Annotated in this window: 38 protein-coding genes and 2 pseudogenes (1 of these 40 running past the window's edge); 23 read left to right on the forward strand and 17 right to left on the reverse strand. The window is 74.8% G+C overall.

Annotated features, from left to right (window positions below):
- Positions 1 to 272: 272 nt before the first annotated feature.
- Positions 273 to 3,206, forward strand: coding sequence for an AAA family ATPase (locus tag J5Y04_RS18140; RefSeq protein ID WP_209413090.1), 2,934 nt, complete (start codon positions 273 to 275; stop codon positions 3,204 to 3,206).
- Here the strand turns inward: J5Y04_RS18140 and J5Y04_RS18145 are convergent.
- The gene (locus J5Y04_RS18145) at positions 3,203 to 6,001 is read right to left on the reverse strand and encodes an AfsR/SARP family transcriptional regulator (protein ID WP_209413091.1); all 2,799 of its coding nucleotides are present in this window, start codon (positions 5,999 to 6,001) and stop codon (positions 3,203 to 3,205) included. The genes J5Y04_RS18140 and J5Y04_RS18145 overlap by 4 nt on opposite strands.
- A 161-nt stretch (positions 6,002 to 6,162) precedes the next feature.
- Here J5Y04_RS18145 and J5Y04_RS18150 point away from each other — a divergent pair, with 161 nt between their 5' ends.
- Positions 6,163 to 8,016: an AfsR/SARP family transcriptional regulator gene (locus tag J5Y04_RS18150; RefSeq protein WP_209413092.1), complete on the forward strand. Its 1,854-nt coding sequence runs from the start codon at positions 6,163 to 6,165 to the stop codon at positions 8,014 to 8,016.
- A gap of 195 nt (positions 8,017 to 8,211) precedes the next feature.
- Here the strand turns inward: J5Y04_RS18150 and J5Y04_RS18155 are convergent, their stop codons facing one another.
- Both J5Y04_RS18155 and J5Y04_RS18160 read right to left on the reverse strand, forming a co-directional pair.
- On the reverse strand, positions 8,212 to 9,582 hold the full coding sequence (locus J5Y04_RS18155; protein ID WP_209413093.1) for an MFS transporter: 1,371 nt from the start codon (positions 9,580 to 9,582) through the stop codon (positions 8,212 to 8,214).
- A 4-nt stretch (positions 9,583 to 9,586) separates the two neighbouring features.
- A complete protein-coding gene (locus tag J5Y04_RS18160) occupies positions 9,587 to 10,390 on the reverse strand; it encodes a GntR family transcriptional regulator (RefSeq protein ID WP_209413094.1) in 804 nt (267 codons plus the stop codon).
- Positions 10,391 to 10,669: 279 nt separating this feature from the next.
- On the opposite strand from J5Y04_RS18160, the gene J5Y04_RS18165 reads away from it, so the two are divergent.
- The gene (locus J5Y04_RS18165) at positions 10,670 to 11,668 is read left to right on the forward strand and encodes a phospholipase (RefSeq protein WP_307853174.1); all 999 of its coding nucleotides are present in this window, start codon (positions 10,670 to 10,672) and stop codon (positions 11,666 to 11,668) included.
- A 140-nt stretch (positions 11,669 to 11,808) separates the two neighbouring features.
- Here J5Y04_RS18165 and J5Y04_RS18170 read toward each other — a convergent pair whose 3' ends face one another.
- Positions 11,809 to 12,720 carry a squalene/phytoene synthase family protein gene (locus J5Y04_RS18170; protein ID WP_307853175.1) on the reverse strand — a complete coding sequence of 304 codons (912 nt, stop codon included), beginning with the start codon at positions 12,718 to 12,720 and terminating at the stop codon, positions 11,809 to 11,811.
- 322 nt (positions 12,721 to 13,042) lie between these two features.
- On the opposite strand from J5Y04_RS18170, the gene J5Y04_RS18175 reads away from it, so the two are divergent.
- From J5Y04_RS18175 to J5Y04_RS18185, 3 genes are all read left to right on the forward strand, one after another.
- The gene (locus tag J5Y04_RS18175; protein WP_209413097.1) at positions 13,043 to 16,381 is read left to right on the forward strand and encodes an FtsX-like permease family protein; all 3,339 of its coding nucleotides are present in this window, start codon (positions 13,043 to 13,045) and stop codon (positions 16,379 to 16,381) included.
- A 160-nt stretch (positions 16,382 to 16,541) separates the two neighbouring features.
- Positions 16,542 to 19,376 carry a hypothetical protein gene (locus J5Y04_RS18180; RefSeq protein ID WP_209413098.1) on the forward strand — a complete coding sequence of 945 codons (2,835 nt, stop codon included), beginning with the start codon at positions 16,542 to 16,544 and terminating at the stop codon, positions 19,374 to 19,376.
- Positions 19,377 to 19,420: 44 nt separating this feature from the next.
- A complete protein-coding gene (locus J5Y04_RS18185) occupies positions 19,421 to 20,293 on the forward strand; it encodes an ABC transporter ATP-binding protein (protein WP_209413259.1) in 873 nt (290 codons plus the stop codon).
- A 273-nt stretch (positions 20,294 to 20,566) separates the two neighbouring features.
- Here J5Y04_RS18185 and J5Y04_RS18190 read toward each other — a convergent pair whose 3' ends face one another.
- Positions 20,567 to 21,760, reverse strand: a complete 1,194-nt coding sequence (locus J5Y04_RS18190; protein WP_307853176.1) for an agmatine deiminase family protein — start codon at positions 21,758 to 21,760, stop codon at positions 20,567 to 20,569.
- 244 nt (positions 21,761 to 22,004) lie between these two features.
- On the opposite strand from J5Y04_RS18190, the gene tatA reads away from it, so the two are divergent.
- Entirely contained in the window at positions 22,005 to 22,337 is a 333-nt protein-coding gene (gene tatA, locus J5Y04_RS18195; protein ID WP_209413100.1) for a Sec-independent protein translocase subunit TatA, read from the forward strand.
- Between the two features lie 197 nt (positions 22,338 to 22,534).
- Here tatA and J5Y04_RS41865 read toward each other — a convergent pair whose 3' ends face one another.
- Entirely contained in the window at positions 22,535 to 24,280 is a 1,746-nt protein-coding gene (locus J5Y04_RS41865; RefSeq protein WP_245205015.1) for a serine/threonine-protein kinase, read from the reverse strand.
- A 255-nt stretch (positions 24,281 to 24,535) separates the two neighbouring features.
- Positions 24,536 to 25,174: a TetR/AcrR family transcriptional regulator gene (locus J5Y04_RS18205; protein WP_209413101.1), complete on the reverse strand. Its 639-nt coding sequence runs from the start codon at positions 25,172 to 25,174 to the stop codon at positions 24,536 to 24,538.
- A 267-nt stretch (positions 25,175 to 25,441) separates the two neighbouring features.
- Between J5Y04_RS18205 and J5Y04_RS18210 the strand changes: the two genes are divergently transcribed.
- The 8 genes from J5Y04_RS18210 (at position 25,442) to J5Y04_RS18245 (ending at position 34,538) form a co-directional block, all read left to right on the forward strand.
- On the forward strand, positions 25,442 to 26,635 hold the full coding sequence (locus J5Y04_RS18210) for an agmatine deiminase family protein (protein ID WP_209413102.1): 1,194 nt from the start codon (positions 25,442 to 25,444) through the stop codon (positions 26,633 to 26,635).
- Positions 26,636 to 26,793: 158 nt separating this feature from the next.
- Positions 26,794 to 27,798 carry an agmatine/peptidylarginine deiminase gene (locus tag J5Y04_RS18215; protein WP_209413103.1) on the forward strand — a complete coding sequence of 335 codons (1,005 nt, stop codon included), beginning with the start codon at positions 26,794 to 26,796 and terminating at the stop codon, positions 27,796 to 27,798.
- Between the two features lie 30 nt (positions 27,799 to 27,828).
- Positions 27,829 to 29,589, forward strand: a complete 1,761-nt coding sequence (locus J5Y04_RS18220; protein ID WP_209413104.1) for an ABC transporter substrate-binding protein — start codon at positions 27,829 to 27,831, stop codon at positions 29,587 to 29,589.
- Positions 29,586 to 30,545 carry an ABC transporter permease gene (locus J5Y04_RS18225; RefSeq protein ID WP_209413105.1) on the forward strand — a complete coding sequence of 320 codons (960 nt, stop codon included), beginning with the start codon at positions 29,586 to 29,588 and terminating at the stop codon, positions 30,543 to 30,545. The genes J5Y04_RS18220 and J5Y04_RS18225 overlap by 4 nt, the downstream gene beginning before the upstream one ends.
- Positions 30,542 to 31,396, forward strand: coding sequence for an ABC transporter permease (locus tag J5Y04_RS18230; protein WP_209413106.1), 855 nt, complete (start codon positions 30,542 to 30,544; stop codon positions 31,394 to 31,396). The genes J5Y04_RS18225 and J5Y04_RS18230 overlap by 4 nt, the downstream gene beginning before the upstream one ends.
- Complete coding sequence (locus J5Y04_RS18235; RefSeq protein ID WP_209413107.1) at positions 31,393 to 32,370, forward strand: ABC transporter ATP-binding protein; 978 nt, start codon at positions 31,393 to 31,395, stop codon at positions 32,368 to 32,370. Before J5Y04_RS18230 ends, J5Y04_RS18235 begins: the two co-directional genes overlap by 4 nt.
- Positions 32,363 to 33,199: an ABC transporter ATP-binding protein gene (locus tag J5Y04_RS18240; protein WP_209413108.1), complete on the forward strand. Its 837-nt coding sequence runs from the start codon at positions 32,363 to 32,365 to the stop codon at positions 33,197 to 33,199. Before J5Y04_RS18235 ends, J5Y04_RS18240 begins: the two co-directional genes overlap by 8 nt.
- 166 nt (positions 33,200 to 33,365) lie before the next feature.
- Positions 33,366 to 34,538, forward strand: coding sequence for an agmatine deiminase family protein (locus tag J5Y04_RS18245; protein WP_209413109.1), 1,173 nt, complete (start codon positions 33,366 to 33,368; stop codon positions 34,536 to 34,538).
- A 12-nt stretch (positions 34,539 to 34,550) separates the two neighbouring features.
- On the opposite strand, the gene J5Y04_RS18250 is transcribed toward J5Y04_RS18245, so the two are convergent.
- On the reverse strand, positions 34,551 to 35,189 hold the full coding sequence (locus J5Y04_RS18250) for a TetR/AcrR family transcriptional regulator (protein WP_209413110.1): 639 nt from the start codon (positions 35,187 to 35,189) through the stop codon (positions 34,551 to 34,553).
- Between the two features lie 193 nt (positions 35,190 to 35,382).
- On the opposite strand from J5Y04_RS18250, the gene J5Y04_RS18255 reads away from it, so the two are divergent.
- The gene (locus J5Y04_RS18255; RefSeq protein WP_209413111.1) at positions 35,383 to 36,570 is read left to right on the forward strand and encodes an agmatine/peptidylarginine deiminase; all 1,188 of its coding nucleotides are present in this window, start codon (positions 35,383 to 35,385) and stop codon (positions 36,568 to 36,570) included.
- A gap of 61 nt (positions 36,571 to 36,631) precedes the next feature.
- On the opposite strand, the gene J5Y04_RS18260 is transcribed toward J5Y04_RS18255, so the two are convergent.
- The 3 genes from J5Y04_RS18260 to J5Y04_RS18270 all read right to left on the reverse strand — a co-directional run bounded on the left by J5Y04_RS18260 (position 36,632) and on the right by J5Y04_RS18270 (position 39,774).
- Entirely contained in the window at positions 36,632 to 37,801 is a 1,170-nt protein-coding gene (locus J5Y04_RS18260) for an agmatine/peptidylarginine deiminase (RefSeq protein ID WP_209413112.1), read from the reverse strand.
- Between the two features lie 61 nt (positions 37,802 to 37,862).
- Entirely contained in the window at positions 37,863 to 38,900 is a 1,038-nt protein-coding gene (locus tag J5Y04_RS18265) for an agmatine/peptidylarginine deiminase (protein WP_209413113.1), read from the reverse strand.
- Between the two features lie 319 nt (positions 38,901 to 39,219).
- Positions 39,220 to 39,774 carry a TetR/AcrR family transcriptional regulator gene (locus tag J5Y04_RS18270; protein WP_148641053.1) on the reverse strand — a complete coding sequence of 185 codons (555 nt, stop codon included), beginning with the start codon at positions 39,772 to 39,774 and terminating at the stop codon, positions 39,220 to 39,222.
- A 269-nt stretch (positions 39,775 to 40,043) separates the two neighbouring features.
- Between J5Y04_RS18270 and J5Y04_RS18275 the strand changes: the two genes are divergently transcribed.
- Positions 40,044 to 41,372 (forward strand): aminotransferase class I/II-fold pyridoxal phosphate-dependent enzyme, encoded by a 1,329-nt coding sequence (locus J5Y04_RS18275; RefSeq protein ID WP_209413114.1) that lies wholly within the window; start codon positions 40,044 to 40,046, stop codon positions 41,370 to 41,372.
- Between the two features lie 68 nt (positions 41,373 to 41,440).
- Here the strand turns inward: J5Y04_RS18275 and J5Y04_RS18280 are convergent, their stop codons facing one another.
- Positions 41,441 to 42,640: a globin domain-containing protein gene (locus J5Y04_RS18280; protein ID WP_209413115.1), complete on the reverse strand. Its 1,200-nt coding sequence runs from the start codon at positions 42,638 to 42,640 to the stop codon at positions 41,441 to 41,443.
- A 399-nt stretch (positions 42,641 to 43,039) separates the two neighbouring features.
- On the opposite strand from J5Y04_RS18280, the gene J5Y04_RS18285 reads away from it, so the two are divergent.
- The 5 genes from J5Y04_RS18285 to J5Y04_RS18305 all read left to right on the forward strand — a co-directional run bounded on the left by J5Y04_RS18285 (position 43,040) and on the right by J5Y04_RS18305 (position 50,987).
- Positions 43,040 to 44,095, forward strand: a complete 1,056-nt coding sequence (locus J5Y04_RS18285) for a magnesium and cobalt transport protein CorA (protein ID WP_209413116.1) — start codon at positions 43,040 to 43,042, stop codon at positions 44,093 to 44,095.
- A 199-nt stretch (positions 44,096 to 44,294) separates the two neighbouring features.
- Positions 44,295 to 44,639 carry a carboxymuconolactone decarboxylase family protein gene (locus tag J5Y04_RS18290; RefSeq protein WP_209413117.1) on the forward strand — a complete coding sequence of 115 codons (345 nt, stop codon included), beginning with the start codon at positions 44,295 to 44,297 and terminating at the stop codon, positions 44,637 to 44,639.
- Positions 44,640 to 44,898: 259 nt separating this feature from the next.
- A complete protein-coding gene (locus J5Y04_RS18295; RefSeq protein ID WP_245205016.1) occupies positions 44,899 to 47,046 on the forward strand; it encodes a SpoIIE family protein phosphatase in 2,148 nt (715 codons plus the stop codon).
- Positions 47,047 to 47,282: 236 nt separating this feature from the next.
- A complete protein-coding gene (locus J5Y04_RS18300; RefSeq protein ID WP_209413118.1) occupies positions 47,283 to 48,257 on the forward strand; it encodes a polyphosphate kinase 2 family protein in 975 nt (324 codons plus the stop codon).
- Between the two features lie 9 nt (positions 48,258 to 48,266).
- Positions 48,267 to 50,987: an HAD-IC family P-type ATPase gene (locus J5Y04_RS18305; protein ID WP_209413119.1), complete on the forward strand. Its 2,721-nt coding sequence runs from the start codon at positions 48,267 to 48,269 to the stop codon at positions 50,985 to 50,987.
- 115 nt (positions 50,988 to 51,102) lie between these two features.
- On the opposite strand, the gene J5Y04_RS18310 is transcribed toward J5Y04_RS18305, so the two are convergent.
- The 3 genes and pseudogenes from J5Y04_RS18310 to J5Y04_RS18320 all read right to left on the reverse strand — a co-directional run.
- The gene (locus J5Y04_RS18310) at positions 51,103 to 52,815 is read right to left on the reverse strand and encodes a SulP family inorganic anion transporter (protein WP_209413120.1); all 1,713 of its coding nucleotides are present in this window, start codon (positions 52,813 to 52,815) and stop codon (positions 51,103 to 51,105) included.
- 176 nt (positions 52,816 to 52,991) lie between these two features.
- Entirely contained in the window at positions 52,992 to 53,603 is a 612-nt protein-coding gene (locus tag J5Y04_RS18315; protein ID WP_209413121.1) for a TIGR03086 family metal-binding protein, read from the reverse strand.
- A 185-nt stretch (positions 53,604 to 53,788) separates the two neighbouring features.
- Positions 53,789 to 54,181, reverse strand: a pseudogene (locus tag J5Y04_RS18320) (LuxR C-terminal-related transcriptional regulator); the annotation flags it as partial.
- Between the two features lie 531 nt (positions 54,182 to 54,712).
- On the opposite strand from J5Y04_RS18320, the gene J5Y04_RS18325 reads away from it, so the two are divergent.
- Positions 54,713 to 55,657 (forward strand): hypothetical protein, encoded by a 945-nt coding sequence (locus tag J5Y04_RS18325; RefSeq protein WP_209413122.1) that lies wholly within the window; start codon positions 54,713 to 54,715, stop codon positions 55,655 to 55,657.
- A gap of 82 nt (positions 55,658 to 55,739) precedes the next feature.
- Here J5Y04_RS18325 and J5Y04_RS18330 read toward each other — a convergent pair whose 3' ends face one another.
- Positions 55,740 to 56,621, reverse strand: coding sequence for a geranyl diphosphate 2-C-methyltransferase (locus J5Y04_RS18330; protein ID WP_209413123.1), 882 nt, complete (start codon positions 56,619 to 56,621; stop codon positions 55,740 to 55,742).
- Positions 56,622 to 56,636: 15 nt separating this feature from the next.
- Positions 56,637 to 57,671 (reverse strand): annotated as a pseudogene (locus J5Y04_RS18335) (family 2 encapsulin nanocompartment cargo protein terpene cyclase); its annotated part runs 18 nt beyond the window's last position; the annotation flags it as partial.

The raw sequence follows: 57,671 nt of genomic DNA on the forward strand, positions 1-57,671 counted from the left end.
GGCGACACCACCACGCTGGCCGACAGCACGGTGATGAACCTGATCCAGTCCCAGCTCCCGCCCGCGGGCAGCCAGGGCTGACACACCACCGCGAACGGCGGTGCACCGGGCGGCCACAACCACTCGGTGCACCGACAATTTATCGGGCGATTACAGGTGCTCGAAAGGATGCAGGTCCGGCCGGAGCGGGCGGGTCGTGACGACCCGCCCGGCCCGGCCGGTCAGCCGGCCACCGGCCGGTTCGGAAGACCGACCAGCACCCTTGAGCACCGATGCCTGATCTCTCCGCCGTGAAGTCCGCCCCCGCCACGACCCACTCCCGCGCCCGTGCCGCCGGCCCGGCCGCCGCCAGGCCGCGCCGCCGGTCCGACGACCCCCTGCTGATCGGCCGGGAGCGTGAACTCGAAGTACTGGAAGGGCTGTTGCGTCAGGGCGCGGCGGACGGGACGGCCGTCCTGATCCAGGGCGAGTTCGGCACCGGCCGGACGGCGCTGCTCCGCGAGGCGCTCGGGTGGGCCCGTCGCGACGGCGACACCGTCCTGTCGGCCTGGGCGGACCCGTCCGAGCAGGGGGCGGAACTCGGCGTCGCCCGCCAGCTCTTCGAACCGGCACTCGGCACCATCGGCGGCACCGGCGCCCCGCTCGCCGGTCCGGCGGCGCACGCCGCCGGACTCCTCTGGCCCGACCGACCCGCGGCCCCGTCCACGCCCGCCGACGACCCGGCCGCCGCGACGCTGACCGGGCTGTACCGGCTGACCGCGCACCTCGCTGCCCGCGGCCGCCTCGTCATCGGCATCGACGACCTCCAGTGGGCCGACCGGGCCTCCCTGCGCTGGCTCCAGCACCTGCTCCGCCGGGCCGGTGAACTGCCGGTGGTCGTCATCGCCACCGTCGTCCCCGCACCGGCACCGGCCGACCCGGACGTCCTCGGCCGGCTGGCCCCGCTCTTCCGGCACCGGGTCGCACTGACCGCCCTCGACGCGGACTCCGTCGCCGCCGCCACCGCGGAGGTCCTCGGCGGGCCCGGCGACGACCACTTCCGCGAGGTCGTACGGACCACGACGGGCGGGAACCCGTTCCTGCTGCACACCCTGCTGCGCACGATCAAGGCCTCCGGGAACGGACCCGACCCGGAAACCGCGGCCCGGATCACCCGGTTCGTCCCGGCCGACGCGGGCCGCGCCCTCCACCCGCTCGTCACGACGGCAGGACCGCACACCCGGGACGTCGCCCAGGCGGTCGCGGTGCTCGGCGGCACCCCCGCCCTCGACGTGGTCTCCGCCGCCACCGGCCTGCCGGAGCCGGCCGTCCTGGACGCCGTGCACGCACTGGAGCGGACCGGCCTGATGCGCCGGACCGGGCACGCCGCCGCCTTCGCCTGCCCGATGATCGCGATCGCGCTCGCCGCCGACGTCATGCCCAGCATCCGGCAGGACGTGCACGTGCGCGCCGCCGAGCTGATGCTCGCCCAGGGCGCGCCCGCCGAGCAGACGGCCGTCCACGCCGTCCACGCGTCGCTGGGCCTGCCCTGGGTGCCCGAGGTGCTGGAGCGCGCCGCCGCGGAGGCGATCCGCACGGGCGCCGCCGACCGCGCGGCCGCGCTGCTGCGCCGGGCGCTGCGCGAGCCGCTGGAGGACGAGGTGCGGGCGACCCTGGTGATCCGGCTGGGGGAGGCGGGCCTCGCCCTCGACGTCCCGGAGGCGGTCCGCAACCTCTGGCTGGGGCTGGACCTGTCCCGCGATCCGGTCGAGCGGGCCGCCGCGGCGCGCCGCCTGGCCGGCGCACTGTTCGCCGTGGACCGCTACCCGGACGGACTGGCCGTGCTCGAACGCACCGCCGCCTCGCTGCGCGCGACCGACGCGGCCCTCGCACTGCGGCTGGAGGTCGACCACGTCTACGCCGGTCTGCACGAGCTCGGGTCGGCACCCGGCGTGCTGCCCCGTCTGATGGACCTGCGGATCCAGGATGCGGCCGGCACCTCGGCCGAGCGCCCGCTGGCGGCACTGCTGGGCCTGCGCGCGATCATGCGCGGCGAATCGCCGGCCGAGGCCGTGACCCTGGTGCGGCAGGCGCTCACGCACGGGATGAACCCGGCGGACGACGAGTCCTTCGTCTACTCCGGCGCCGTGCTCCTCCTCGGCGCCACCGGGGAGACGGAACTGGCCCTCGACCACGCCGACGCGGCGGTGGAGCAGGCCAGGACCCGCGGCTCCGCCTTCACGCTCGCGCACAGCCGCATCATCCGGGCGGCCGTCTACGGCCAGCTCGGCCGCGTGCCGGACTGCCAGAGCGAGGCGGAGGCCGCCCTGGTGGCGCTCCGGGAGATCGGCGTCGGCCCGCGTCACAGCCACAGCGTCCTCGCGGCGGCCACCCTGGCCGACGCACTCGTCCTGCAGGGCCGGCTCGACGAGGCGCAGGCCGTCCTGGAACACGCCGGCCTGACCGCCGGCCTGAACGGCCACTGGATCAACGACTACGTCCACCTGGTCCGGGGCCGGCTGCGGGCGGCCCAGGGCCGCCCGGAGGAGGCGCTCGCCGACTTCCGCGAGTGCGGCCGGCGGACCGAGGCCCGGGGCATGCGCTGCCCCTGGATCTACCCCTGGCGCTCCGAGGCCGCCCTCGTCCACGCGGCAATCGGCGAGCCCGAGCAGGCCCGGACCCTGGCGGCGGAGGAACTGGAACTCGCCCGGCGGTGGGGCGTCCCCGAGGCCGTCGGCGCCGCCCGGCGCGCGCTCGCCCTCGCCACCGGCGGCCCGGAGGGGCTGGACCTGCTGCGCGAAGCCGTCCGGACGCTGGCCGGCACACCGGGCCGGGCCCGGCACGCCCAGGCCCTGGGCGACCTCGGTGCCCAGCTGCGCCGCGCCGGGCGGGTGGCGGAGGCCCGTGCGTGCCTCAAGGAGGCGGTCACCGCGGCCCACCGCTGCGGCGCCGCACTGGTGGCCGATCGCGCGCTGGACGAACTCCGCGCGGCCGGTGACCGCCCCCGCACCCGGTCCTTCCACGGGCCGGCGGCGCTCACCCCGACCGAGCACCGGGTGGCCGGCCTGGCGGCCAAGGGCATGACCAACCGGGAGATCGCCCAGCACCTGTTCGTCGGCCTGCGCACGGTGGAGGTCCACCTGACCCACGTCTACGGCAAGCTCGGCATCGACGGCCGCCCCGGGCTGGCCGGGGCGCTCTCGGCGTCGGACGGGATCCTCTCCTAGACTGCGGGGCGGCTGCGGGCGAGCAGGTCGAGTGCCGCGGTCTCGGTGTCCTGCCGGTACAGCCGCCGACTGGCCGTCAGGGCCTGTTCCGCCCGCTCCGCCGCCTCGGCCGGCCGGCCCGCGTCCAGATGGCAGTTGGCGAGATGCACCAGGGCCTTCGGTTCGAACACCAGGAAGCCGTGGAGGCCGGCCAGCGTCAGACCCTGCTCGTGCAGCGCGATCGCGCGGTCGGTGTCGCCGAGGGCGCGGGCCGCGCGCCCGGCCGAGTGCAGTGCGTAGACCTCGCCGAACGGGTCGTCGAGGGCGCGGAACAGCGCCAGGCTCTGCTCGGCCGCGCGGTCGGCCGCTCCGGCGTCGTCGCGGGCCAGGTGCCAGACGACGCTGGTGGCCAGGGCGTTGGCCTTGGTCCAGGGGCTGCCGCAGTCGTCGGCCAGCCGGACCGTCTCGTCGTGCAGGACGAACGACTCCTCGGTGCGCCGTCGCAGATGGGCGATCATGGCGCAGACGTTGGCGACCTCGGCCAGCACGGGAAGGTCCCGGCACTCCCGGGCCCGGTCGGCCGCCCGGGCGGAGACCGGCTCGGCCTCGTCCAGCAGGCCCAGTTGCATGAGCCCGCCGCCGAGCATGTAGCCGGCCCGGCCTTCGGCCCGGGCGTCGCCGCAGTCGGCGGCCTGGCGCATCGTGCGGCGGCAGACGTCGAGGATCGCGCGCCACCGGAACCCGTTCTCCAGGTGCGGGTCGAGGGCGAGCATCAGGTCGGCGACGACGCGGTGGGCGCCGGTGATGCCGAGCGCCTGCTCGGCCAGGGCCAGGAGGTTTCCGCCCTCCTCGTCCAGCCAGCGGCGTCCGTCCGCGCGGTCGCGCAGCGTCGGACCGGGCACCGCCACGACCCCGAGCACGTCGGGGACGGCATGGGCGGGCCGCACGGCGCGGTACGCGTCGGCCGCCGTCGCCACGGCCTGGTCGACCATCCGGAGGATCAGTACGGAGCGCTCCTGCGGGGAGTCGAGCTGTTCGGCCCGGGCCTGCGCGAACAGGCGCAGCAGGTCGTGGTAGCGGTACCGGTCGGGGGCCGGGGACTCCAGCAGACCGGCGTGGACGAGGTCCTCCAGGACGTCCAGGGCGGCGTGTTCGGTCAGTTCCAGGGCCGCGGCGGCGGCCGGCAGGGACAGGTCGGCGGTCTGCGGGACGGCCAGCAACCGGAAGGCCTGCGCGGCGTCCGGCGTCAGCTGGTCGTAGCTGAGCTGGAAGCAGGCCTCGACGGCGAGGTCGTGCACGCTGAGTTCCGCCAGCCGCCGGCGCCGGTCGGCCAGCCGGGTCCCGATGGCGGCGAGCGACCACTCGGGGCGCAAGGCGCTGCGGGCGGCGACGATCCGGATGGCCAGCGGGAGGTGGCAGCAGGCCGCGAGCAGCTCACGGGCGGCGGCGGGCTCCGCCTGGACCCGTCGGCGGCCGGCGATCCGGGAGAGCAGTTCGAGCGACTCGTCCGGTTCCAGGACGTCCAGGTCCACGTGCCGGGTGGGGGCCAGTCCGAGCAGGCCCGAGCGGCTCGTGACGAGGACGGCGCAGTGCTCGGAGCCCGGAAGGAGCGGACGCAGCTGGGCGAGGTCGCGGGCGTCGTCCAGCACGACCAGGACGCGGCGCTGGGCGAGCAGCGACCGGTACAGCGCCGACCGTTCCTCGGGCTGCTCGGGAACGGCGCTCTCGGGCACGCCCAGCGACCGCAGGAACTGGACCAGTACCGCGCCGGGGTCCATCGGGTCGGGGCGGGCGCCGCGCAGGTTGACGTAGAGCTGTCCGTCGGGGAAGCGGTGGCGGACCCGCCGGGCGACGTGGACCGCGAGAGCGGTCTTCCCGACGCCTCCCATGCCGGCCACCGCGACGATCGTCGGGGCGAACGCCGAGGGGGTCTCCACCAGGTGCACCAGGGAGCGGACCAGCTCGCGACGGCCCGTGAACTCCGAGGCGTCGGCCGGAAGCTGTTCGGCGACCGGACGGCTCTCCCGCTGCCCGGCGGCGCCCGTCGCGGCCGTCGCGGCCGTCGCGGGGTCGCGTCGCAGGATCCGCTCGTGCAGGTCGCGCAGCGGAAGGGTCGGCTCGACCCCCAGCTCGGCATCCAGGGCGCGTCGGACGCGGCCGAAAGCCGCCAGGGCCTCGGAGCGCCGGCCGGTGCGGTAGAGCGCCGTCATCAGCAGCGCCGCGATCCCCTCGTGCAGCGGGAACCGTGCTGCGAGGCCGCCGAGTTCGTCCACCACCTCGCTGTGGCGGCCGAGCTCCAGGTCGAGTTCGAGGCGTTCGTGCAGGACGGTCAGGCGGTGCTGGGCGAGCCGTTCCCGCTGTCGTTCGGCATGGCCGCCGGGGATGTCGGCCAGCGGCGCACCCGTCTGGAGGTCCAGCGCCCGCTGCAGCCGCTCGGCCGCCGCGGCGGGATCGCCCGCGGCGCGGAGCCGGGTGGCGTCCTGCGTCAGTTGCTGGAAGACCGTCAGATCCGTCGCGCCGGGCGCGAGCCGCAGGGCGTAGCCACCGCCGGCCGAGACCAGCACCCGCGGTGCGGTGCGGTCGTCCTCCAGTACGGAGCGCAGCTGGGAGACGTGGTTGCGGATCGCGGCGACGGCGTGGTTCGGCAGCGCCTCGCCCCACAGTCCGTCGATCAGCTCCTCGGTGGTGACGGCACGGCCCTCGGCGCCGGCGAGCATCGCCAGCACCGCCCGCCGCTGGGCCGGGCCGAGCGGGAGCTCGGCGTCGCCACGCCACGCCCGTACGGGGCCGAGCAGGGTTATTCGAATGCTGGTCATGCGTCTTCCGTCCGTCCGCTCTTGCTGTTCCCGCCCCGCGGCACGACAGCCGGGCGAGACGGGCCAACCTACCTGCTCCGCGAGGTGCGGACCGCCCCGGCGCGGGGCGGCGCGCCCGACGGACGTGGGAGAATTCCGCCGATGCCGGGGAGGCGGGGGACATGGAGGGGCTGCGGATCTCCGTGCTCGGGCCGACGCGGGTCCGGTACGGCGGCCGGGACGTTGCCGCGGGTTCGGGACAGCGCCAGGCGGTGCTGGCGGTGCTGGCGCTGCGCACCGGGCAGGTGGTGACGGCCGACGAGCTGGCGCGCCTGGTCTGGGGGGAGAGCGCGCCTGCCTCCGTCGGCGCGGTGGTGCGCAATCACATCTCGAAGCTGCGGGCGGCGATCGTCGCCGCAGGGGGCGACGCGGCGGCGATCCTGGTGTCCCGGGGCGGCGGGTACGCCCTGGACCTCGCGGACGGTGCTCTGGACGCCGCGGAGTTCGACCGGCTGGTGGACGCGGGGGAGCGGCACCGGGCCGCCGGGGAGGCGTCGGCCGCGGCGCTCCGCCACCGCGAGGCACTGGCGCTGTGGACGGGCACCGCGCTCTCCGGACTGCCGGGCCCGTACGCCGGGCGGCAGCGCGAGCGGCTCGCCGGCCGGCGGCTGACCGTTCTCGAGAACTGTCTGGCCCTCGAACTCGACCTCGGCGGGCACGCGCGCCTGGTCGAGGAGCTGACCGTGCTGGTGGCGGAGCATCCGCTGCGCGAGGGCCTGCGGGGGCTGCTGATGACCGCCCTGTACCGCGCCGGGCGGCAGGCGGAGGCGCTGGAGGTGTTCGCCGACACCCGGAGGGTGCTGGCGGACGAGGTCGGCGCCGAGCCCGGCCCCGGCCTGCGACGGCTGCAGCGGCAGATCCTGTGCGCCGATCCCGGGCTTGCGCCGCCGGTGCCCGCCACGACGCCCGCGCCCGCCCCGGCGGGCACGACCGTGCCCGCAGCCGCGTCCGCGACTCCTGTCGCAGTCGCAGTCGCAGCCACAGCCGCGTCTTCTGCCGCACCGCTTGTGCCTGCCCAACTTCCTGCCGGTGTCGGCGACTTCACCGGGCGTACGGCCGAGGTCGGGCTGGTCGCGAGCGCCCTCGTCGACCCCGGCCGGCCGGGCCCGGCGGTCGTGGTGGTCTCGGGGGCGGTGGGAGTCGGCAAGACCGCCCTCGCCGTCCGGGCCGCCGGGACCGTCCGTGCGGCCTTCGCCGACGGCCAGCTCTACGCGGAACTGCACGGCTCCGGGCGCGAGCCCGCCGAGCCCGCCGAGGTGCTGGCGGGCTTCCTGCGCGCGCTCGGCGTGCCCGCCGGGGAGATACCCGAGTGCGAGGCGGACCGTGCGGAGCGCTACCGCACCCTCCTCACCGGACGGCGGGTCCTGGTCGTGCTCGACGGCGCCCGGGACGAGCGGCAGGTGCGCCGGCTCCTGCCGGGCGACCCGTCCTGCGCGGTGCTCGTCACGGCTCGCGCGCGACTGGGCGGGCTCGGCGCGTCGTCCGCCGTGCACCTGGGCCGACTGGCGCCGGAGGAGTCGTTGGAGTTCCTGTCCGCGGTGGCCGGTCGCTCCCGCATCGCCGCCGAGCCGGCGGCGGCCGACGAGATCGTGGCGGCCTGCGGGCGGCTCCCGCTCGCCCTGCGCGTCGCGGCCACCAAGCTCGCGGCCCGGCCCGCCTGGAGCGTTGCGGCCGTCGCCGGCCGGCTGCGGGACGAGCACCGCCGGCTCGGCGAACTGCGCGTCGGGGGACTCGCCGTCGAGACCGAGCTCCGCCGCAACCACGAGCTGTTGCCGGACGACCTCGTCGACGCCCTCCGGCGGCTCGCCGCCCTCCCGGTCTGCTCGGCACCGGAGGCGGCCGCCGTACTGGGCGTCCCGGAGCCCGCCGCAGGCCTGATCCTCGAACGGCTCACCGGGTCGGGGATGCTGGACTCCCCGGCCCCGGGCCGCTACGGCTTCCACGATCTGGTCCGGCTGTTCGCCCTGCTCGGCTGAGGAAGGGCGCCGGTACCGTCCCGCCGGGCGGACCACCCGCAGGGCCTCGTCCGGCCCCGGCCACGGCCCCGCCACCGGCGTGGGCCTTCGCTCCACGGCCGAACGCGCCGAGGAACTCGGCGGCACCTTCACCGCCACCCAACGCCCCCGTGGGTGCCGCCGTCCTGCCGCGCAGCCAGGCAGCCGGCTGATCCGTCACCGGCGGCCGGTCCGCCACCGGCTGGTCCGCCACCGGCCGACGAGCCGACGAGCGGGCGGGCCGGTGGCGGGGGACGGCGTGTCGGGGGACGGCGTGTCGGGCGGTCCGGGGCGCGCGGGGCCGGGATCCTCCGCCTCCGGCGCACCGCGCATGCGGCGGAGCGGTGAGGCGAAGCCGGGGACGAAGCTCAGCGTCATGCCGACCGCGCCGATCCACAGGGTGCTCCTCGCCCCCAGCGCGGCGCCCGCGGCTCCGCCCAGGACCGCGCCCACCGGCAGGCCGCAGCCGGACAGGAACCGGGTGGTCGCGCTCATCCGGCCGAGCATTCCGGCCGGGGTGAGCGCCTGTTGGACGCTCGACTGGGCGACGACGCGGACGACGCCGCCCAGGGAGAGGGCCGCGAGCCCGACCGCCGCCACGGGGACGGTCCAGCCGGGGTGGGCCAACGGCATCAGGACCGTCGGCGGGCAGGTGAGGAGGGGCGCGAGCCAGCAGACGGGACCGGGTCCGAACCGCGCGGACAGGCGCCTCGCGCAGAGCGCGCCCACCAGGGCGCCGCAGCCCATCCCCGACAGCACGAGGCCGATGCCGGCGGAGTCGAGGCCGAGCTCCCTGGGCAGCAGGACCAGCAGCATGGCCTGGTACACGGCCAGGAAGACGAGGAAGAACGCGTCCCCCAGCACGGTGGCGCGGAGCACGGGGTTCACGAGGACGAACGTCAGGCCCTCCTTGACGTCGCGGAGCAGCGGGGGCCGTCCGGCGGGCTCCGGGCGCTGTTCGCGCTTCCGGATTCCGGTCGCGAGGACTCCGGACACCGCCATCCCCAACGAGCTCGCCAGGAGCGCGGAAGGGGGTCCCGCCCAGCCGACCAGAGGGCCGGCCAGCGCCGGGCCGCCGATGCTGGTCACGGAGCGCACCGCCGAGATCTTCGCGTTCCCCTCGACGAGATCCCCGCGTCCCACCAGGTGCGGGACGCAGCTGACGTGCGCGGCGTCGAAGACGGCGGTCAGCGCCCCGTGGACGAGGGCCACCGCGAGGAGCCAGCCCACGGTGAGGAGGCCGGCCCACCACGCGATCGGTATCGTCGCGAGCGCCAGCGCCCGTACGAGGTCGGTGCTGATCATGACCGTCCGCTTCGGCACGCGGTCGACCCATGCGCCGGCCGGCAGTCCGGCCAGGAGCGAGCCCGTGGTGACCATGGCGGTCAGCAGCCCGACGTGGAGCTCGTCGGCGTCGAGGGCCGCGACGGCAACCAGTGGCAGTGCCAGGAACATGATGCGGTCGCCCAGTTGACCGGCGGCGGTCGCGGCGAGCAGGCGCCCGAAGTCGGGGTCGCGCACGAGTCCGGGGCGCGGAGACGACGGCACGGGGTCACCGGCTCCCGGTGGTGGTCCGGCGTGCCGCGGGATCCGGCGGCACCGGGTGGTCGACTCCGAACTCGTAGACCACCTGCCGCCGTCCGTCCGGAATGACGATGTCGGCGGTCTCCACGGGGCGACCGCCGGTGTCGTAGATGGTCCGCTCGATCCGGAGGACCAGGTCCCCGGGGCTGACCCCGAGCAGGTGCGCCTGCTCCCGGGTGGCCCGGGCCGGGCGGGGCCGCTCGACCACGGTGCGGACCACCACGCCGATGGAGCGCATGCGCTCGACGACGCCCTTCCCCGCGTACGGTCCCGTCTCGGGGAGCACGACCGGCGTGCCGCCCGTGATGGCCATCGGCTCCCAGGAGCGGGAGAGTTGGACGGGGCGGCCGTCGGCGAGGAACTCGTAGTGCGTGGTGACGCAGGGGTCCCCCGGGCGGATGCCGAGCCGCTCGGCGATGGCTCCGGTGGCCGGGACGCGCACCAGGCTGTGCGCGTCCCAGGCGTCGGCCCTGCCCCGGTCCTCCGTCCGGGCGGGGGGAGCGAAGCCGGCGCGGTGGTCGCGGTGCCGGGAGCGGACCGTCGGAAGGCGCTCGCACGGGATCCGGACGTAAGTTCCTGAACCCGCGCGTCCTTCCAACAGGCCCTCGACGATCAGGCGTTCCACAGCCCGCTGGGTGACGTTCCGTCCGACCCCGTACTCCTCGGCGAGCCTCGTCCGCGACGGCAGGCGGCTCCCGACCTCCCACTCTCCCGCCAGGACGCGTGCGCGCAGTGCGTCGCTCACGGCAAGGTACGGCGCCTCCCTGGGCAATGTGCTCCTCCAGTCGCTCTCCGGCCTGGTCGCTGGGTGGTGCCAGGCGGCATCCACAAGCTATTCCACGGGCGGAAAGCTGCTGGAGTAGCAGCGCGCGCCCGGCCGGCGGAGCGGGGGCTGCGGCGGGGGCGGGCCGTCGGCGGCGGGCCGGTGGGTGCCCGCGCCTTGCGGGGAACCGGGGACCGCTCCTGCCCGGATCCCGTGTCCATGTGCCGTTTGTCAACGTACAGTTGGTGAGGTTAGTGAGGTGCTCACGTCAGACAGGTGACAGAAGGAGTGCGTTTCTTGATCACTCACCTCAGGCACGGGGCCGGCCGGCGGATCCTGCCGGCGCTGGTGACGGCGCTGTGCGGGATCATCGGGGCCCCCGCGCTCGGTACGACCCCGGCGGCGGCGGCCGACCAGCGTCACGCGGTCTACGCCATCGCGCACCGGGTCGACACCCTGGACGGCGTCGACGCCGCCCTCAAGCACGGCGCCAACGGCATCGAGATCGACGTCTGCGCCTGGTGGAACCCGAACGAATGGCGCGCCTACCACGACTGTTCCTCGGCCGGTGACTCCCGGCTGGGTCCCGGCTTCGACAGCATGATCGACCGCATCGTCTCCAACGCCAACGCGGGGCGCCGGCTGGCGCTGGTCTGGCTGGACATCAAGGACCCGAACTACTGCGGGGAGCAGCAGAACCGCGGGTGCAGCGTCGCCGGACTGCGCGACAAGGCGCAGCGGCTGACGGCCGCCGGGATCCAGGTGCTCTACGGGTTCTACGAGTACCACGGCGGCAACACCCCGGACGTGGGCGGCCGGGGCTGGCAGAGCCTGGAGGGCAGGCTCGGCGGCCTGGAGGGCATCACCACGACCGGGACCCGCGACCAGGTCCGGAACGCCTTCGACCGGTCCGGTTCCGGGTTCCCGACCGGCCGGCGGGCGATGGACTACGGCGACAGCGACATCACCAAGGGGTTCGGCAACTGCACCGAGCCCACCTACAACACGTGCGCGGAACTGAAGAAGGGCGCCGCGGACCGCTCTGCGGGACAGCTCGCGGCCACGCTGTCCTGGACGACCACCTACAACGACCCGTGGTACGTCGACAAGCTGCTGGGCGACGCGCGCGTGGACGGCATCATCGCGGGCTACGGCGCCTTCACCGGCGTGCGCGAGTACGACGACAGCTGGCAGTGCGCCAACGCCGTCAACCTCGTCCGTGACTGGGTGAACCGTCACGGCGCGACCCACCGCATGGCCACCAGCGGGGACCGCCTGTTCAGGTAGCGGCCCCCGTTGTTTTCAGGTAGCGGACCCCGTCACCGCCCTGCGCCGCGCGGGCCGCTCCCGGACCGGACCAGGGCGTCCGGCCCGGGCGGTCCCCGCCGCGGGGGCCACCCGGGGCGCGGTCCGGCCCCGGGTGGCGCTCAGCGGTTCAGGCGGCGCGCCCGGAGGTACTCGCGGCCGAGCAGGCGAAGGGCGGCGGGCTTGGCCGGGCCGGCCGAGCGGCGCAGCAGGGCGGGGATGTCGGCCCGGGCGGCGGCGCTGGTCAGCTCGTCCAGGCCGATCATGCAGCGGACCATGGGCCGGTGGGCGGCCGGGACGAGGTCGATCACGGCCCGGCCCTCGGCGAGGGTGCGGTCGACCTGGTCGAGCCGGTCGGTGACCATCGCCCGGACGGCCGGGAGGTTGCGGGCCTGCTCCAGGTCGGCACGGGTGACCCCGTACCGGTCCAGGTCCTGTGCGGGGATGGTCAGGCGGCCGTCGGCCAGGTCCTCGGCGAGGTCGCTGACGAAGTCGAGCCGCTGGCTGGCGTCGATGAAGGTGCGACAGGCGGCCCGGTAGGCCGTCTGGTCGCCCTCGGGGCCGAGCAGGGTGGCGACGACCATGAACGCGGGTAGCGAGTAGCCGTCCACGTAGTGCTGGTAGTCGGCCTCGGCGGCGAACCCGGCGAAGTCGAGGTCGGCGGTGGCTCCGGCGAGGTGCTCCGACGCCCGGTCGCGCAGGGCGGGGTGCGCGGCGACGGTGTTCAGCAGCGGGCGCAGCTCGGGGTTGGCGGTCCCACCGGTCGCGAGGCCGTCGGCGGTCTCCCGCTCCCAGCGCGCGTACGCCGCCCTCCGCTCGTCGAGCGGGCCGCTGTCGAGCAGGCTGTCGGTGCGGTGCATGAAGGCGGTGGCCGCGATCACGTGCGGCACGAGCCGGGCCGGCAGGAGGAGTCCGGCGGCCAGTACCGCCTCCCGCTTGTACCGCGTGACCTGTCGGCGCTGGCGGCTGTAGTCGTCGCGCAGTCCCGGGTCGTCGATCCCGGCCGCGTCCAGCGCGCGCTCCCAGCTGCCCACGTGTGTTCGCCCTCTCCCTGGTCGGTGTTCCCCAGAGCCTAGACGGCGGCGGGTGGCGTCCGGGCAGGGAGCCGTGGGGCCCGGGGCGGCACGTCGCGGGCGGCCGGGCCCTCGTTGCGCTTCCGGGCAGGGACCCCGCCCTGACGGGCAGCGGCGGACCGCCCCGGCGGTCCGTCCGGCCGCAGGAGCGGGCCGGGCGGGTCCAGTGCTCGGATTGGTACAGACCACAGGCGGTCCTTCGTGATAGAACCTCAACTCTGCGCCGCACATGGCCCTGTGGTGCGCGCGCCGCCGGCGCGGTGGGTGCCGAGGGGAGCATGGGATGGTACTGGCGCGGGTGGGGCGCCGGGTCGGACGGCACGGTCTGGTGCCGGCGGCCGTGGCCCTGAGCATCGTGGTGGCGACGGCCGTGCTGTCCGCGGTGGCCGGGCTGGCCCAGTCGGCCACCACCGCGGGGGTGCGCCAGCGGCTCGCCGCCGACGCGGGCCGCTCGGTCGAGGTGTCCGCGCGCTGGACGGCGCAGGGCCTGCCCGCGGCCGACCGGGCGGTGCGCGTGGCGCTGGTCCGGGCGATGGCGGGCACCCCGTTCCGCACCGAGACCGCACTGCGCGCCTCGGACGCCGTCGACCTGCCGCTGCCGCCCGCCGGACGTCAGCGGGTCACCGACACCGTCCTCTCCGGACTCCCGGTGGCGCTGCCGGACCCCGGCCGCTACGCCCGGCTGCGTAGCGGCAGCTGGCCGGACGCGCCCGCCGCGCCCGCCGACGGCGGGCTGCGCGTCGCCCTCCCCGAGGCCGCCGCCGACCGGCTCGGCCTGGACAGCGGCGGCACCACGACCGTTCGCGACCTGGTCAGCGGCGCCCCGCTCAAGCTCACCGTGACCGGCGTCTACCGGCCCGACCCGGCCGCCGCAGCGGTCTGGGCCGGCCTCGGCGGTGCCGACGGCGTGGGGCGCGCCCCGATGCTCGTCGACGGCACCCAGCTGACCGGGCTGGCGGCCTTCAGCGGCCACACGCTGGCCGTCTGGCTGGCCCTGCCCGACACCGACCGGCTGAGCCTGTCCGGAGTCGTGGCGCTGCGCGACCGGGTGGCCGCCCTCGCCGCCGGCGACGGCACCCGCTCGGTGTACCGCGGCGCCGCCCCGGCGCTGGCCGAGACCACGGTGCGCAGCGGACTGCCCGCGGCGGTCGACGGCCAGGTCGTGCCGGCCCTCACGGTCAAGGCCGAGATCGCCGTCCCGCTGTCCCTGCTGGCCGTACTCGCCGCAACGGTCCTGGTACTGACGGCACGCGGGCTCGCCGACGCGGTCGCCGGCGAGCAGGCCCTGCAGCGCTCCCGGGGAGCCGGCTCGCTACGGCTGCTCGCGGTGGCGACCGGCGAGTGGGCGGCGGCCGCGCTGCCGGCGGCGGCCTGCGGGCTGCTGCTGGCCGAGCCGCTGCTCGCCGCCGTCCTGCGCGGCGCCGGGGTGCACGGCCTGGCCGCGGACGACGGCCGGACCGCCTGGTGGACCGCGGGGTTCGTACTCGTGGTGCAGAACGCCGCCCTGCTGCTGCCGCTCGCCCGGCGGGCCTGGAGCGCGGGCGCCCAGGGGGCGCTGCGACGGCGCCGGCCGCGGCGGCCGGGACTGCAGCGGGCGGGCGCGGACCTGGCGCTGCTCGCCGTGGCGGTCCTCGGCTTCCTCCAACTGCGCCACTACCGGGGCGTGGTGGTCGCGGGCGGCGGATTCGACTCCCGGGTCGACCCGGTGCTGGTGCTCGCCCCGGCGGCCATGGCCGTGGCGGGCGCGGCGCTGCTGCTACGGGTACTGCCGCCGGTCGGACGACTGCTGGAGCGGACGGCCGGCCGGGCCCGCGGGTTGGTCCTCGCCCTGGGCGCCTGGCGGCTGAGCCGCGACGCCGGCCGCCAGGCGGTCCCGGTCCTGGTCACGCTGCTGGCGGTGGGGTGCGGCAGCCTGGCCGCCGGGGTGCTGGCCGCGCTGCCGGCCGGCGACCGCGACCGGGCCGCCTTCGCGGTCGGCTCCGACCTGCGGCTGTCCGGGGTCTCCGGCGCGCCCGCGCAGCGGCACACCACTCTCGCGGCACTGCCCGGCGTCACCGGGCTCACCCCGGTGGCCGAACAGTCGGCCTTCGTGGGAAGCGGGGTGGTGCAGACGGTCGCCGTCGACACCTCGGCCGCCGCGGCCTCCGGCAGAATGCCCGCACTGGGCCCGGACCAGGACGGCCGCCGGGCCCCGGCGCTGCTGGCGCCGCTCACCACCGTCCCCGCGCAGGGTCTCCCGGTGCCGGGCGAGCCGACCGCGCTGGAGGTGACCGTCCAGGCCGCCGCCGACCAGCCGCTCCCGGAGACCGGCCTGCTCCTGCTGCTCTGGATCCGGGACTCCGACGGGCTGACCGACCGGCTGGAGGTCCGGCTGCCGGCCGACGGCCGCCCGCACTCCCTGGCCGTGGACCTGGCCGAGAACGGGCGGCGCGCCTACCCGCTGACGCTCAGCCGGCTCGGCGTCCACTTCCCCGGCGACCTGACCCGGCGCACCACCCTCGACCTGCGCCTGCCGCGGATCGGCGCCGTCGCCGGCGGACAGCGGACCGACCTCGCGCTCCCGCCGGGGCAGGCCTGGTTCCGCTCCGGCACGGCCCTCGCCGACCCGGCCACGCTCGGCTGCCCCGGCAGCGGACGGGCCCCGGAGGCCGGGCCCGCCCCGCAGCCCGGCGGCGACGGCGGGCAGGCCGCGGCCTGCACCTGGGAGAGCGGCGGTCCCGACCTGCTGCACACGGTGCTGCGCTCCCCGGAGCCGTCGGGCACCCCGGACCCCGCCGGCCTGGACGCTGCCTTCGTGGCGCTGCCTGGGACCGGTACCGGGTCGCCCACGCCCCCCACCCTGCCCGCGCTCGCCGACCGCGCGTTGCTCGACGCCGTGAACGCCAAGGTCGGCGACACGATCCAACTCAACTGGGAGCACGGCGCGCAGAACGCCCAGAAGGTCCGGATCACCGGGGAGACCGACGTCCTGCCCGGCTACGACCGGCGCCACGGCCACCTGCTGCTGGACCTGCGCGCGCTCGCTGCCAACCGGGCGCTCACCGGTCTGGCGCCGCCCGCCGACGTCCACTGGTGGCTGACCAGCGACGACCCGGCGGCCACCCGGGCCGCCGCCGACGGCCACGCCGGGTTCGGCCGGGTGCAGAGCGTCCCGCAGGCCGCCGACGGCCTGGCGAACGACCCGTTCCGGGCCGGCCTGCGCTGTGCCTGGCTGCTGGTCGTGGTCACCGCGCCGCTCATTGCGGTGACCGCCTTGACCCTGCACACGGTGGGCGCCGTCCGGGCCCGCCAACGGGAGTTCGCGGTCCTGCGCGCGCTGGGCGTGAAGCGCGGCGAGCTGAGCGCCCTGCTGCGCGCCGAACAGGTGGTGGTGACCGCGGTGCCGGTGCTGTTCGGCGGCCTGCTGGGCCTGCTGTTGGCGGCCCTGCTGCTGCCGCTCGTCGTGCTGGACGACGGCTCGAACCCGGTCTTCCCGGCCCTGACCGCCGCCCCGGGCCGGCCCGCCGCGGTGCTCACGGTGCTGGCCGTCGGTCTGCTGCTGGCCCCGGCGGTGCTGGTCCTCACCCGGCTGCTGGCCCGGGTCGACCTGGTCCGGGCCCTGCGCGCGGGGGAGGACGGATGAGCCAGGCACGTGGGGGAGGGCCGATGAGTCCGGTGCGCGGGCGAGGGCGGATGAGCCCGGCGCGCGGGGGAGGACCGATGAGCCCGGCGTCGGGGCGGCCGCGTGCGGCCGGGCGCCGCGGCCAGCGCGAGGACCGACGTTCCGACGGGGGGAGCCCCACATGCTGACACTGCGCCTGATCCGGCGCGAGGCGCAGGTCGCCTGGCCGGTCGCGGTCGTGCTCGCGCTGCTCGCCGTGCTGCTCACGGCGATCCCGCTGAGCTGGCCCCCGCGGGCCGACCGGCTGGCGGCCGGCGCGCTCGCGGACCGGGTGGCCCGCGCCCAGCTGTCCGGCCCGCTGATCGCCGCCGGCACCACCACCACTCCGCTGCCGAACATGCCGCGGCTGCCCGGCGGCAGGCTCGACCAGGAGCTTGACCGGGTCGGCAACGGACTGCGCGCCGCAGCCGCCCCGCGGCTGGCCGCCGTGCTCGGCAGGCTGCAGGGCCGCGTCACCACCGCGGATGCGACGGCGGTGGGGCCCGGACTGCCCACCCCCTACGGCCGGGCGCCACGGGTCAGCCTGGCCTACGCCCAGCCCGACGGTCCGGGCGGGCCGGTCCAGTACGTGCAGGGCCGTGCACCGCGGCAGCCGGCGGCCGACCGGGGCACGCCGCCCGCGGAGCCGGCCCCGATCGAGGTCGCGGTCTCCGAAGCGACCCGGGAGAGACTCGGCCTGACTGTCAATCAGCAGTTCGACCTGTGGGGTTCCGGCTGGGCCACCCCGGTGCTGCTGGTCGGCGTCTTCCGCACCGACCAGGGTGCCGGCCGGCTCTGGCAGCAGTTCCCGCTGCTGGTCGAGCCGATGACCGCGATGGAGGTCACCGGCCAGGAGCTGAACGGCCAACTGCTGACCAGCGCCGGGGGGATCGAGCAGACCGCGAGCCGCGGCACCGTGCCGCTCCAGCTCGCCTGGGACCTGCCGGTGGCCACCGACCGCGCCGGGCCCGCCGCCACCCCGTCCGCGATCGCCGAACTGCGCTCCGCCATCGCCGGACTGCGCGCCGCCGCCACGACCCGGCTGTGCGGGGCCGAGTCCGACGAGGCCTGCCTGGTGGCCGGCCAGCTGGTGCCCTCGGTCGGCCTCGCCGACCGCCTCACCGCGGAGCTGGACGCCTTCACCGCCCAACAGCGGCGCACCGGGCAGCTCCAGGGCTTCGCGCTCGCCGGAGTGCTCGCGGTGGTGGTGGCCACCGCCGTGGCCGCCGCGCGGCTCGGAGCCCGTCGCCGCGCCGGAGCCTTCGCGCTCCAACTCTCCCGTGGCGCAGGACTGTCGGGGATCGCGGGCCGCCTGCTGGCGGAGGCCGCGGTGGCGGTCGGCGCCGGCGTCGCCGTGGGCTGGGCGGTCGGCCGCGCGCTCGCGCCGCCGGGCGCCGCCCTGGGGTCCCCGGTCCCGGTCCTGGTCGCCGCCCTGCTGGTCTGGTGCGCGCCGGCCGCGGTCCTGCTCGCCTCCGCCGGGCGGACCCGGCCCGTGCCGCGCTCGCGCCGCCTCGTCCTGGAGGCCGTGGTGCTGCTGCCGGCCGTCGGCGGGCTGGTCGCGCTGCGCGCCCGCGGTGCCTTCGCCGGCTCCGGCGTCGACCTCCAACTCGCCCTGACGCCGGTCCTTCTGGCGCTCGTCGTGGTACTCGCCCTGATCCGCCTGCTGCCCCTCGTACTGCTCCCGGCCGCCGGCTGGGCCCGCCGCCTGCGGGGACCGGTCCCGCTGGTGGCGCTCGCCCGGGCCGGCACGCACAGTGGCGCGGCCGCCCTCGCCCTGCTGGTGCTGGTGCTGGCGACGGGCTACGGGGTCTTCGGCGGCATGGTCTCGCGCGCCCTCGCCGACAGCCGCGCGCAGACCGCCGACTGGCGCACCGGCGGGGCACCGGCCGCCCTGGTCGGGCCACGCGACCGGCTGCCCGGCGACCTCTCGCAGGCCCGCACCGTGGGCCACCAGGCGACCGTCACCGGCGCGGCCGGCGAACTCACGTCGCAGGACGACGGCACCACCGTCCAGGGCGCCCAACTCGTCGGACTGGACGCCGCCGCACTGGGCGCCGCCGATCCGTCCTCCCCGGTGGCCCGCGCCCTGCTGGCCGCCGACGAGGTGAACGCACCCGTCGGGCGGGCCGGTGAGAACGGCGCCCCGCCCGTGCTCACCGCGCTGGCCGACCCCGGCCTGGCCGCCCGCTTCCCGGACGGCCTCTTCGAGGTGGCCGCGCTGGGCATGAGCCGTTCCCTGGTCCAGCTGGTCGGCGCCCTGCCCGACGAGGCGCTGCGCGACCCGGTGCTCGGGCCGGTGCTCGGCGACGGGCCGCGGCCCCGCGCGCTGCTGCTGTTCACCGGCCCGTCCGCGAAGCGCCTGCCGGTGCAGAACGGCCATCCGTCCGCGGTCCTGCTCTACCCGGCCGCCGGCGGACCGCGCCTGGACCCGGCCGCGGTGCGGACCGCCGCCGCCGTGCAGCTCGCCCCCACCGGTGCGACCGGGCCCAGGGTCGAACTCCGCGACCGGGACGAGGAGTTCAACGCGCTGCGCTCGGACGGGCTGATCCGTTCGGTCGAGCTCGCCTTCCGGGTCACCACCGGGCTCGGGCTGATGCTCGCACTCGGCGCGGTCGCCCTGGACCTGCTGCTCAGTGCCGCCGAACGCGCCCGCACCACCTCCTACCTGCGCACGCTGGGGCTCGGCCGCCGCGCGGTGCTCGGCCTGCAACTGCTCCAAGTGCTACCGCTGCTGGTGGCCGCGGCGGTCGGCGGCACCGCACTGGGCCTGCTGCTGCCCGGGGCGCTCGGCCCCGGCCTGCGGCTCGGGGCGCTCACCGGCGGGCCGTTCGAGCCCGCCACACACATCGACTGGACGACCACCACGGCGCTCGGCGTCGCGCTGGCCGTGCTGGTGCTGACGGCCGCCGCGCTGGAGGCGGCGATCAGCCGCCGACGCGGACTGGGAGCCGTGCTACGACTGGGGGAGGCAGTGTGACCGTCCGTCCGACCGAACGCCCCGAGGCCGGGACCGACCGGCCCATGGTGGCCTGCGAGAGCCTCGTGCGGATCTACCGCACCGGCGCGACGGGCCGCGGCGGGGTCGAGGTGCAGGCCCTCCAGGGGCTCGACCTGACCGTCCGGGAGGGCGAGCTGCTGGCCCTGGTCGGCGCCTCCGGCTCCGGCAAGTCCACCCTGCTCGGCATCCTGGCCGGCCTGGACACCCCCAGCGCCGGCACCGCGGTGGTGGCCGGTGTCGACCTGGGCGCGCTCAAGCGTCGCGAGCGGACGGCCTACCGGCGCCGGACCGTCGGGGTGGTCCAGCAGCAGACCGCGCGCAACCTGCTGCCCTACCTGACGGCGCGCGAGAACGTCCAGCTGCCGATGGGATACGCCGGCGTCCCGCGCGGCCGCCGCGCCGCCCGGGCGATGGAACTGCTCGACCTGATGGGCATCGCCCGGGCCGCCGACCGCACCCCCGCCACGCTCTCCGGCGGCGAGCAGCAGAGGGTGGCCATCGCCGTCGCGCTGGCCAACCGACCGCGGCTGCTGCTCGCCGACGAGCCCACCGGCGAACTGGACACCGCCACCTCGGAGGAGGTCTTCGGCACCCTGCGCACCGCCAACCGGGAGCTGGGCACCACCGTGCTGATCGTCACCCACGACGCGCTGGTGGCCGACCAGGTCCGCCGCACGGTACGGATCCGCGACGGGCGCACCTCCACCGAGGTGCTGCGCCACACGGCCGCCGCCGGCCGGGACGGCGCGCTCGTCGCCGAGGAGTACACCGTGCTGGACCGGGTCGGCCGGCTCCAACTGCCGCGCGAGTTCACCGAGTCGCTGGGCCTGGCGCACCGCGTGCGGCTGGTCCTGGAACGCGACCACATCGCGGTCTGGCCCGACCGCGAACGCTAGCGGTGCCCTGCCGGGGCCCGAGCGGCGGCCGGCCGCCGGCCCGCCCTCGGAGGGGAGGGCGGTCGCGTTCGGTGGGGGTCAGTCGCACGGTTCCCCCGGTCGGTGCCGGTGGGGGCGGGGTCGTACGGGCCCATGGCCTCAGGGCTCCGCGGGTCCGGACCGGTACGCGGGTCCGGGTGCGTGCCGGGGGCTCTGCTGAAGGGCTCGGCCGGGGGGTGGTGCGCGGGCGGGGTCTGCCGGGCGGGGGGGGGGGGGGGGGGGGGGGGCGCGGGATCAGCCGGCCGGCTGGTCGTGGGTGGCGCAGTGGATGCCGCCGCCGCCGGACGCGATGGTGTCGATGCCGAGGGGGACGATCTCGCGGCCCGGGAAGTGGTCGCGGAAGACGTCCTGGGCGTGGTCGTCGGCCCGGGGATCGCCGAACAGGGGCAGGTAGACGCCCTTGTTGCCGATGTAGAAGTTCATGTAGGAGGAGACGAAGGAGTCGCCGCGGCCGGTGATCTTGTCCGGGTCCGGCTGGCCGATCTCGACCACCTTCAGCTTCCTGCCGGTGGCGTCGACGGCCTCGGCGAGGACGGAGCGGGCCTGGTCGGCCGAGCGGGACCAGACGTCCGCCGGAGTGCCGGGGAAGGCCCGGTCGAGGAAGACCACGCCGGGGGCGGCGAAGCGGGCCAGGCAGTCGACGTGGGCGTCCGTGATGTCCTTGCCCCGCACGCCGGCGAGCCAGATCACCCTGCTGACGCCGAGGGCCCGCTTCAGCTCCTCCTCGACCTGGTCGCGGGTCCTGCCGGGGTTGCGGTTGTCGTTGACGACGGAGCTCTCGGTGACCATGAGGGTGCCCTGGCCGTCGGTCTCGAAGGAGCCGCCCTCCGCGGTGAGCGGGGTCTCGACGCGCTCGATGCCGTACTTGTCGAGCACCGCCCGGGCGATGCGGGCGTCGTTGGCGTGCTCCTGCTTGCCGCCCCAGCCGCTGAAGTTGAAGTCGACGCCCTTGACCTTGCCGCCCTCCTCCACGAACACCGGCACGGTGTCGCGGGCCCACAGGTCGTCGACCGGGACGGAGAGCAGTTCGACGTCCGATCCGCAGGCGTTGCGGGCCGTGGCCTCCTGGCCGGGCCGGACGAACAGGACGACCGGTTCGCGCTGGCCGATAGCCCGGGCCACCTCGGCGATGTCCTTGCGGACGGCCCCGAGCTGGCCGCCCCAGACGTTCTCGGAGGCGGGCCAGGCCATGAAGGTCCGCTCGTGCTTCTCCCACTCGCCGCCGAGCCTGCGCCCCCGCGCGGGGGCGGCCGGCGGCTCGGTCGGAGCGGCGGACGGCTGCCCGGGGGCACCGGAGGGCGCGGTCGCGGGGTCGGCGGGGTCGTCGGCCTCGGCGCCGGCGGCGCAGGCGGTCGCGCCGAGCGCGATCACACCGGCGCCGGCGAGGGAGCGCAGCACCGTGCGGCGTGCGAGAGGGGTCTGGGACACGGTGTTCTCCGGTGGTGCTGGGGGTGGATCGGATTCGGCGGAGGGGACGGGCTCCGAGGGGGAGCGGTCCGCGCAGGGACGACGGCGGGCGGAGAGGACACCCGGCCCACCGGAAGCGCCGGACCTGAACCATCGCATTGACTGAAAAATCAGTCAAGCCGTACGGTGAAGCGGCGAGAACCCGACACGATCTGCGCCGCCGAGCGCGCAGGGTCGGCGACGACGAGAGGCCGGTGAGGCAGAGGTGCTGCGCAATGGTCTGGAGCCCTGGCACGTCCTGGTGATGGTGGCCGTCCTGGTGCTGCTCTTCGGTTCCAAGAAGCTGCCCGACATGGCGCGCGGCCTGGGGAAGTCGATGCGCATCCTCAAGGCCGAGACGGCGGCCATGCGGGAGGGGGACCCTCCGGCCGAGGGGACGGCCGCCGAGGCGGTCCGGCCCCCGGCCGCGTCGGTCGCAGGGCCCGCGTCGGGCGCCGGACCTGCTTCGGCCGGCGAACCCGCGACGGTCGCTGGACCTGCTTCGGCTGCCGGGCCCGCTTCGACGCCCGGGGCCGCCCGGCAGCAGCGGCCGTCCTGAGGGTGGCCGGCCCGTAGGCGGGGCCTGCGCCGAACACGTCGAGGGCCGTTGCCCCGCCATCCGGTGGAGCAACGGCCCTCGACGTGCGGCGGGCCTCGACGTGCAACGCCCTCGACGTGCGTCGGGCCGCGCCCGCGCCCGGCGGTTCCCGCGGGCCGGGCCTGGCCTGGCCCTGCTCGGCTCGGCCCGCGGCCGGTTCAGCCGTTGCGGCGGTAGTGGTCCACGGAGACCCGGACCGGCCGGTCAGCGTCGGCGGTCGAGAGCACCCGGACGACGGCGACGTTCCGGCCGTCCGGGGAGCGGAGGCAGAAGGCGCCGCGCTCGACGGCGCTGAACGGGACCCGCGCGGCGGGGCGGCCGGCGAGGCCCCTGAGGCACTCGGGGAGGCCGAGGCCGGCGCCCTGGCCGATGTAGGCGGCGGCGTTCTCCGGAACGAGGAACTCGCTCTCGTTGCGGCTCACGTACCAGGTCGCGCTGTCGGCCGGGACCACCGTGCCCGAGGCCAGGTCGAACTCGTAGCCGGAGTCCGCCGAGGTGAGCTCGGCACCGCGGTAGGCCGCGCTGTAACCGGCGTCCGGGGCGGCGGCGGGCGGGGTGGAGGGCTGGGCGCCGGGCGCCGGCGTGGCGGTGGGTGCGGCGGACGCGGGAGCGCTGGAGACCGGGTCGTCGGCGGCCGCCTCCACGCCGTCCGGGTCGTCGAGCAGGAGCACCATCCCGGCGGCGCCGACGAGCAGGGCGACGGTGGCGGTCAGTGCCGTCCGCCCGAGGGCGCGTCTGCGGCGCTCCCGCGCCCGCTCCTCCCGGCGCGGCGCGGCGGGCTGTACGGACGCCGCCGCGCCGGCGGCCCCGGGCGGGGACGTCAGGTCGGTGGCGGGCGCGACGACGGTGGGTGTCGGCGGGAACGGGGACGCGGGTGCGGCCGTGGGGGACGGGGCGAGGACCGTCGCGGCCGAGTCCCAGCCGGCACCGGCCGCAGCCACGACGGTCGCGGCGTCCGCGGGAGCGGCGGCGGGCACCTGCGGGAGGTCGGCGTGGCGGGTGATCTGGCTGGTGAGCGGGTGGGGGAGCCAGTCCTCGCCGAACCTGAGGTGCCCGCCCACCACCGGGTGGTTCCGGGCGGCGGCGATCACCTCGGCGGTGGTCGGGCGGTGCTCGGGCTGCTTGGCGAGGCAGCGCAGGAGCAGGTCGCGCAGGCCCGCCGGAACCCGGCTGAGGTCGGGGTCCTCGTGGACGGCGCGGTAGAGGGTGGCGGGGTCCGGTCCGTCCCCGAAGGGCGGGGTGCCGCCGGCGACGTGGACGGCGAGGGCGCCGAGGGCGTAGACGTCGGTGGCGGGCGTCGCGGCCCGGCCGGTGGCCTGCTCCGGAGCCATGTAGGCGGGCGAGCCGATGCGCAGCCCGGTGCCGGTGAGCGCGCTGGCGTCGGCCGCGCGGGCGATGCCGAAGTCGATCACCCGGGGGCCGTCGGCGGCGATGAGCACGTTGCCGGGCTTGAGGTCGCGGTGGACCACCCCGGTGGAGTGGATCGCCTGGAGGGCCTCGGCGATGCCGGCGATCAGCAGCAGGACCGTCCGTTCCGGCAGCGGGCCGAACCGTTGCACCACCTGAAGGAGGGAGGGGCCCGGTACGTAGGTGGTGGCCAGCCACGGTGTGGCGGCCTCCACGCCCGCGTCGACGAGCTGCGCCGTGAACAGCCCGTGGATCCGCCGGGCACTGGCCACCTCCTGGGCGAAACGGGCCCGGAATTCCGGGTCCCCGGCCAGCTCGGGCCGCACCACCTTGAGGGCCACCGGCCGGCCGCCCGGGGTGTACGAGAGGTACACCCGGCCCATGCCGCCGGCACCGAGCCGTGCGTACAGCCGGTAGTCGCCGACCTCGCGCGGGTCGTCCGCGGTGAGCTCCTGGAAGACCGGTAGCAGGGTGAGGGGGGATCGGTCAGCGGACATGCGGACTGCCTCTCTCGGCGGACGGGGTGGGACACGGGACCGGGCACGCCCGGGTACACCCGGCTTCGGCCGTACGAGGCCCGGCGGGACCAGCGGGACCAGCGGGCTTCGGTGGGCTTCGGCGGGTTCGGCGCGAGTGCACGAGCAGCACGGGCGGCACGAGTGGCACGAGCAGCACGAACGTCGCGGGCGACGGGCCGGCGCGGGCGCACGAGTGCACGGGCACGACCGGTCCCGCGGAGTTTAGATGGTTTTTCAGTCCCGGCCGAATCCGGCCCCGCTGGTCGGCCGGGTGCCGCGGGCCGGCTCGGCCGCCGGCCGGCAGCGTTCCAGCTCCGTCTCGATCGCGCCGCTGAGCAGGCTGCGCGCGTGCCCGACCGGCAGGGAGCCGCTCAGCCAGCGCACGCTGAGGCCCTCGACGAGGGCGGTGAGCCGCTCCGCCGCCGCGGCGTGTGCCGGGGCGGTGCCGGTGGGGTTGGCGCGGGCGAGCAGTTCGGCGACGTCGTGCACCCAGGTGTGGGTGGTCCTCGCCAGCTCCTCGCGCAGGTCCGGCTCGAAGACGGCGGTCGCCCTCAACTCGCCCCAGGCGGTGCTGTTCTCCCGTACGTCGGTGGTGTCCTGGAGCTCCAGGAGCAGGACCTGCTCCAGGTCGGCGCGGGGGTCCGCGGCGCGGGCCGGGGCGGGGTGCTCCTCGGCCGTGTAGCGGTCCGCGCGGTCGCTGATGAACTCCAGGGTCTCCCGCAGGATGCCCGCCCGGTCGGTGAAGTGGTAGTAGATGAGCGAGGTGGAGACGCCGGCTTCGGCCGCCAGCTCGCTGACCCGTAGCCCGCGTACGCCGCGCCGGGCGATCACCCGGGTGGCGGCCTTGAGAATCCCTGTCCGACGGTCTGGCATGGTCGCCAACCCTACCCGGTTCGCGGCCCGGTCAGCACCAGATCCTGATCACAATTTCAGCGCGCCTCCGCCGACCTGTTCCCGCATCCTGCCTGGTGGGCGCTGGCGTGCCCCAGCGCACACCGTCCGTATGCAGGCCTGGACGGGTTCGCTCGATGCCGGGCCGGGGGTGGGGCGTCCCTCGGCACCTCCAGGGCTTGACTGAAAATTCAGTACGGTGAAGGATGCGGGCACCCCACTTCCTCCCACCTCTTCGGGGAGCGATTCATGAACACCACCCCCACCCCCTCGCGTCGCGGCCTGCTCCGGTTCGGTGCGGCCGCCCTGCCGCTGGTCGCCCTCGGATCGGTCCTCCCGGCCGCCGCCCGGGCCGCGACCGCCTCCGCACCGGCCCCGGCGGGCTCCTCGACGGCGGCCGTACCGCGGCTGCGGATGCCGGCCGAGAGCGACCGGCACGTACGGACCTTCATGGCCTGGCCCGCGCTGTCGTCGATCTGGAGCACCCAGCTCTCGGCGGTCCGCGACGACATCGCGCGGGTCGCGTACGAGATATCCCGGTACGAGCCGGTCGTCGTGCTCGCCCGGCCGTCCCAGGCCGCCGACGCCCGGTACTACCTCGGCCGGGGTGCCTACCACGCCATCACCGTCGTCGAGATCGCCAACGACGACCTGTGGATCCGCGACTTCGGCCCGACCTTCGTGGTCGCCCCGGGCACCGTCGCGGGCGTCGACACCAACTTCAACGGCTGGGGCAAGACCGGAACCCCGTACTACCAGCGCTTCGACGAGGACGCCGCGGCCGCGGCCACCCTCCTCGCCGAGTACCGGGTCGACCGCGTCCAGGCCCCCTTCGTCGGTGAGGGCGGCGCCCTGGAGACGGACGGCCAGGGCACCCTGTTGGCCACCGTCAGCTCGCTGGTGAACCCCAACCGCAACCCCGGCATGTCCCAGGACCAGGTCGAGCAGGCCCTGCGGACGTCACTGGGCATGGACAAGGTGATCTGGCTCGCCGGACTGGCCGGCCAGGACATCACGGACTACCACGTCGACTGCCTGGCCCGCTTCACCGCACCCGGCCGGGTCATCCTCGACAAGCCCGGCCCCGGCACGGCCAAGATCTGGGTCGACGTCTACGAGCAGGCCAAGCAGGTCCTGCGCAACGCCACCGACGCCCGCGGACGGTCCCTGACGATCGTGGAGCTCCCCGGTCCGGACCGCACGCGGATCCGTGGCCGCGGCAAGGACTTCCTGTCCAGCTACACCAACTTCTACACCGCCAACGGGGCCGTGCTCGTCCCCCAGTTCGGCGACGCCTCCGCCGACGCCACGGCCTACGCGATCCTCCAGGCCGAGTTCCCCGACCGCGACATCGTCCAGGTCAACATCGACAACATCGCCTCGGGCGGCGGCGGCATCCACTGCGCCACCCAGTCCCAGCCGGTCGTTCCGCCGGCCGTCTGACCTCCTGGCGGCCCGTCCGCAACCCCACGGAGGCGGGCCGCCGGGACCTCCCGCTCCCACCACCCTCCCCGCCGCCCGGACGGGCGCGCCCGTCGCACGGAGCGCGCCCGTCCCGCCGGCCACCAGACCAGACCACACCAGACCGGAAGAGGTTTCCCATGACGTTCCGCATGCCCGCCGAGTGGACCCAGCACGAGGGCTGCCTGATGGCCTGGCCCGTGCGGCCGGACCTCTGGGGCGACACCCTCGACGAGGTCAAGCGCGAGTACGCCGCGGTCGCCCGCGCCGTCGCGGAGTTCGAGCCGGTCACCATGGTGGCGCCGCCCGGCCACGGTGACGAGGCGCGCTCCCTGTGCGGCGACGGCATCACCATCGTGGAGCTGCCGATCGACGACTCGTGGTTCCGCGACAGCGCGCCGCTCTTCGTCCTCGACGAGGACGGCCGCCGCGCCGGCGTGGACTTCCGCTTCAACGCGTGGGGCCGCAAGCACCACCCGTGGGACGCCGACGACCGGATCAGCGGCCTGCTGCTGGAGCACCTCGCCGTCCCGGCGGTCCGCTCCGAGATGATCCTCGAAGGCGGGGCGATCACCGTGGACGGCCAGGGCACGCTCATCACCACCGAGCAGTGCCTGCTCCACCCCAACCGCAACCCCGGGATGACCCGGCAGGAGATCGAGGACGAGCTGAAGGCGCGCCTCGGCGTCACCAAGGTGATCTGGCTGCCCTACGGCGGCGCGCTGGACACCGAGACCGACGGACACGTGGACGGCGTCTGCGCCTTCGCGGCGCCCGGCAAGGTCGTCGTGCAGCTGCCGGCCGATCCCGGGCACCCGGACCACGTCCGGATGCGGGCCAACCGCGCCGTGCTGGAGCACAGCACGGACGCCCAGGGCCGGCCCTTCGAGATCGTCGACGTGCCGCAGGCCGCCTTCGTCGAGGTGGACGGCCACGAGGTCGAGGTCGGCTACCTGAACTTCTACGTCGCCAACGGCGGCGTCGTCGTCCCGGTCGCCGACCACCCCGAGGACGAGGGGGCGTTGGCCGTGATCGCCGCCGCGTTCCCCGACCGCAAGGTCGTCGGCGTCCGCGCCCGGGTGATCGCCCACGGCGGTGGCGGCGTCCACTGCATCACCCAGCAGATCCCGGCCGCCCGCGCCTGACCGACCGCCAGCGAACGGAGGACGACCCTCATGGCCCCCACCGCACCCGCCAGACGCACCGCCCCCGCCGGACACCCCGCACCCGCCGGACACCCCGCACCCGCCGGACGCCCCGCCCCCGCCGGACACCCCGCCCCCGCCGGACGCCCCGCCCCCGCCGGACGCTCCCCGAGGCGGTTTCGCCCCGCCCTCGTCACCGCCCTGCTCAGCGCCACGGCCCTGGTCGCCGCCTGCGCCGGCCCGCCCCGCACCGACGGGACCGGCCAGGCCGGCATCCAGCTGTCCGCCTCCACCCCGCCGGCCGCGGGCCCGATCGACTCGTTCACCTGGGCCACGTACGCCGAGCCGCCCACCCTCGACTACACCCAGGCCTTCGACTACCCGCAGAACACCGTCCTCGCCAACGTCTGCGAGAGCCTGATGCGCTGGACGCCCCAGCTCACCCTGGCCCCCGGGCTGGCGGAGAAGGCGTCCAACCCCGACCCCACCACCTGGGTCTACGACCTGCGCTCCGGCGTGCACTTCCACGACGGCACGGTGATGACCGCCGACGACGTCGTCTACAGCCTCGGCCGGCAGATGAACCCGGACAACGCGGCGGCCTGGGCCCAGGTGTTCCAGAACGTCGAGTCCGTCACCAGGACCGGCCCGCTCCAGGTCACCGTCAAACTCAAGCAGTCCGACTCCCAGTTCCCGCAGTACATGGCCACCGCCGCCGGGGTCGTCGCCGCCAGGGCCGGGGTGGAGGCCGCCGGCAAGGACTACGGCACCAGCGGCGGCCTCGACTGCACCGGCCCCTTCAAGCTCGGCAGCTGGGCCAAGGGCCAGTCCATCGAACTCCAGCGCTTCGACGACTACTGGGGCACCAAGGCCAAGGCCGGGAAGGCCGTGTTCCGCTTCCTCACGGACCCCTCCGCGCGCACCAACTCGATGCTCAGCGGCGAGGTCGACGGCGGCTACCTGATCCCCACCGAGAGCTACGACCGGCTGCGCAAGAGCGGCGTGGGCACGCTGTACTTCGGCGAGGGCCTCAGCACCGTGAACGTCAACGTCACCAGCACGCAGGGCCCGCTCGGCGACCTCCGCGTCCGCCAGGCCCTCTCCCTGGCCCTCGACCGCTCCGGCTTCGTCCGCACCGGCCTCGCCGGGGCCGGCACCGTCACCGGCTCCCTCACCACCAAGGCCGCCTGGGCCGGGGCCCCCGACGACGTCCGGAAGGCGGCCTTCGAACACCTCACGCCCACCGCGCAGGACATCCACCGGGCCAGGGAACTCGTCAAGGAGGCCGGCGCCAGCGGCAGGACGCTGACCATCGCCACCAGCACCATCGGCCAGGACGTCTCCCTGCTCGCCACCGCCGTCCAGGCCGCGGGAGCCCGGATCGGCCTGGACGTCCAGCTGAGGACGATCGCGCCGAACGCCTTCACCGCGCTGTTCACCGACCCCAAGGCCCGCGAAGGCCTGGACATGTTCCCGGAGACGTACTACGACTCCGTCACCGACCCGCTCGACCTGCTCGCCAACTTCAGGACGGGCGCGTACCAGAACTTCGCCGGCCACAGCGACAAGGCCTACGACGACCTGGTCGACCAGGCCGTCGCCGAGTACGACCCCGCCAAGCGCGCCGCCGTCGAGGCCAGGCTCCAGCAGACCGCCTCCGAACAGCTGTTGTGGATCCCGGTCGCCGAGTGGCCCACCGCCCTCTTCCTGAACAAGCGGATCACCGGCGCCCCGACCACCATCTCCTACCTCTACTACCCGTGGGCCGCCGACGTCGGGGCGGCCCGATGAGCTTTCTCAGATTCGCCGCCCGGCGGCTGGCCGAGATGGCCGTCACCCTGCTGGGCGCCTCCTTCGTGGTCTTCGGCGCGATGTACCTGGCGCCGGGCAACCCGGCGAGCTTCCTCCTGTCGGGCCGCTCGGCCTCGCCGGCCGCCCTGCAGGCGATCAACGACCAGTACCACCTCGACGACCCCTTCCTCGTCCGCTACCTCCGCTGGCTCGGACAGGTCCTGCAGGGCGACTTCGGACGCTCCATCACCTACCGCACCGACGTGTCGAAACTGCTCGCCGACCGGCTGCCCGCCACCCTGACCCTGGTGGCGATGGCCCTGGTCGTGGTCGTCGTGGTCGGCCTGCTGCTCGGCTGGATCGGCGCGGTGCGCGGCGGCGCGACCGACTCCGCGATCCTGGTCTCCACCACGCTCGCAGTCGGCACGCCCTCCTTCGTCGCCGCCGTCCTGCTCCAGGGCCTGTTCGCGGTCAAGCTGGGCTGGTTCCCGACCAGCGGCACCGGCGACGGCCCGGGCGACCTCCTCTGGCACCTGACCCTGCCGGCGATCGCCCTCGCGCTGTACCTCATCGGCATGCTCTCCAGGGTCACCCGCTCCGCGATGCTGGAGGCCCTGGACGGCGAGCACGTCGCCGTCGCCCGCAGCCGCGGCGTACCCGAACGCGACGTGATCCGGCGCCACGTGTTCCGCAACTCGCTGGGCACCGTGCTGACCACCGGCGGTCTGATCGTCTCCACCCTGCTGGTCTGCACCATCCTGGTGGAGTCCGCCTTCAGCATCGGCGGCATCGGGCAGCTCCTCGAACTGTCCACCACCACCAAGGACTTCCCGACCGTCCAGGCCATCTCCCTGATGATCGTCGCCCTGTTCATGACCGTGAACCTGATCGTCGACCTGCTCCACCCGCTGGTCGATCCCCGGGTCGCCCTCGGCGCGAGGGGGGCCGGCGCATGAGTGTCGCCCTCACCCGCCGACGCGGCCTCGCCAAGGTCACGGCCTCCCGCGCCCCGCTCCAGCTCGCCTGCCTCGGCCTCGTCGCCCTGGTCGTGGCGGCGGCGCTGCTCGCCCCCTGGCTGGCGCCGTACGACCCGAACGACGTCGACCTCTCGGGCGCCCTCGCCGGGCCGTCCGCCGACCACCTGCTGGGAGCCGACGCAGCCGGCCGCGACACCTTCTCCCGGCTCCTGCTCGGCGCCCGCACCTCCCTGCTCGGCCCGCTCGGCGTGGTCGCCTTCTCCACCGTAGCGGGCGTCCTCGTCGGGGTCGCCGCCGGCTGGCGCGGCGGCTGGCTCGACTCCGTGCTGTCCCGCAGTACCGAGCTGGTCTTCGCCTTCCCCGGCATGCTGCTCGCCATCCTGATCGTCTCGGTGTACGGGGAGGGCCTGCTCGCCCCCGTCATCGCCCTCGCGATCGCCTACCTGCCCTACGTCTCGCGCCTGACCCGCTCCCTGGTGCTCGCCGAACGCGAGCGGCTCTACATCAGCGCCTACCAGGTTCAGGGCCACTCCGCCCTGCAGATCTGCCTGCGGCACGTCCTGCCCAACATCGCCCCGATCGTCCTCGCCCAGTCCACCATCAACTTCGGATACGCCCTCATGGACCTGGCCGGTCTCTCCTTCCTCGGACTCGGCGTCCCCGTCCTCACCCCCGACTGGGGCCGGATGGTCTTCGACGGCCAGACCGCGATCCAGCACGGCTACCCGCTGTCCGCGGTCCTTCCCTGCGTGCTCATCGTGCTGACCGTCGTCGCCTTCAACGTCGTCGGCGAACGCTGGGCCGACCGCTTCGCCCGGAGGGCCGCGTGAACGCTCTCGACATCCAGAACCTCCGGCTCCGCCTGCCCGGCACCGCCCGCCCCGTCCTCGACGGCGTCGACCTCACCGTCGCCCCGGGCGAGACCGTCGCCCTGGTCGGCGAGTCCGGCTCCGGCAAGACCCTCACCTCCCGCAGCGCCCTCGGCCTGCTGCCGCCCGGCGCCACCGCCGAGGGCCGCGTACTGGTCGACGGCCAGGACGTCCTCACGATGGACCCCGGCCGCCTGCGCACCCTGCGCACCGGCCGGGCCGCCATGATCTTCCAGGATCCCCGGGCGGCCATCAACCCGCTGCGCCGCGTCGGCGACTTCCTCACCGAGGGCGTCCGCCTCACCGGGGCCATGAGCGCGGCCGACGCCGGGCGGCGCGCGGCCGAACTCCTCGACGCCGTCGGCCTCGGCCCGGAACTGCTGCGCCGCCACCCCGGCCAGCTGTCCGGCGGCATGCTCCAGCGCGTCATGATCGCCGGCGCCCTGATGGGCGACCCGGTCCTGCTGCTCGCCGACGAGCCCACCACCGCGCTGGACGTCACCAGCCAGGCGGAGGTCATCGCGCTCCTCGCCCGGCTGCGCCGACGCTTCGGCACCGGCCTGCTGTTCGTCACCCACGACCTCGGGCTCGCCGCCGCCGTCAGCGACCGCGTCCACGTCATGTACGCCGGGCGCATCGTCGAGAGCGGCCCCGCCGGCGCCCTCTTCGACCGCCCCCGCCACCCCTACAGCGCCGCACTCCTCGCCGCCACCCCCCGGCTGGACTCCAGGCCCGGGCGGTTGGCCGCCATCGACGGCCAGCCACCGGACCTGCGGCAGGAGTTGACCGGTTGCGCGTTCGCCGCCCGCTGCCCGCTCGCCACCGGTCTCTGCCGCGAGGAGGCCCCCGGGACGCGCCCGGCACCCGGAAACCCCGGGCACCGGGCCGCCTGCCACCACAGCGACCTCCTCGAAGGGAGCACCGCCGATGCGTGAGAGCACCTCCGTGACCGGCTCCACAGGCCGGGCCGCGGGCGAGGTCCTGGAGGTGACCGGCCTGCGCCGCAGCTTCGGCACCGTGCGCGCGGTGGACGACGTCTCCTTCGGCCTCGCCGCGGGCGGATCCCTGGGCATCGTCGGCGAGTCCGGCTCCGGCAAGACCACCACCGCCCGGATCATCGTCGGCCTCGATCAGGCCGACGAGGGCCGGGTCGGCGTCCTGGGCCGGGCCCGCACCGGCCGGGCGCGGGGGAGGGCCGAGCGGCTGGCCCGCGCCCGCGAGGTCCAGATGGTCTTCCAGGACCCGTACCTCTCGCTGGACCCGCGCACCAGTGTCGAGGCCGTCCTCCGGGAGACGCTGCGCCTGCACTTCCCCGCTGCCGACCACGACGCCCGGATCAGGGAGCTCCTCGACCAGGTCGGTCTCGGCACCAGGGCCGCGGACGCACTGCCGCGGCAGCTCTCCGGCGGCCAGCGCCAACGCGTCGCCATCGCGCGGGCCCTGGCCGTCGAGCCGGCCGTCATGGTCCTGGACGAGGCGGTGGCGGCCCTGGACGTCTCCGTCCAGGCCCAGGTCCTCAACCTGCTCGCCGACATCCGCGAACAGACCGGCATCGCCTACCTGTTCATCACCCACGACCTCGGCGTCGTCCGCTGCGTCACCGACGACGTCGTCGTCATGCGCCACGGGCGGATCGTCGAGTCCGGCCCCACCACCAGGGTCCTCGACGACCCGCAGCACCCCTACACCCGGCTCCTGCTGGAGTCCGTCCCGCGGCCCGGCTGGGATCCCGACCGGATCGCCGCCGCGCGCCGCGCGCTGTAGCCCGCGGTGGCCCCGTCCCGGCTCCGGCCCGCCGGGTGCCTGCCGGGACCGGGGCGGCGGGTACGGCCGGATTCACCCCGATGGCGGGTGCCTGCCGGGCGGGTTCCCAGCCGCTCCTTGGCTAGCGTGCGGAGCCCTACCCCGACACCCACCGGATCGAGGCCCCATGGCGCAACCCAGGCCGCCCCGCCGCACGCTCCTGCGTTCGGGAGCCGCGCTCGCCGCACTGGCCCTGACCGGCTGCTCCTCCGACGGCGGGGACGCGGAGCCGGCCGGTCCGAGCGGTACGGCCACGGCCCCGTCGGGCGGCCCGGCGGCGGCCGCGTGGGCCATGCCGGCCGAGTCGGGGCCGCACACCCGCACCTTCATGGCCTGGCCGGCGCTGGAGGAGGTCTGGGGGGACCAACTCCCCGGTGTCCGGCAGGACATCGCGGGGCTGGCCCGGGCCGTCGCCGGGTTCGAGCCGGTGGTGCTGATGGCCCGCCCCGATCAGGCCGGCCAGGCCCGGCAGGCCTGCGGCTCCTCGGTCGAGGTGCTCGACCTGGCCGTCGACGACCTGTGGGCGCGGGACACCGGCCCGACCTTCGTCACCGGCCCGCAGGGGCTCGCCGGGGTCGACCTGAACTTCAACGGCTGGGGCAACAAGCAGACCCACGCCGAGGACGGCCTGGTCGCCCGCACCCTCCTCGGCCACTACGGCATCCCGCGGATCCAGGCTCCCGTCACCGGGGAGGGCGGCGGCATCGAGGTGGACGGCGAGGGCACGCTCATGGCCACCGAGAGTTCCTGGGTCAACGACAACCGCAACCCCGGCAAGTCCCGCGACCGGATCGAGGCGGCCCTCAAGGAGCTGCTCGGTGTGCGGAAGGTCCTCTGGATCAAGGGGGTCGCGGGGCAGGACATCACCGACTGCCACATCGACGCCCTCGCCCGCTTCGCCGAACCGGGCACCGTCGTCCTCCACCGGCCCGGCCCCGACACCCCGCCGGACGTCTGGACCACCGCCTCCGACCAGGCGTTGCAGGTGCTCGGGAGCGAGACCGACGCGAACGGCCGGAGGCTGAAGGTCGTCGAACTCCCCGAGCCGGACATCGCCCTCATCGAGGGCGCGGGAAAGGACTTCCTCGCCACCTACCTCAACTACTACGTCTGCAACGGGGGCGTCATCGTGCCGCGCTTCGGCGACCAGGCCGCCGACGACCGCGCGGCCGGCATCATCGGCGACCTGCACCCCGGGCGGAAGGTGACGCAGGTCGAGATCTTCCACATCGCCGGCGGGGGAGGGGGCATCCACTGCGCCACCCAGCAGCAGCCCGTCGCGCCCGGCGCCACGCCCTGAGGTCCCGGCCGGTCACACGGTGGACGCCAGCGAGTCCATCAGCGTCCGCAGCACCCGCGCGGCGTCCACCGTCCCGTCCAGCGACCCGATGGCGGCGATCCCGTCCACGGCGGCGGCGAAGGCCTCGCCGAGGGGAGCCGGGTCGGCGCCGCTGCCGCGCTCGTCCGCCAGGGCCCGGAACAGGCGCACGAAGCAGGACCGCCACCGCCCGTACTCCGCCTCCAGGCCGGCCCGGACCCGCTCGTCGTTGAGGGCGAGCCAGTGCAGGGCCGCGTGCAGGCGCGCCAGGTCGGGGCTCTCGGGCCGGGTGAGCAGCGCCAGCACCCGTTCCGCCCGCTCGGCGAAGTCGCCCGGGCCGGTGACCGCCTCCTCCAGCGGGGCGATCCACTCGGGCCGGATGTCCTCCACCACGGCCACGATCAGCTCGGTGCGGTCCGCGAAGTGGTAGTGGCACATCCCGTGCGAGACCCCGCTCAGCGCCGCCACGTTGCGGGTGGTGAACCGCCCCGCGCCGTCGCCCGCGAGCAGGGTGCGGGCCGCCGCGATCAGCCGGGCCCGGGTCTGCTCGCCCTTGGCGGACGCGCGCGTCCGGCCGGCGCCGCCCGGTCCGGAGGCCGTTCCCCGATCTGTGCCTGTCGCCTGTGTCGCCATGGCCGTCACTGTAACGACTGCCGGGGCCGGGCAGGGCCGGCGATGCCGCCTGCGGTTCCCGGCGGACGCGCGGCCCCGGCGAACGCGAACCGTCCGGGCCGATGCCTGCGGAAAGTATTGACCAAGCGCTTGGCCAGTTTTACCTTTTCGGTCAACTGCTGCAGGAGCAGCGGACTTTGACATGGAGGCAGTGATGGACGACCGCTCCAGACTTCAGACGCCGGCCGACGGGCAGGTCGGCCGGCGCCGGTTCCTGACGGCCGCCGGGCTCGCCGTCGCCGGCACCGCGCTGACCGCGGCGACCGGCGGGCAGGCGCTGGCCGCCGGGGAACGCCGCACCACCGCGGGCGGACCGGCCACCGTCGGCGCCGCGGGCTACCGCGTGCCGCTGGACACCGTCCCGCACACCCGCACCTGGATGGCCTGGCCGGACAGCAGCACCATCTGGCGGGGCAAGCTCAGCGGCGTCCAGTCGAACATCGCCCTCATCGCGAAGACCATCGCGAAGTACGAGCCGGTGACCATGTGTGCCAATCCCGCCGGTGTCGCGAAGGCGCGGTCGATGTGCGGCTCACGCGTCACCGTCATCGGGGACATCCCGGTCGACGACTGCTGGATGCGCGACACCGGGCCCGTGTTCCGCACCGACGGCACGGGCGGTCTCGACGCCGTCGGCCTCGGCTTCAACGGCTGGGGCAACCACCAGAACCCGCACGGCAACGACGCCCTGGTCGCCCAGCGCGTCGCCGCCTACCTGGGTGTGCCGTTCACCCGGGCCGGGCTGGTCGCCGAGGGCGGCGCCGTCGAGACCGACGGCGCCGGCACGCTGATGGCCACCCGGAGCAGCATCATCAACCCCAACCGCAACCCCGGTATGTCCCAGGCCCAGATCGAGGCCGCGATGTGCGCGGCCTTCGGCGCCTCCACGGTGATCTGGTTCCCCGGCATCGCGGGCCAGGACATCACGGACGACCACGTGGACGCCACCTCCCGCTTCGTCGGCGCCGGTGCGGCCGTGGTCCAGAAGCCCCTGGCGAGCGACACCGACATCTGGGCCGAGGACGAGCGCCAGCAGTACCGGGCGCTCTCGACCGCCACCAGCGCCCAGGGCACCCCGTTCACGGTCGGTCAGATCCAGGGCCCCGACTACAACCTGATCCGTTCCACGTCCCCCGACTTCGTCGGCTCCTACGCCAACTACTACCTCTGCAACAACGCGGTGATCTCCGCCCAGTTCGGCGACACCAGGGCCGACAGCGCGGCCAGGGCCACCCTCGCCCGGCTGTTCCCCGGCCGCACCGTCGAGCAGCTCAACATCGACTACCTCGGGGCGGGAGGCGGCGGGATCCACTGCGTCACCCAGCAGCAGCCCGCCGTCTGACGCGGCGGGGGCCGGGGCCGGTCCCCTGGAACCGGGCCCGGCCCCCGCCGGAAGGGGCTGCTCAGCCGAGGGCGGGGATGTCGTGGGTCGCGCAGTGGATGCCGCCACCGCCGGCGGCGATCGCGTCGATCTTCACGGGGACGATCTCCCGCCCGGGGAAGTACTGCTTCACGATCTGCTGGGCCCGGCCGTCGGCCCGGTCGTCGCCGAACTTCGGCAGGTAGACGCCCTTCGCGCCGATGTAGAAGTTCATGTACGAGGAGACGAAGGCGTCGCCGCGCCCGGTGATCCTGTCCGGGTCGGGCTGCTGGAGCTCGACGACCTCCAGCTTCCTGCCGCGCGCGTCGGTGGCGTTCTTCAGGGCGGTGCGGGCCTGGTCGGCGGCGCGGGACCAGACGTCCGGCGGGGTGCCGGGGAAGGCCTGGTCGAGCAGGACCACGCCGGGGGCGACGAAGCGGGCCAGGCAGTCGACGTGGGCGTCGGTGATGTCCTTGCCCTTGACGCCGGCCAGCCAGACGACCTTGGTGACGCCGAGGGCCTTCCTGAGCTCCGCCTCGACCTGATCGCGGGTCATGCCCGGGTTGCGGTTGTCGTTGACGACGGAGCTCTCGGTCACCAGCAGGGTGCCCTCGCCGTCGGTCTCGAAGGAGCCGCCCTCGGCGACGAGCCGGGTCTCGATGCGCTCGACGCCGTACTTCGCCAGCACCGCGCGGGCGACCTTGGAGTCGTTGCCGCGCTGCTGCTTGCCGCCCCAGCCGTTGAAGTTGAAGTCGACGCCCTTGACCTTGCCGCCCTCCTCGACGAACACCGGCAGGGTGTCCCGGGCCCACAGGTCGTCGACGGCGATGGGTACGACCTCGACCGCCGAGCCACAGGCCTTCTGGGCGGCGTCCTTCTGCTCCGGGCGGGCCATCAGGACGACCGGCTCGCGCGCCGCGATGGCCTGGGCCAGGCCCGCGACGTCCCGGCGGACGTCCGGGAGCTGGTCGCCCCAGACGTTCTCGGAGGCGGGCCAGGACATCACCGTGCGCAGGTGCTTCTCCCACTCGGCGCCGAAGCGGCGGGCGCCCGGGCCGCCCGTGGCCGTACCGCCGGGCTGCTGCGAGGGCGGGACGGCGTCGAGGTCGCCGGCGCCGGTGGGATCGCAGGCGGTGAGGCCGAGGGTGAGGGCGCCGACGCCGGCACCGGCGAGGGAGCGCATCAGGGTGCGGCGGGACAGGGCGTTGGGCATGTGGGGTCTCCGGCTGGGGGTCGGGGCTTCGGAACGGGGTGTTCGGTGGAGGCGGCCTCGGCTACGGCAGCGGCTCGTGCATGGTCGAGCAGTGGATGCCGCCGCCGCCGGCCATCAGGCGGTCGACGTCGATCTGCACCACCTCGCGGCCGGGGAACGCCGCGGCGAGCGCCTCCTTCGCGGCGGCGTCCTTGTACCGGTCGCCGAACTGGGCGGTGATGACACCGCCGTTGACGACGTGGAAGTTGAGGTAGGAGTCGACGAACTTCGAGCTGCTGGAGCGGACGGTGTCCGGCCCGTGCACCGGGATGACCTGGAGGCGGCGGCCGCGGGCGTCGGTGGCGGCGGAGAGGATCGCGAACTGCTCGCGGGCGTCCCGCGCCCAGGCGTCGTTGCGGTCGGCCGGCGGCAGTTGGACCATCACGACACCGGGGCGGATGAACCGGGAGGTGACGTCCACGTGGTCGTCGGTGATGTCCCGGCCCTTGATGCCGGGCAGCCAGATCATCCCGTCCGCGCCGTAGGCCTCCAGGACGGCGTCCTCGATCTCGTCCCGGCTCATGCCCCGGTTGCGGTTCTTGTTGACCAGGCTGCTCTCGGTGGCCATGACCGTGCCGTCGCCGTCGGTCTCGATCGCGCCGCCCTCGCCGACGAAGTCCGCGTAGCTGTGGCGCAGGCCCCGGCGGGTGGCGAGGCGCTCGGCGACCAGGGCGTCGTCGTGGTGGACCTGCTTGTTGCCCCAGCCGTTGAAGTTGAGGATCACGGCGTCCAGGCCGCCGTGGCCGTCCCGGCGGAACACCGGTGCGATGTCGCGCATCCACAGGTCGTCGGTGGGGATGGCGGTGATCACCTCCACCGCGGAACCGCACCACGGCTGGGCCTTGCCCGCCGTCCAGTCGTCGGGCGCGCACATGACCACCGGCTCGAACTCCGCGATGGTCCGGGCGATCAGGGCGATGTCCTCCTGGACGCCGCCCAGGCGCAGCCCCCACACGCCCCGGCGGGAGGGCCAGGACATCCACGTCCGGGCATGCGGTGCGTCGTCCGCGGGCACCCAGGGGTAGGCCTCGGTGGAACGGTCATCGCGGTGGTGCGTCATGAGGGTCTCCAGATCGTGCGGCGGTGCGGGGGAGGGTGCACGGGCCACCAGGTCCACTCTTCGCGCCGCCACACGACGGCGCACGACGGGAGCGGCCCGGCGGCAGCATCCGGCCTGCGGCTTCAGGCTCGCACTGACTGAAAAATCAGTCAAACTCGCGGGCGTGGCATGACGCAGGTCCGACGACTGCCGTACGGAGAGTGACGTCCTCCGGCCTCGGCGGGCTCAGGGCGCAGGCCGGCTCGGAATGCACGTGGGCCCGGCCCCGCGGATGCGAACCACCGGCCGGAGTCCGCCGGTCCGGGCCCTGCCGACCGGCTCAGGAGCCGAGCCGGGCCACCTCGGCGTCGATCGCCTCGGCCATGAGTGCGCGGGCGTGCGCCAGGGGCAGGCTGCCGCTGAGCCAGCGCGTGCTCAGCCCCTCCAACAGCGCGGTCAGCCGCTCCGCCGCACCGGCCAGGGCGACCGCCGGGGACATCGGCTGCACCGCCCCGAGCAGCTCGGCGACCTCCTGCACCCAGACCCGGGTGGCCCGTGCGAGGTCCTCGCGCAGGGTCCCGTCGAACACCGCGCTCGCCCGCAGCTCGCCCCAGGCGGTGCTGTTCTCGCGTACCTCGGCGGTGTCCTGGAGCTCCAGCAGCAGGGTCTGCTCCAGCTCCTCGCGGGCCGTCAGCGGCGGCGCGTCGGCGGCGCGCTCGGTCGTGTAGCGCTCGGCCCGGTCGTTGATGAACTCCAGCGTCTGCCGGAGGATCCCGGTGCGGTCCTTGAAGTGGTAGTAGATCAACGCGGTGGACACGCCGGCCTCGGCGGCGAGCTCCTCCACCCGCAGCCCGCGCACCCCACGCCGCGCGATCACCCGCGCCGCTGCTTCCATGATCGACGTTTTACGACTCGCCACGATCGCCTACCTTACCCGGGGCCCCCGGCCAAGATCCCTCCGGGGGCTGAAAGCCCCGTCAGCCACCGTGACCTCCGGAGGGTTGCCTCCTCGGGGCCCCGGCCCGGCTGCCCGCCTCGCCCTGCCGGGCGCCCCGTGAAGTGCTTCCGCACGCCCCCGTCGCGCGCCCCGTGTCCGCGTGACCTCCGTGGGCGCGTGCCGTTCATCCCATGGTCCGACCGACTGATGGTCCGAAGGGGTCCGCCATGGCCGCCGTGCCGTACCAGAGTTCCGCCGACACCGCCGAGAGGTTGATCGCCGAGGCGATGAGACAGGGCACCAGCCATCTGACGACCGGGCTCGACGAGCCGCCGGGCACGTTCCTGCGGATCGGGGGCCGGGACCTGCTCAACTTCGGCACCTGCGGCTACCTCGCCCTCGAACAGGACGAGCGGATCCAGCGCGGCGCCGTCGACGCGATCGCCCGCTTCGGCATGCAGTTCTCGGTCTCGCGGTCGTACGTGGCGTCCGGCCTGAACCTCGAACTCGAAGAGCTGTTGGGGGAGATGTACGAGGGCCACCCCGTGCTCGTGTACTCCTCGACGTCGCTGTGCCACATCTCCGTGCTGCCGGCGCTGCTCGGGGCGGGCGACCACGCCGTGCTGGACCAGCAGGTCCACTTCAGCGTCCAGACGGCCGCCCAGCTCGTCCGGCACCAGGGGGTCGAGCTCGCGATGGTGCGCCACGGCGACCTGGACGCGCTCAGGCGCAGGCTCCGGCGGTCGCAGGCCTCCGGCGAGCGGGTCTGGTACCTGATCGACGGCGTGTACTCGATGTTCGGCGACGTCGCGCCGGTCGAGGAGCTCGCCCGGCTGATGGAGGAGTACCCGGCGCTGCACCTCTACGTCGACGACGCGCACGGCATGAGCTGGTACGGGCGGCACGGCACGGGTTACGTCTTCGAGCGGCTCGGCCGGCGCCTGGGCGGCCGGGTGGTGCTCGTGACGACACTCGCCAAGGGCTTCGGGACCATCGGCGGAGTCGCCGTGTTCCCCACCGGGGAGGCGTACGAGAAGGTCCGGATCAACGGGGGACCGCTGATGTACTCCCACCCGCTGCCGCCCCCGATGCTCGGGGCGGCGATCGCCTCGGCGCGGATCCACCTCTCCGCCCGGATCGGGGAGCTCCAGGCGGAGCTGGCGGAGCGCCGGGAGTACTGCAACGGGCTCCTCGCCGCCGCCGGCCTGCCCGTCGTCTCCGACCCGCGGACACCGGTCTACTACCTCGGTCTCGGCGAGCCCGAGGTGAGCTACGCCATGGTGCGGCGGATGCTCGACGAGGGCTTCTACGTGAACCAGTCGTCCTTCCCGGTCGTCCCCCTCAAGAAGTCCGGCCTGCGCTTCACCCTCACCCGGCACGTCGGCCGTGACCACATCCGGGCACTGGTCGAGGCCCTGGCGCACCACCTCCCGCGGGCGCTCCACGAGACCGGCCGCACGACCGCCGACGTCCGGTCCGCGTTCGGGCGCATGCTCCCCGGTGCCGGGCCGGAGCCCGCCCCCGAGGCCGGTGCGGCCGCGACGCGGGCGGGCTGACCGGCAGGCGGGACGCACCGCTGCCGCGGCAGGGCGTTCCTACCGCGGCGGCGGTTGCGCGGCCGGTGTCAGGCCGTGGCGTCGGCGAGCCAGAGGTCGGGGCCGAAGACCTCGTAACGGATGTGCCGGGCCGGGACACCGGCGCGCAGCAGCCGGTCGCGGGCCGCCCGCATGAAGGGCAGCGCGCCGCACAGGTACACGTGGGCGTTCCCGGGCAGGTCGAGGCCGTCGAGGTCCATCAGCCCGGTGCGCCCCTCCGGCTCCTCGGCCGAGGGCCGCTCGTACCAGAACACGGCGCGGGCGTCGGGCAGTCCGGCCACGAGGCGGTTGGTGTCGGCCCGCAGGGCGTGGTCGGCGGCGGAACGGTCCGCGTGCAGGACGAGGACCGGGCGGCGGGAGCCGGTGGCGGCGAGGTGTTCGAGCATGCCCACCATCGGCGTGCAGCCGATCCCGGCGGAGACCAGCACCAGCGGGGCGTCCGTGTCGTCGAGGACGACGTCGCCGACGGGCACGGACAGGGTGAGCTCGTCGCCGGGGCGCACGGTGCGGTGCAGGAGACCGGAGACCTCGCCGTCGGGACCCTCGCCGTGGACCCGCTTGACGGTGATCCGGCGCAGCCGCCCGCCGGGCGCGCCGGAGAGGCTGTACTGGCGCAGCTGGTGCACGCCGTCGGGCAGCAGGACGCGCACGCTGACGTACTGGCCCGCCCGGGCCGGCGGGGCGTCGGAGCCGTCGGCGGGCCGGAGCAGGAAGGAGGCCGTGTCCGCGGTCTCCTCGCGCCGCTCGACCACCGTCCACTGCTGCCAGATCATCCCCGGCCGTACCTGCGCCTCCTGGTAGAGGCGGGCCTCCTGGGCGATGAGGGCACCGGCCATCAGCCAGTAGACCTCGTCCCAGGCCGCGGCCACCTCGGGTGTCACCGCCTCGCCCAGCACCTCGGCGATCGCGGCGAAGAGGTACTTGTGCACGATCGTGTACTGGTCGTCGGTGACGCCGACCGCGACGTGTTTGTGGGCGATGCGGGCCAGCAGCGCGTCGGGGCGGGTGTCCGGACGGGCCAGCAGCGCGCCGGCGAACCCGGCGATCGACCCGGCGAGGGCCTGGCGCTGGGCGCCGCTGGCCTGGTTGCCGCGGTTGAACATCCCGTCCAGGAGCTCCGGGTGCTCGGCGAACATGGTGGCGTAGAAGCGGGCGGTGATCTCGTCGAGGGCCGCGCCGACGGCGGGCAGGGAGCCGCGGACGACCCGGGCTGATTCGGCGGAAAGCAAGGCGTACTCCTCGGGCACGTGGCGGTGGACCGCGTGCGTCGACGGCCGGTGGTGGGCCGGGACGCCGGGCGCGGGTTCCGGTGGCGCCTCAAGAAGAACGCACGGGAGGCCTCGCTGCCGAGGGACCGAAGGTCCCTGCCCACCGGTACCTTCGGCCGCCGCCGCGGACGCGACCGCCGTGCGGTGCCGCCGCGGGGAGGTCCGAGGGGCGGGGGGACGCTTCGGCCGACGCGTCGGGACGTCCGGGACGGAGCGCGGGGACGTCGCGGCCGAAGCGGAGGAGCATGAGGTGGAGCGGAGGAGCAGGCGTTGCTGTGAGGCCTGCCGGCGCATCGCGTCGCGGAACGGCGCGGCGGGGGTGGTGGAGGCGTCGGCGGGCCGGACGCGAGGAGGAAGGCCATGATCGTCGACTGTGCGCACTACCACGACGGGCGTCGGCAGCACGAGGGCGCGATGCCCCTGGAGGAGGCGGCCGCGCGCTGCGCGCTGGGCGGCTTCGTCTGGCTGGGCATGTTCGAACCGGGCGACGAGGAACTGGAGGAGGTCCGCGAGGGTTTCGGCCTCCACGAACTCGCCGTCGAGGACGCCCAGGCCTTCCACCTGCGGCCGAAGGCCGAGCAGTACGAGGACGGCACGGAGCTGATCATCCTGCGCACGGCGCGCTACGACGACGAGCGCGAGGAGGTCGACACCGGTGAGATCAGCATCTTCCTGGCCGAGCACTTCGTGATCACCGTCCGCCAGGGCGTCGCCAGCGAACTGGCCGGTGCCCGCAGCCGGCTGGAACGCAGGCCCGAGCTGTTGCGGGCCGGCAGCACCTCGACGCTCTGGGGCATCCTCGACCAGGTCGTCGACGGCTACGCGCCCGTCGTCGCGGGACTCGAACGCGACATCGAGGAGATCGAGGCCACGGTGTTCTCCGGGGCGGTCGCGCCCACCGAGCGGATCTACTTCCTGCGCCGGGAGGCCACCGACTTCTACCGCGTCGTGCACCCGTTGCTGGCCGTGGTGGGCCGGCGGCTGCAGCCCGGCAGGTCGTCGGCCGAACTCCTGCCGTACTTCCGCGACGTGCACGACCACCTCCTGCTGGTCAACGAGGAGGTCGCCGCCCAGCGGGACCTCCTGACCACCGTCCTGGAGGCGAACATCGCGGTCATCTCCGTCGAGCAGAACAAGATCACCCTCCGGCAGAGCGCCACGATGGAGCGGCTCACGATCGTGGCGACGGTGTTCCTCCCGCTGTCGTTCGTGGTCGGGTTCTTCGGGCAGAACTTCGCGTGGCTGGTGAGCCACATCAGCGGCTTCACGACGTTCCTCGTCCTCACCCTCTGCGGGCTCCTGCTGCCGTGCCTCCTGCTGACCGTCTGGCTGCGCCGGCGGCGGCGCGAGGACGCGCCGACGGTGCCGGGAACGGCCGGCGCGGTCCCGCCCGCTCCGACGGCCCCGGCGGGCTGAGGCCGACCCCGGCGCGACGCCGGCCCGGGCACCGTGCTCCTCGCCGACGTGCGGAGGCTGCCGCACCTGCCGGCCGCCGCCCGCCGTGCGCGGGGCGGGGGAGGCCTCTAGTCTTCGGAACAGGGCCCGTCGGCGGTGGCGACTCCCGCTGTCCGGCGCACTTCCCTGTCAGTGCCACCTCTGCGGAAGGCAGCCAGGCATGTCCACACAGTCAGAGACCCCCGTCCTCGACACGCTCGCCGCCATGACGGTCGACTCGCTCGAACGTTGCGGCCTGGACGAGCGGACGCTCATCCTCACCAGGATCGCCGCCCTCGCGGCCATGGACGCACCCGCGATCTCCTACCTCGCCCACGTGGGCCCGGCCGTCGAGGCCGGGCTGACGGTCGAACAGTTGCAGGACGTGCTGGTCGCGGTCGCGCCCATCGTGGGCACGGCCCGCGTCATGGCGGCGGCGGGCCACATCACCGAGGCGCTCGGCATCGCCATCGCCGTGGCCGAGGTGGCCCAGGTCGAAGCGCAGAGCAAGGCGGAGCCCTACTGATCCGCTCCTCAGGGATCAGCCCTGAACAGGCCGTCGGTGCGAAGGCCACCCCGGGGTCTCCCCGGGGTGGCCTTCCCGTGTGCGTCCCGGGGAGTGCCGGTCGGCCGTCCACCGCGCTCCCGGCGGTCACCACGTGGAGGGCACCGGCGGTGCGGCTCCGCCGCCGTCCGCGGGGCGGCGACAGGGCGCGTCCGGTGCCCGGCCGGGCCAGTATGGAGGAGGGCGCGGGTCCGCCGTCGGCTCGAACGAGGTTGTTGTGATGGGCATGCCGCCACATGCGTCGCCGCGGTCCGGACACGAGGCCGCCGAGGTGATGGAAGGGCGCGGCCTCGCGGTGCTGGCGCGGATCCTGCGGTCGGTGCCGGACCGGATCGGTGCGCACCTCGGCGGCCTCTACGTGCTGTCGGAGGACCGGCGCCAGCTCGAACTGGTCATGACCTTCGGGGCCGCCCGGCAGTTCACCCGACCGTGGCGGCACGTCGGCATGACCGCGCCGATCCCGATCGTCGAGGCGGTGCGCACCGGCCGGACGGTCTGGGTCGCCGGTCCCGAGGAGATGGCCCGCCGGTACCCCAGCGTCGCGGTCGCCATGCCGTACTCGTTCTGCCTCGCGGCCGTTCCGCTCGTCGCACAGGGGACCGCCCACGGGGCCCTCTTCGTCCTCTGGCCCGCCGCGCACCCCTCCGAGCTGTCGCCCCGTGAACGCGACGGGCTCGAAGCGCTCGCCCGGCAGCTGGCCGGGCCACTGGCGGTGGCGGCCCGGGCGGGCCGTCCGATCCGGCCCGGCCCGCGCCCCGCGGTGGCGGAGTACCGTTCCGCCGGCCCGGGCAGCACGATGGCGGCACGGCTGCCGGAGGGCGTCTGCGAGATCGACCTGGACGGCCGGCTGGCCGCGGTCACCCCGGCTGCGGCCGGGCTGCTCGGCGAGCCGGTGGACCGGCTGCTGGGCGTCCGGCCGTGGGAGACGCTGCCCTGGCTGCGCGACCCGGTGTACGAGTACCACTACCGCGCGGCGGTGATCGGCGGGCAGTCCACCTCCTTCGTCGCCCTGAGGCCGCCGGACCGGTGGCTCTCGTTCCAGCTCTTCCCGGACGCCTCCGGGGTCACCGTACGGGTCGTCGAAGCCGCCGAGGTCACCAGTGACGCCGAGGCCGGCCGGCGGGCCGGGGCCCCCGCCGAGCGCGTGGTGCACACGCGGCCCGGAGCGCTGTACCACCTCCTCCACCTCGCCGGTGCGCTGACCGAGGCCGTCAGCGTGCAGGACGTCGTGGGCATGGTCTCCGAGCAGATCCTGCCGGCGTTCGGCGGGCAGGCCGTCGCGGTGCTGATGGCCGAGGGCGGCCGGCTGCGGATCGTGGGCCACCGCGGGTATCCGCCGGGCCTGGTCGACCAGTTCGACAGCACCCCGCTGACGGAGTCCACGCCCGGCGTCCAGGCGTCGACCAATCCCGTGCCGGCGTTCTTCGAGACCCGGGTGGAGCTGGAACGGCTCTACCCGGACCGCCACGAGACGCAGGACGGGATGGCCGCCTGGGCCTATCTGCCGCTGGTGACCTCGCGCCGGCTGATCGGCACCTGCGTGCTGGCCTTCGCCGAGCCGCACCGCTTCGACGTGGAGGAGCGCGCCGTCCTCACCTCGCTCGGCGGCCTGATCGCCCAGGCCCTGGACCGGGCCCGGCTGTACGACACCAAGCTCCTCCTCGCCCACGGCCTCCAGGAGAGCCTGCTGCCGCACGCGCTGCCCACCGTCCCGAGCCTGGAGATCGCGGCCCGCTACCTGCCGTGCACCGAGGACATGGACGTCGGAGGGGACTTCTACGACCTCATCCGGGTCGGCGCGGACACGGTGGCCGTGGTGATCGGCGACGTCCAGGGCCACAACGTCAACGCCGCCGCGCTGATGGGCCAGGTCCGCACCGCCGTCCGCGCCTTCGCCGCGGCCGACCCCGACCCGAGCACCGTGCTCGCCCGCACCAACCGCCTGCTGGCCGACCTGGACACGGCCCTGCTGGCCAGCTGCATGTACCTCTGCGTCGATCTCGTCCACCGCGAGGCCCGGCTGGCCAACGCGGGCCACCCCGTGCCCCTGCGGTACGACCCGGACGGCAGGGCGGCGGCGCTGGAGCCGCTCACCGGCATGGTGCTGAACGTCGACCCGGAGGCCGAGTACCCGCAGATCCGCGTCGGGCTGCCGGTCGGCACCACCCTGGTCCTGTACACCGACGGCCTGATCGAGACGCCCGGCGGCGATCTCGACCAGGCGCTGGCCGAGCTCACCGCCACGCTCGCCCACCACGGCGACGAACCGCTGGACCGGCTCGCCGACGCGCTCGTCGGCCGGGCCGGGCACGCGCAGCACCGCACCGACGACATCGCCCTGCTGCTGGTCCGGTCCGTCCCCCGGTGACCCGCGGCGGCGGCGCCGGCCGCCGGGGCCGCGGTCCCCCGTGCGGCGTAGGCCGGCATGCGGGCGGCCGCGGCGCTGCCGAGACTCGGGAGTGCGCAAACGGGGACGTCTGCGGCGTCCGGGACGAGGGGGCCCGCGGTTCCGGGTACGGGCCGCAGCCACCGTCGCCCGTGCGGGCGGAGAACACGGCGGGGCCTCGTGGCGCCTGCCGGACCCGGGAGGAGCTGGTGCAGGCGGTGGCCGACAAACGTGCGAAGCGGATCGCGAAGTTCATCAAGCCGCTGCGGGTGAAGCCGGGTTCGGAGGTGGACCTGGAAGCCGACTTCGACCCGCGCTACAAGGCCGGTCTGAAGAAGCGCGAGGGCGCGGAGCTGTTGCGCTCCGGCGTCTCCCTGCTGGCGGAGTACCAGGCCAGGCTGGCCGCCCAGGACACCTACGGGGTGCTGCTCTGCCTCCAGGCGCTGGACGCCGGCGGGAAGGACGGCACGATCCGCCACGTGATGAGCGGGGTGAACCCGCAGGGCGTCCACGTGAGCAGCTTCAAGGTGCCCTCCGCGGAGGAGCTCGACCACGACTTCCTGTGGCGGTACGCGCAACGGCTGCCGGCCCGGGGCGACATCGGGATCTTCAACCGGTCGCACTACGAGGAGGTGCTCGTGGTGCGGGTGCACCCCGAGGTCCTCGACCGGCAGAGGCTGCCCGAGGAGGCGAAGGGGCCGGGGATCTGGGAGGACCGCTACCGGGCGATCAACGACTGGGAGCGGTACCTCACCGAGAACGGGTTCAAGGTGGTGAAGATCTTCCTGAACCTCTCCAAGGAGGAGCAGCGCACCCGCTTCCTCAAACGGATCGACCTGCCCGAGAAGAACTGGAAGTTCTCCGCGGCCGACATCCGCGAGCGCGAGCGGTGGGACGACTACCAGAAGGCGTTCTCCGAGATGCTGTCGGCCACGAGCACGCCGTGGGCGCCCTGGTACGTGGTGCCGGCCGACCGGAAGTGGTTCGCGCGGATCTGCGCGGCGGCGGTGCTCGCGCACACGCTGATCGGGCTCGACCCGCAGTACCCGACCGTCGGCGACGAGGCCCGGAAGGAGCTCCGCGCGGCCAGGCGCCGGCTGGAGGAGCAGGCCCCCGAGGGAGCCGCCGACGACCCGTACGCGGCGGCGCACCCGGTCGGCCGGGACGGCCGGCCGGGCGGATCCGGATCGTGAGGAGCGACGATGGCGGAGCAGGCTGACCAGTCGGGACCGGCAGGCTCCGTCCCGTGGTACGCGCGGCCGCCGGAGGAGGTCGTGGCCGCCCTCGGGGCGGACCCGGCGGCGGGGTTCACGGCCTCCCGGGCGGCCGAACTGCTGGCCGCGAACGGGCCGAACGCGTTGCCGGAGGAGAAGACGAGGCCCGACTGGCTGCGCTTCCTCGACCAGTACCGCACCTACATGCAGATCATCCTGGTGGCCGCGGCGATCGTGTCGTTCGCGATCAGGGAGTGGGGCACCGGCATCCTGCTCGTCGTCCTGACCCTGTTCAACGCGGTCGTGGGCCTGCGCCAGGAGGGCAAGGCCGAGAGCGCGATGAACGCGCTGAAGTCGATGATGGAGGCGACGGCGCGGGTCCGCCGGGACGGCACCGAGGCCGAGATCCCGGCCGAGCAGGTGGTCGTCGGCGACATCGTGCTCATCTCGGCCGGCGACGAGGTGCCGGCCGACGGGCGGATCATCGAGGCCAGCGCCCTGCAGATCGACGAGTCGGCGCTCACCGGCGAGAGCGTCCCGGCGGCGAAGGACGCCGGCACGCTGACGGCCGGGGGCGGCCTGCCGCCGGGGGACCAGACCAACATGGCGTTCATGAACACCCCGGTCACGCACGGCAGCGGACTGCTCGTCGTCACCGGCACCGGCGCCGGCACGGAGCTGGGCAAGATCTCCGGGATGCTGTCGGCCACTGAGAAGGAGCAGTCGCCGCTCACCAGGGAGCTCAACACGCTGACGCTGTGGATCGCGGCGGCGGCCGGTCTGACCATGGTCGTCATGTTCGCGCTCGGCCGCAGCCGGGACCAGGCGTGGGACGCCCTCTTCGTCAGCGCGGTCTCACTGGCGATCGCCGCCATCCCCGAGGCGCTGCCGACCGTCAGCCAGGTGATCCTCTCGGTCGGCAGCCTCAACCTGGCCAAGCGCCACGCGATCGTGAAGGAGCTGCCCTCCGTCGAGACGCTCGGCTTCACCTCGGCCATCAACTCCGACAAGACCGGCACCCTGACGATGAACCAGATGACCGTCGTCGAGGTGCTCAGCCCCACCGACCGCTACACCGTCTCCGGTACCGGCTACCGCCTCGAAGGGAAGGTCCACCACGCCGCCGGCACCTCCGCCGGCATCGAGGACGCCGTGCTGCCCTACCTGATCGCGAACGACGCCAAACTGGTGGACGGCGAGGTCGTGGGCGACCCGACCGAGGGCGCCCTGCTCGTCCTCGGGCACAAGGCCGGGCTGGACATCGAGGCCACCCGGGAACGCTTCCCCCGCCTCGCCACGCTGCCGTTCGACCCCGGCTACAAGCTGATGGCGACCTTCAACTCGACGGTGGACGCCGCGGGGCGCAGCGTGGTCCGGTGCTTCGTGAAGGGCGCGGCCCCCGCGGTGATGGACCGCGCCACCACCGCGCTCTCGGCCGGTACGGGCATCCCGTGGGACGCCGGCCTGAGCGGCAGGGCCCAGGCACAGACCGAACGGATGGGCGGCGAGGGGCGCCGGGTGATGGCCGCGGCCGTGCGGGACCTCGACCCGGCGGACTTCGACCCGGCCGGCGACCTGCTGGCGCTCGTCACCGACCTGCGGATGACCAGCCTCGTCGGCATGGTCGACCCGCCCCGGGAGGAGTCCAGGGCGGCGGTGGCCGACGCCCAGGCCGCCCACATCCGGGTCCGCATGGTCACCGGGGACGACGTGACCACCGGTGAGGCCATCGCCCGGCAGCTGGGCATCGAGGGCGAGGCCGTCCTCGGCGCCGACTTCGCCGCCATGCCCGAACACGAGCGGCTGACGCGCATCGACGACATCGGCGTGGTCGGACGCGTCGCGCCCGAGCACAAGGTGCTGCTCGCCGACACGCTCAAGAAGAAGGGCGACGTCGTCGCGATGACCGGCGACGGCGTCAACGACGCGCCGGCCATCAAGGCCGCCGACATCGGCATCGCCATGGGCAGCGGCACCGACGTCGCGAAGAACGCCGGCCGCATGGTCCTCGCCGACGACAACTTCGCCACCATCGTCTACGCCGTCGAGGAGGGCCGGAAGCTCTACGACAACCTCACCAAGTACATCCGGTTCGTCCTGGTGCTGCTGGTGACGTTCGTCCTGACCTTCCTCGGCGCCACCGTCCTCAACCTCGCGGCGGGAGAGCCGTTCACCCCGGCGCAGGTCCTCTGGATCCACTTCGTGGTCAACGCCCCGTTCGGCTTCGCCCTGGGATTCGACCTGGCGAGCCCCGGGCTGATGCGGCGCACCCCGCGCCCGCGCGGGGAGACGGTGCTGACCAGGCCCGTCGTGATCACCGTGGGCCTGGCGGGGCTGGCCGTCACCGTCGCGCTGCTCCTGCTGATCAAACTGGGCGAGTCGCACTACGGAAGCCTCCAGATCGGCAACTCGATCTCCTTCACCGCCTTCGCGCTCTGCCTGATCGTGGCGGCGTACGAGTGCCGCAGTGAGCGCGGCTCGGTGCTGAACGTCGCCACCTTCGACAGCAGGCAGATGAACCTGGCGGCCCTCGGCGAGTTCGTCCTGGCGGTGCTGGTCACCCAGATGGACGTGTTCCACCGCCTGCTGGGCACCACCGACCTCAACCTCCGGCAGTTCTGCTGGGCGCTGCTGGCCGCCGTCGCGCTCCTGCTGCTGTGGGAGCTGGGCAAGCTCCTCGCCCGCCGCCGGGCGTCGGCCCGCGGCTGAGCGCGGCTGCGCCCGCCACCGGTCCGGTCCGCCACCGGTCCGGTCCGCCACCGGTCCGGTCCGCCACCGGTCCGGTCCGCCGCCGCGCGGCCGGACGCCGGGCCGCCGCCGACCGCTACGGCGTGTCCCCGGCCCGGGCGCGGTAGGCGGCCACCGCCGTGGGGAGGGTGGGGAAGATCAGGTCCTCGCCGACGGACGTGCTCAGGCCGTAGGCGTCGAGCTCGTCGCGGAGGTCCTGCTTGACCCGGGCCAGCGCGAAGACGATGCCGCGGCCGGCCAGTTCGAGCCGGAGGGCGTCCAGTGAGTCCAGCGCGGTGATGTCCACCTCCACGTTCGCCTCGGCGTTGAGGACGAACCACCTCACCGGGTCCGGCTGGGCCGCCACGGCGGCCAGCGCACGCCGCCGGAAGTCCTCCGCGTTGGCGAAGAACAACGGGGAGTCGTAGCGGTAGACCACCAGTCCGGGAACGGTCCGGGCCTGCGGGAAGTCGTCGACGTCGTGCATCCCGGCGACGCCCGGCACGGTGCCGAGCACGGCGTCGTGCGGCCGCGCGACCCGGCTGAGCAGCTCGGCCACCGAGAGCCCCACCGCGACCAGCACGCCGTACAGGATGTCCAGGGCCAGGACGCCGGCCAGGCAGCCGACCGCCAGCAGCAGCTCCCGGTGCCGGAAGGAGGCCAGCCGGCGGAAACCGGCGATGTCGATCATCCGGACCGCCGCGAACACCACCAGGGAGCCCAGCACCGCGTCCGGGGTGTCGCGCAGCAGCGGCCCGAGGAACAGCAGCACGGCGATCACCGCGACGCCGGCCAGCAACGAGTACACCTGGGTGCGTCCGCCCGCCGACTTCGCCAGCGCCGTGCGGCTGGCGCTGCTGCTCACCGGGAAGCCCTGGAAGAGGCCGGCGCCGATGTTGACCGCGCCGAGGCCCAGCAGCTCCTGGTTGGCGTCCGGACGCCGTCCCTCGCCGGACGGCTCGAAGGCGCGTGCGGTGAGGATGAAGTCGGTGTAGCCGACCAGCAGGATGCCCAGGGCGGGAAGGAGCAGCCGGTTCAGCTCGTCCAGGTCCGGCAGGCGGGGGCGGGGCAGCCCGGCCGGGATGTCGCCGATGACCGCGACACCGTGGTCCTTCAGGGAGAACGCCGCCGACACCGCCGTGCCGAGCACGACGGCCAGCAGCGGGCCGGGCAGCCGCGGGAGGAAGCGGGCCACGAGGAAGAGGAAGAGCAGTGTGGCGGCGCTGAAGACGACCGTCGCCACGTGGGCCCCGGACAGGTTCGACACGAACGACGCCAGCTGGGGGAAGAAGCCCTCCCCCTTCACCTCGACCCCGGTGAGCTTGGAGAGCTGGTCCACCATCATGATCAGGGCGACGCCCGTGAGATAGCCGGTCAGCACCGGCCGGGAGAGCAGATCGGCGACGAATCCGAGCCGGGTCAGCCACGCCAGGACGCACAGCAGCCCGACCACCACCGCGAGGGACGCGGCCAGCGCCGCGTAGCGCCCGGTGTCCCCGCCCGCCAGCGGTCCGACCACGGTGGCGGTCATCAGCGCGGTGGTCGACTCGGGGCCGACGGACAGCAGCCGGGACGAGCCGACGAGGGCGTACAGCGCGATCGCCGGCAGGATCGCCCAGAGCCCGGTGACGGGAGGCAGACCGGCGACGGAGGCGTACGCCATGACCTGCGGCACCAGGTAGGCCGCCACGGTGATGCCGGCCAGCAGGTCGCCGCGCGACCACTCGCGCCGGTAGCCGCGGAGCACGGAAAGCCCCGGCAGGGCCGGCACCACGCGGCGCCACCCTTCGTCGCGGGTACCAGCAGTCATGGGGCTCCCTCCTCGCCGGGGCCTCATCATGCCTCGCGAAGGGCCGGGGCCCGGGGTGGCCGGGCCGGGGAGGCGGGAGGTCCGCCGGACCGGGGAGGTGGCCGGGCCTTCCCGGCGGTCGGGTGCAGGGCCGGGGTCGGGTGAGGAGCCGGGTGTGCGCCGGGTGGTGGGCCGGATCAGCGCAGCTCGGTGGACCAGTGCGGGTCGCGCCCGGTGAGGGCGAGCAGCAGCTCCTGGGCGTCGGCGCCGGGCGGCGTGGCGTGCGGCGGGTCGAACCGGCCGGTGCCGGCGAGGTCGCGGTAGCCCTGGAACTCCACGAGCGCGTACCGGGCGGCGCCCACCGGCATCCGGCCGGTCTCGCCCAGCGCACGGGCGAGGTCCCAGCCGTGCACCACGGTCTCGGCGGTGAGTTCACGGGCGTATCCGCCGACGTCGCGCAGCCCGTACGACAGGTGGACCAGGAGATCGGGGGCGCCCGGCACGTTCAGGGCGCGCAGGGCGCTGCCCACGGCCATCGTCCACACGCCCAGGGGGTTGCGACCCAGCACGTCGCCCCGGAACCGGCGGCCGATCTGCTCCGGGGTGTAGCCCGCGGCCGCCTGACAGACCCACAGGTGCTGTGCCGCGAGGTGGTTCACCAGCGCCCGCACGTCCCAGTCGCGGCACGGCGTGGGCGCCGTCCACCGGTCCTCGGGCACGGCCTTCACCAGCCGGGTGACCTCCGCCCCGGCCGCGGCGTAGCGCTCGCGGACCTCAGCGTGGAATCCGATCGGGTGGGGACATTCCATCGCCGGGCCTCCATTCCCTGCCCTGCTCACTCCCAGTGAACCGCTACCGGGCGCGATCCGCCAGGTAGGCGACGGGGAGACCTTCGGCGGGCACGGACGGTGAGCGCACCGCCGCCCCGGGGCAAGGGGCCCGGCCCGCGACCTTCCCGGCCCGCGACATCCCCGGCCCGCGACGTCCCGGCGGCTCAGGTGGCCCGGAGGTAGGCCAGCACGGCGAGCACCCGGCGGTTGCCGCTCTCCGGCGTCGGCATGCCCAGCTTGGAGAAGATGTTCCCGATGTGCTTGTTCACCGAGCTCTCCGTGATGAACAGCAGCTCGGTGATGGTGCCGTTGTTGCGGCCCTCCGCCGTCAGCGCCAGCACCTCGCGCTCGCGCGGCGTCAGCGAGGACAGCGGGTCCGCCCCGGCCCGGCGGGCCATCAGCTGTGAGACGACCTCGGGGTCCATGGCCGTGCCGCCGTCGGCGACCCGCTGCAGCGCCTGGAGGAACTCCTCGGCGCGCCCCACCCGGTCCTTCAGCAGGTAGCCCACGCCGGCGGCGCCGCGGGCGAGCAAGTCCGTCGCGTACGCCCGCTCCACGGCTGTTCGGCGGCGTCGGCTACGCCCAACCAGTGCCGACGCAGATCAGCACGTAGCCCGCGGCAGGGGGGAAGCGGGTGATCGTCCGGCGGGCCCGCCGGACGGGCCGCAACCGTCGTAAGGCGGCAACCCCGGCTGCCCGCACGGTCTTTGGGGGCCTCCGCGTCGACATTTCGATCACCCTACCACCGGCCCCGGCCCGGTCCCCGGCGGCGGTTTCGGAGGCCGGGGGCGGTCGGGTGGCCACGGCGGGAGTCGTCATGGCGCGGGTGGCCGGCGGTGCGGGCGACCCCGCCCGGACGCCGTCCCCGGCCGTCCGGCCCCGGCGGACCGGGCGGACCGGGTGGCCGGGGAATTACGCCGCCGGGAATCCGAATTCCTGACGCCCGGTCATTTGCCGCGGAAATGCGTGACCGGCCGGGGGCGTGCGGCCGGTCGCTGTACGAGACCGTAGGGTCACCGGAATCACGGGAAATAACAATTGCCTCCGAGGGCTGTCCGGAATTCCGTCGGGGCCCTAGGCTGCGGCGCGTGTCGATATTCCGAAGACTTCGCGCTTCCGGCCCGCGCCTGCTGCCGGAGCTCGACGACGTCAAGCTCGGCCGTGTCCGGCGGCAGCTGAATTCCCCCGGAATGCCGGGCCAGGTCAGCATTCAGGTCGACCAGGTCGAGCGGCTCCTCCAGGAGGCCGGCGCGGACTGGGACAGGCGCGGCCACCGCATCGCCGTGCTCGCCGAGGCCGCGGCGCCCTCGGGGGTCTCCCGCACCTGGCGGCTGCGCGCCCCCCGCGGCGGCGACCCGCTGGTGTTCGAGGCGTGGGTCGAGCTGGTCCGTGGCCGGCACGCGGGACGGATGGAGGACGCCGCTGCCGCCGCCGGGTACTGCCACCGCGCCGCCGAGGCCCTCCCGGACGACCCGACGCCCTGGGTGGCGCTGCTGGGGATCCTGCGCCTGACCCGCGCCCCTTCCCGCGAGCTGTTCACCGTCTGGCACGAGGTGACCTCACGCGACCCGTGGAACCGGGAGGCCCACCTGCAGATGCTGCGCTACCTGTCGCCGGAGGAGTGCGGCTCGCGCAGCAGCCAGCTGGATTTCGTGCACGCCGTCCGGGCCGGTGTGCCGTCGGCGGCGCCGGCCACGGGGGTGGAGCTGACCGCGCTGGTCGACGAGCACGCCCGCACGCTGGCCCGCGGCGGGGTCGAGGGACTGCTGGTGCGGCGGCAGTGGTCGAACCACCGGGCCGCCGGCGCGCTGGACGCCGCCCTGGCCGGCTGGCTCGTCCCCGGCCGGCTCGCGTACGCGGCCGCCCGGGCCGACCTCAACCTGCTCGCCTACGCCCTGGTCCAGGCCGGCCGCGTACGCGAGAGCGGGACCGCCTTCGAGCTGATCGGCGAGACGGTCACGCCCTGGCCGTGGTCCCTCGACGGCGAACCGCTCCGCCAGTTCGGCTACTGGCAGTCCAAGGCCCTGGCCTGACCGGCCGCCGGCCGCGCGGGCGTCCCGCGACGACGCGGGGCCGGGGCGTGCGCACGCCCCGGCCCCGCGCGGAGGCGGCCGGTCAGACCCGGTCGGCCGCGATCAGGACGTACTGGAACGAGCCGTCCTTGTAGGAGTTGATGAACGCCTCCTCGATGCCCGTGACGAGCGAGGAGGTGGCGCGCAGCTCCCAGTAGGGCAGGGTCGCGGGGGTGAGGTCGATGACGGCCTGCGGCACGAGGCGGTTGTCCGCCATGGCGCGCAGGTACTCACGGCGGGAGTGGATGTTGCACTCGAAGTGCGCGTTGATCTGCGACACCCACTTCGACGGCTGCCCGTAGGCGGGGTTCCAGCAGCCCGTGATGGTCACGTAGCGGCCGCCGACGGCGAGGATGCGGGAGTGCTCGGCGAAGAGGTCGTGCAGGTCGACGTACATGGTGGACTCGTTGTTCCACGAGCCCGCGATGCTGCCGTTCTCGAAGGGCATGTCGAGCATGTTGCAGACCTGGGCGCGGACGGAGCCGTCGATGCCGAGCTCCCGGGCGCGCCGGTTGCCGAACTCGGCCTGCTTGGCCGACAGGGTGACGCCCTCGACCTTGCAGCCGAAGCGCTGGTGGGCCATCACGCTGGAGCCGCCGCGGCCGCAGCCGGCGTCCACCAGGGTGTCGCCGCGCCGGATGTCGCCCAGGTGGTCCAGGAGCACCTCGGCCTGTGCGGACTCCAGCCGGTGCAGCTCGGTGATGACCTTCTTCTCGCGCTCGCTGTCGCCCGGGTCGCCGAGCGCGGCGTGGTCGACGTCGCCGATCCCGTAGTGGTGGTGGTACAGGCCGTCGACGTCGCCGAGGCGAAGGTTCACCGGCCGGGCCTCGTGGTCCCAGTAGCGGGCGATGTCGCCCTGGTACGGGGTCGCCGGGCCGGGCACGGAGGCGGTGGCGGCAACGGAGGGGATGTCGGTCGTGGTCACGGATAAGCTCCTTGGTTACCAGAAATCGGGCAGGCTGTAGCGGTAGGTGTTGGTCTGGTGCCAGTAGTGGTTGCCGTCGACCCACACGGCGACGCCGCGCAGGAACCGCACCAGGGACGGGGAGGGCCAGGAGGCTGCCAGGGCGGCCGCCTCGGCCTCGAACTCGTGCATCAGGTCGTTGTGGACCTCGACCGCCTTCAGGTAGGCGTCGCGGTCGCTCTTCTCCTCCTGCTCGGCGATCACCACGGGCAGGTTCAGGTGCCGGCCGGGGCTGGCCAGTTCCTTGGTGTAGGAGTACAGGTCGTTGACGATGGTGGTGGCGTTGGACGCCAGCGCGATGACCCGTTGGAGGGCGGGCAGCGCGTGGAGGTCGGCGGGCAGTTCGTAGCCGCCGACGGTGTCCGTGATGGTCGGGCACGGCCGGAAGTTGTTGAACTGGCGCATCGACAGGTACTCCCACACCGCGGGGACGTGGTCCGTCTCGGCCCAGGCCGCCTCCGCGAGGTAGCCCAGGTGCAGGCGGGCCATGTCGTGCCGGAACCGGTCGGCCTGCGACGGCGTCGCCGCGCGGGTGAAGTAGTCCATGGCGGAGCGGTAGGCCCGCCGGGGGGCGTCCTCGTGCAGCGACTCCGCCCAGGCCGGGTGGTACTCCGGCGTGGTGTGCAGGGGGTCGAGGGCCGTGTGGGCCAGCAGGAGGCGCCCGCCGAGGCCGACGGGCGAGCCCCCGTGGTCCTCGCAGTAGCAGTCGTCGACCGCGTTCTCGGCGGCCATGAGCCGGGCGGCGATCATCAGGTGCTCGATGTCGGGGGCGTCGGGGTGGCAGGCGACCATGTAGCGCCCCACCGAGAAGCCGTCGAACTGGTCCTCCCACTCCGGCGGGTAGAGCTGGACCTCGTCCAGCGCCCAGGCCTTGATCCGGCGGCCGACCTCCGCGACGCGCTCCGGATCGGGCTCGGCGACCGGGTGGTGGTACAGGCCGGGGATGGGATCGCCGGTCTTCGGCCGTGCGTCGCGCCGTCCCGGGTGCAGGCCCGCCGTCCCGAGGCCGCT

Origin of the sequence: Kitasatospora sp. RG8 (assembly GCF_017813315.1) — a bacterium.
Lineage (GTDB): Bacteria > Actinomycetota > Actinomycetes > Streptomycetales > Streptomycetaceae > Kitasatospora.

Bases quoted from the DNA above. Each gene is read 5' to 3' on its own strand.
- J5Y04_RS18140 (WP_209413090.1), top strand. From the start codon at position 273: ATGCCTGATCTCTCCGCCGTGAAGTCCGCCCCCGCCACGACCCACTCC.
- J5Y04_RS18145 (WP_209413091.1), bottom strand. From the start codon at position 6,001: ATGACCAGCATTCGAATAACCCTGCTCGGCCCCGTACGGGCGTGGCGT.
- J5Y04_RS18150 (WP_209413092.1), top strand. From the start codon at position 6,163: ATGGAGGGGCTGCGGATCTCCGTGCTCGGGCCGACGCGGGTCCGGTAC.
- J5Y04_RS18175 (WP_209413097.1), top strand. From the start codon at position 13,043: ATGGTACTGGCGCGGGTGGGGCGCCGGGTCGGACGGCACGGTCTGGTG.
- J5Y04_RS18180 (WP_209413098.1), top strand. From the start codon at position 16,542: ATGCTGACACTGCGCCTGATCCGGCGCGAGGCGCAGGTCGCCTGGCCG.
- J5Y04_RS18185 (WP_209413259.1), top strand. From the start codon at position 19,421: ATGGTGGCCTGCGAGAGCCTCGTGCGGATCTACCGCACCGGCGCGACG.
- J5Y04_RS41865 (WP_245205015.1), bottom strand. From the start codon at position 24,280: ATGTCCGCTGACCGATCCCCCCTCACCCTGCTACCGGTCTTCCAGGAG.
- J5Y04_RS18205 (WP_209413101.1), bottom strand. From the start codon at position 25,174: ATGCCAGACCGTCGGACAGGGATTCTCAAGGCCGCCACCCGGGTGATC.
- J5Y04_RS18210 (WP_209413102.1), top strand. From the start codon at position 25,442: ATGAACACCACCCCCACCCCCTCGCGTCGCGGCCTGCTCCGGTTCGGT.
- J5Y04_RS18215 (WP_209413103.1), top strand. From the start codon at position 26,794: ATGACGTTCCGCATGCCCGCCGAGTGGACCCAGCACGAGGGCTGCCTG.
- J5Y04_RS18220 (WP_209413104.1), top strand. From the start codon at position 27,829: ATGGCCCCCACCGCACCCGCCAGACGCACCGCCCCCGCCGGACACCCC.
- J5Y04_RS18225 (WP_209413105.1), top strand. From the start codon at position 29,586: ATGAGCTTTCTCAGATTCGCCGCCCGGCGGCTGGCCGAGATGGCCGTC.
- J5Y04_RS18230 (WP_209413106.1), top strand. From the start codon at position 30,542: ATGAGTGTCGCCCTCACCCGCCGACGCGGCCTCGCCAAGGTCACGGCC.
- J5Y04_RS18240 (WP_209413108.1), top strand. From the start codon at position 32,363: ATGCGTGAGAGCACCTCCGTGACCGGCTCCACAGGCCGGGCCGCGGGC.
- J5Y04_RS18245 (WP_209413109.1), top strand. From the start codon at position 33,366: ATGGCGCAACCCAGGCCGCCCCGCCGCACGCTCCTGCGTTCGGGAGCC.
- J5Y04_RS18250 (WP_209413110.1), bottom strand. From the start codon at position 35,189: ATGGCGACACAGGCGACAGGCACAGATCGGGGAACGGCCTCCGGACCG.
- J5Y04_RS18255 (WP_209413111.1), top strand. From the start codon at position 35,383: ATGGACGACCGCTCCAGACTTCAGACGCCGGCCGACGGGCAGGTCGGC.
- J5Y04_RS18260 (WP_209413112.1), bottom strand. From the start codon at position 37,801: ATGCCCAACGCCCTGTCCCGCCGCACCCTGATGCGCTCCCTCGCCGGT.
- J5Y04_RS18265 (WP_209413113.1), bottom strand. From the start codon at position 38,900: ATGACGCACCACCGCGATGACCGTTCCACCGAGGCCTACCCCTGGGTG.
- J5Y04_RS18270 (WP_148641053.1), bottom strand. From the start codon at position 39,774: ATGGAAGCAGCGGCGCGGGTGATCGCGCGGCGTGGGGTGCGCGGGCTG.
- J5Y04_RS18275 (WP_209413114.1), top strand. From the start codon at position 40,044: ATGGCCGCCGTGCCGTACCAGAGTTCCGCCGACACCGCCGAGAGGTTG.
- J5Y04_RS18285 (WP_209413116.1), top strand. From the start codon at position 43,040: ATGATCGTCGACTGTGCGCACTACCACGACGGGCGTCGGCAGCACGAG.
- J5Y04_RS18290 (WP_209413117.1), top strand. From the start codon at position 44,295: ATGTCCACACAGTCAGAGACCCCCGTCCTCGACACGCTCGCCGCCATG.
- J5Y04_RS18295 (WP_245205016.1), top strand. From the start codon at position 44,899: ATGGGCATGCCGCCACATGCGTCGCCGCGGTCCGGACACGAGGCCGCC.
- J5Y04_RS18305 (WP_209413119.1), top strand. From the start codon at position 48,267: ATGGCGGAGCAGGCTGACCAGTCGGGACCGGCAGGCTCCGTCCCGTGG.
- J5Y04_RS18310 (WP_209413120.1), bottom strand. From the start codon at position 52,815: ATGACTGCTGGTACCCGCGACGAAGGGTGGCGCCGCGTGGTGCCGGCC.
- J5Y04_RS18315 (WP_209413121.1), bottom strand. From the start codon at position 53,603: ATGGAATGTCCCCACCCGATCGGATTCCACGCTGAGGTCCGCGAGCGC.